Origin of the sequence: Halorhabdus sp. CUG00001, from assembly GCF_009797925.1 — an archaeon.
Taxonomy (GTDB): Archaea; Halobacteriota; Halobacteria; order Halobacteriales; family Haloarculaceae; genus Halorhabdus.
On sequence record NZ_VOLB01000001.1, the window covers coordinates 1,584,065 to 1,638,173 of the forward strand.

60 protein-coding genes, 3 tRNA genes and 1 pseudogene (2 of these 64 cut by a window edge) are annotated in these 54,109 nt (G+C 63.8%); 35 read left to right on the forward strand and 29 right to left on the reverse strand.

The features are described from left to right. The 5 genes in view from FR699_RS07945 to FR699_RS07965 are tightly spaced (at most 7 nt apart) and all read right to left on the reverse strand, a layout consistent with a single transcriptional unit that may run on beyond the window. Positions 1-422: the 5' portion of a 50S ribosomal protein L2 gene (locus tag FR699_RS07945; protein WP_154550993.1), read on the reverse strand. The gene continues 307 nt to the left of window position 1, outside the view; only the first 422 of its 729 coding nucleotides appear in the window; it begins with the start codon at positions 420-422; its stop codon lies beyond the left edge, outside the window. Between the two features lie 2 nt (positions 423-424). Next, positions 425-688 (reverse strand): 50S ribosomal protein L23, encoded by a 264-nt coding sequence (locus tag FR699_RS07950; RefSeq protein ID WP_154550992.1) that lies wholly within the window; start codon positions 686-688, stop codon positions 425-427. Next, a complete protein-coding gene (gene rpl4p, locus FR699_RS07955; protein WP_154550991.1) occupies positions 685-1,428 on the reverse strand; it encodes a 50S ribosomal protein L4 in 744 nt (247 codons plus the stop codon). The genes FR699_RS07950 and rpl4p overlap by 4 nt, the downstream gene beginning before the upstream one ends. 5 nt (positions 1,429-1,433) lie before the next feature. After that, complete coding sequence (locus FR699_RS07960) at positions 1,434-2,447, reverse strand: 50S ribosomal protein L3 (RefSeq protein WP_154550990.1); 1,014 nt, start codon at positions 2,445-2,447, stop codon at positions 1,434-1,436. Between the two features lie 7 nt (positions 2,448-2,454). Further along, positions 2,455-3,363 carry a putative RNA uridine N3 methyltransferase gene (locus tag FR699_RS07965; RefSeq protein WP_158855097.1) on the reverse strand — a complete coding sequence of 303 codons (909 nt, stop codon included), beginning with the start codon at positions 3,361-3,363 and terminating at the stop codon, positions 2,455-2,457. Between the two features lie 203 nt (positions 3,364-3,566). Between FR699_RS07965 and FR699_RS07970 the strand changes: the two genes are divergently transcribed. From FR699_RS07970 to FR699_RS07990, 5 genes are all read left to right on the forward strand, one after another. Beyond that, positions 3,567-3,637, forward strand: a tRNA-Gly gene (locus tag FR699_RS07970). Between the two features lie 257 nt (positions 3,638-3,894). Continuing rightward, a complete protein-coding gene (locus FR699_RS07975) occupies positions 3,895-4,557 on the forward strand; it encodes a YqjF family protein (protein WP_233263382.1) in 663 nt (220 codons plus the stop codon). 117 nt (positions 4,558-4,674) lie between these two features. Next, positions 4,675-4,992, forward strand: coding sequence for a thiamine-binding protein (locus tag FR699_RS07980; protein ID WP_154550988.1), 318 nt, complete (start codon positions 4,675-4,677; stop codon positions 4,990-4,992). A gap of 50 nt (positions 4,993-5,042) precedes the next feature. Continuing rightward, the gene (gene mch / locus FR699_RS07985) at positions 5,043-5,975 is read left to right on the forward strand and encodes a methenyltetrahydromethanopterin cyclohydrolase (RefSeq protein WP_158855099.1); all 933 of its coding nucleotides are present in this window, start codon (positions 5,043-5,045) and stop codon (positions 5,973-5,975) included. 68 nt (positions 5,976-6,043) lie between these two features. Beyond that, the gene (locus FR699_RS07990; RefSeq protein WP_158855100.1) at positions 6,044-6,715 is read left to right on the forward strand and encodes an HAD family hydrolase; all 672 of its coding nucleotides are present in this window, start codon (positions 6,044-6,046) and stop codon (positions 6,713-6,715) included. A gap of 28 nt (positions 6,716-6,743) precedes the next feature. Here FR699_RS07990 and FR699_RS07995 read toward each other — a convergent pair whose 3' ends face one another. Both FR699_RS07995 and FR699_RS08000 read right to left on the reverse strand, forming a co-directional pair. After that, positions 6,744-6,977 (reverse strand): hypothetical protein, encoded by a 234-nt coding sequence (locus FR699_RS07995; RefSeq protein WP_154550985.1) that lies wholly within the window; start codon positions 6,975-6,977, stop codon positions 6,744-6,746. A gap of 144 nt (positions 6,978-7,121) precedes the next feature. Beyond that, positions 7,122-8,759, reverse strand: a complete 1,638-nt coding sequence (locus FR699_RS08000) for a GTPBP1 family GTP-binding protein (protein ID WP_158855101.1) — start codon at positions 8,757-8,759, stop codon at positions 7,122-7,124. Between the two features lie 156 nt (positions 8,760-8,915). Here FR699_RS08000 and FR699_RS08005 point away from each other — a divergent pair, with 156 nt between their 5' ends. The 4 genes from FR699_RS08005 (at position 8,916) to FR699_RS08020 (ending at position 11,231) form a co-directional block, all read left to right on the forward strand. Next, positions 8,916-9,146, forward strand: coding sequence for a hypothetical protein (locus FR699_RS08005; RefSeq protein WP_154550983.1), 231 nt, complete (start codon positions 8,916-8,918; stop codon positions 9,144-9,146). 147 nt (positions 9,147-9,293) lie between these two features. Further along, positions 9,294-9,635 (forward strand): dihydroneopterin aldolase family protein, encoded by a 342-nt coding sequence (locus FR699_RS08010; protein ID WP_158855102.1) that lies wholly within the window; start codon positions 9,294-9,296, stop codon positions 9,633-9,635. 66 nt (positions 9,636-9,701) lie between these two features. Further along, entirely contained in the window at positions 9,702-10,742 is a 1,041-nt protein-coding gene (locus FR699_RS08015) for a hypothetical protein (RefSeq protein WP_158855103.1), read from the forward strand. Positions 10,743-10,817: 75 nt separating this feature from the next. Beyond that, positions 10,818-11,231: a DUF5790 family protein gene (locus FR699_RS08020; RefSeq protein WP_154550980.1), complete on the forward strand. Its 414-nt coding sequence runs from the start codon at positions 10,818-10,820 to the stop codon at positions 11,229-11,231. Between the two features lie 10 nt (positions 11,232-11,241). Here FR699_RS08020 and FR699_RS08025 read toward each other — a convergent pair whose 3' ends face one another. The 3 genes from FR699_RS08025 to FR699_RS08035 form a co-directional block, all read right to left on the reverse strand. Then, positions 11,242-11,964, reverse strand: a complete 723-nt coding sequence (locus FR699_RS08025) for a creatininase family protein (RefSeq protein ID WP_158855104.1) — start codon at positions 11,962-11,964, stop codon at positions 11,242-11,244. A 75-nt stretch (positions 11,965-12,039) separates the two neighbouring features. After that, on the reverse strand, positions 12,040-14,037 hold the full coding sequence (locus FR699_RS08030; RefSeq protein WP_158855105.1) for an ABC transporter ATP-binding protein: 1,998 nt from the start codon (positions 14,035-14,037) through the stop codon (positions 12,040-12,042). A gap of 44 nt (positions 14,038-14,081) precedes the next feature. Further along, complete coding sequence (locus FR699_RS08035) at positions 14,082-14,591, reverse strand: DUF192 domain-containing protein (protein WP_233263383.1); 510 nt, start codon at positions 14,589-14,591, stop codon at positions 14,082-14,084. An 83-nt stretch (positions 14,592-14,674) separates the two neighbouring features. Between FR699_RS08035 and FR699_RS08040 the strand changes: the two genes are divergently transcribed. Further along, positions 14,675-14,749, forward strand: a tRNA-Val gene (locus FR699_RS08040). Between the two features lie 117 nt (positions 14,750-14,866). Here the strand turns inward: FR699_RS08040 and FR699_RS08045 are convergent. Then, a complete protein-coding gene (locus FR699_RS08045) occupies positions 14,867-15,181 on the reverse strand; it encodes a hypothetical protein (protein ID WP_158855106.1) in 315 nt (104 codons plus the stop codon). A gap of 189 nt (positions 15,182-15,370) precedes the next feature. Between FR699_RS08045 and FR699_RS08050 the strand changes: the two genes are divergently transcribed. Both FR699_RS08050 and FR699_RS08055 read left to right on the forward strand, forming a co-directional pair. After that, positions 15,371-15,556, forward strand: a complete 186-nt coding sequence (locus FR699_RS08050) for an HVO_0416 family zinc finger protein (RefSeq protein ID WP_158855107.1) — start codon at positions 15,371-15,373, stop codon at positions 15,554-15,556. Positions 15,557-15,641: 85 nt separating this feature from the next. Continuing rightward, complete coding sequence (locus tag FR699_RS08055; RefSeq protein WP_154550975.1) at positions 15,642-15,992, forward strand: winged helix-turn-helix domain-containing protein; 351 nt, start codon at positions 15,642-15,644, stop codon at positions 15,990-15,992. A 29-nt stretch (positions 15,993-16,021) separates the two neighbouring features. Here the strand turns inward: FR699_RS08055 and FR699_RS08060 are convergent, their stop codons facing one another. The 3 genes from FR699_RS08060 to larB form a co-directional block, all read right to left on the reverse strand. Further along, positions 16,022-16,309 (reverse strand): GIY-YIG nuclease family protein, encoded by a 288-nt coding sequence (locus tag FR699_RS08060; RefSeq protein WP_154550974.1) that lies wholly within the window; start codon positions 16,307-16,309, stop codon positions 16,022-16,024. A gap of 15 nt (positions 16,310-16,324) precedes the next feature. Further along, complete coding sequence (locus FR699_RS13175) at positions 16,325-16,474, reverse strand: hypothetical protein (protein ID WP_199268305.1); 150 nt, start codon at positions 16,472-16,474, stop codon at positions 16,325-16,327. Positions 16,475-16,540: 66 nt separating this feature from the next. Further along, positions 16,541-17,314: a nickel pincer cofactor biosynthesis protein LarB gene (larB, locus tag FR699_RS08065; protein ID WP_158855108.1), complete on the reverse strand. Its 774-nt coding sequence runs from the start codon at positions 17,312-17,314 to the stop codon at positions 16,541-16,543. Positions 17,315-17,498: 184 nt separating this feature from the next. Between larB and FR699_RS08070 the strand changes: the two genes are divergently transcribed. From FR699_RS08070 to glmM, 3 genes are all read left to right on the forward strand, one after another. Further along, positions 17,499-17,666 carry a DUF1931 domain-containing protein gene (locus tag FR699_RS08070; protein ID WP_135667362.1) on the forward strand — a complete coding sequence of 56 codons (168 nt, stop codon included), beginning with the start codon at positions 17,499-17,501 and terminating at the stop codon, positions 17,664-17,666. A gap of 191 nt (positions 17,667-17,857) precedes the next feature. Next, the gene (locus FR699_RS08075) at positions 17,858-18,565 is read left to right on the forward strand and encodes a DUF2270 domain-containing protein (protein WP_154550972.1); all 708 of its coding nucleotides are present in this window, start codon (positions 17,858-17,860) and stop codon (positions 18,563-18,565) included. A 63-nt stretch (positions 18,566-18,628) separates the two neighbouring features. Then, positions 18,629-19,933: a phosphoglucosamine mutase gene (gene glmM, locus FR699_RS08080; RefSeq protein WP_158855109.1), complete on the forward strand. Its 1,305-nt coding sequence runs from the start codon at positions 18,629-18,631 to the stop codon at positions 19,931-19,933. Positions 19,934-20,221: 288 nt separating this feature from the next. Here the strand turns inward: glmM and FR699_RS08085 are convergent, their stop codons facing one another. After that, entirely contained in the window at positions 20,222-20,800 is a 579-nt protein-coding gene (locus FR699_RS08085; protein WP_154550970.1) for a hypothetical protein, read from the reverse strand. A 53-nt stretch (positions 20,801-20,853) separates the two neighbouring features. Further along, entirely contained in the window at positions 20,854-21,276 is a 423-nt protein-coding gene (locus tag FR699_RS08090; protein WP_154550969.1) for a DUF2391 family protein, read from the reverse strand. An 81-nt stretch (positions 21,277-21,357) separates the two neighbouring features. On the opposite strand from FR699_RS08090, the gene FR699_RS08095 reads away from it, so the two are divergent. The 3 genes from FR699_RS08095 (at position 21,358) to FR699_RS08105 (ending at position 24,486) form a co-directional block, all read left to right on the forward strand. After that, on the forward strand, positions 21,358-22,038 hold the full coding sequence (locus FR699_RS08095) for a class I SAM-dependent methyltransferase (protein WP_154550968.1): 681 nt from the start codon (positions 21,358-21,360) through the stop codon (positions 22,036-22,038). An 84-nt stretch (positions 22,039-22,122) separates the two neighbouring features. After that, positions 22,123-23,106: a GTP cyclohydrolase MptA gene (gene mptA / locus FR699_RS08100; protein ID WP_154550967.1), complete on the forward strand. Its 984-nt coding sequence runs from the start codon at positions 22,123-22,125 to the stop codon at positions 23,104-23,106. Between the two features lie 174 nt (positions 23,107-23,280). Next, positions 23,281-24,486 (forward strand): inorganic phosphate transporter, encoded by a 1,206-nt coding sequence (locus tag FR699_RS08105; protein WP_158855110.1) that lies wholly within the window; start codon positions 23,281-23,283, stop codon positions 24,484-24,486. Here FR699_RS08105 and FR699_RS08110 read toward each other — a convergent pair. Further along, a complete protein-coding gene (locus tag FR699_RS08110) occupies positions 24,483-24,812 on the reverse strand; it encodes a hypothetical protein (RefSeq protein WP_154550965.1) in 330 nt (109 codons plus the stop codon). The genes FR699_RS08105 and FR699_RS08110 overlap by 4 nt on opposite strands. A 123-nt stretch (positions 24,813-24,935) precedes the next feature. On the opposite strand from FR699_RS08110, the gene FR699_RS08115 reads away from it, so the two are divergent. The 3 genes from FR699_RS08115 to FR699_RS08125 all read left to right on the forward strand — a co-directional run bounded on the left by FR699_RS08115 (position 24,936) and on the right by FR699_RS08125 (position 26,030). Further along, complete coding sequence (locus FR699_RS08115; RefSeq protein ID WP_154550964.1) at positions 24,936-25,496, forward strand: FxsA family protein; 561 nt, start codon at positions 24,936-24,938, stop codon at positions 25,494-25,496. 79 nt (positions 25,497-25,575) lie between these two features. Continuing rightward, positions 25,576-25,649 (forward strand) — tRNA-Ile (locus FR699_RS08120). 168 nt (positions 25,650-25,817) lie between these two features. After that, the gene (locus FR699_RS08125; RefSeq protein ID WP_229770502.1) at positions 25,818-26,030 is read left to right on the forward strand and encodes a hypothetical protein; all 213 of its coding nucleotides are present in this window, start codon (positions 25,818-25,820) and stop codon (positions 26,028-26,030) included. Between the two features lie 399 nt (positions 26,031-26,429). On the opposite strand, the gene FR699_RS08130 is transcribed toward FR699_RS08125, so the two are convergent. Both FR699_RS08130 and FR699_RS08135 read right to left on the reverse strand, forming a co-directional pair. Beyond that, a complete protein-coding gene (locus tag FR699_RS08130; RefSeq protein ID WP_370515568.1) occupies positions 26,430-27,482 on the reverse strand; it encodes a sensor histidine kinase in 1,053 nt (350 codons plus the stop codon). Between the two features lie 119 nt (positions 27,483-27,601). Next, entirely contained in the window at positions 27,602-27,793 is a 192-nt protein-coding gene (locus tag FR699_RS08135; protein WP_154550962.1) for a hypothetical protein, read from the reverse strand. A 235-nt stretch (positions 27,794-28,028) separates the two neighbouring features. On the opposite strand from FR699_RS08135, the gene FR699_RS08140 reads away from it, so the two are divergent. Continuing rightward, positions 28,029-28,685: a helix-turn-helix domain-containing protein gene (locus FR699_RS08140; protein WP_158855111.1), complete on the forward strand. Its 657-nt coding sequence runs from the start codon at positions 28,029-28,031 to the stop codon at positions 28,683-28,685. Between the two features lie 243 nt (positions 28,686-28,928). On the opposite strand, the gene FR699_RS13180 is transcribed toward FR699_RS08140, so the two are convergent. After that, positions 28,929-29,093, reverse strand: coding sequence for a hypothetical protein (locus tag FR699_RS13180; protein ID WP_195837605.1), 165 nt, complete (start codon positions 29,091-29,093; stop codon positions 28,929-28,931). A 50-nt stretch (positions 29,094-29,143) separates the two neighbouring features. Further along, positions 29,144-31,459 carry a DEAD/DEAH box helicase gene (locus FR699_RS08145; RefSeq protein WP_158855112.1) on the reverse strand — a complete coding sequence of 772 codons (2,316 nt, stop codon included), beginning with the start codon at positions 31,457-31,459 and terminating at the stop codon, positions 29,144-29,146. Positions 31,460-31,740: 281 nt separating this feature from the next. Here FR699_RS08145 and FR699_RS08150 point away from each other — a divergent pair, with 281 nt between their 5' ends. Beyond that, positions 31,741-33,399, forward strand: coding sequence for an MBL fold metallo-hydrolase (locus tag FR699_RS08150; protein WP_233263385.1), 1,659 nt, complete (start codon positions 31,741-31,743; stop codon positions 33,397-33,399). A gap of 49 nt (positions 33,400-33,448) precedes the next feature. Here the strand turns inward: FR699_RS08150 and gfo6 are convergent, their stop codons facing one another. Beyond that, complete coding sequence (gene gfo6, locus FR699_RS08155) at positions 33,449-34,537, reverse strand: D-xylose 1-dehydrogenase Gfo6 (protein ID WP_158855114.1); 1,089 nt, start codon at positions 34,535-34,537, stop codon at positions 33,449-33,451. A 458-nt stretch (positions 34,538-34,995) separates the two neighbouring features. Here gfo6 and FR699_RS08160 point away from each other — a divergent pair, with 458 nt between their 5' ends. The 8 genes and pseudogenes from FR699_RS08160 to FR699_RS08190 all read left to right on the forward strand — a co-directional run bounded on the left by FR699_RS08160 (position 34,996) and on the right by FR699_RS08190 (position 43,142). Next, the gene (locus tag FR699_RS08160) at positions 34,996-35,958 is read left to right on the forward strand and encodes a MoxR family ATPase (protein WP_154550959.1); all 963 of its coding nucleotides are present in this window, start codon (positions 34,996-34,998) and stop codon (positions 35,956-35,958) included. 3 nt (positions 35,959-35,961) lie between these two features. Beyond that, positions 35,962-36,990, forward strand: coding sequence for a DUF58 domain-containing protein (locus tag FR699_RS08165; RefSeq protein WP_158855115.1), 1,029 nt, complete (start codon positions 35,962-35,964; stop codon positions 36,988-36,990). Further along, positions 36,987-39,194, forward strand: coding sequence for a DUF3488 and transglutaminase-like domain-containing protein (locus FR699_RS08170; protein WP_158855116.1), 2,208 nt, complete (start codon positions 36,987-36,989; stop codon positions 39,192-39,194). Before FR699_RS08165 ends, FR699_RS08170 begins: the two co-directional genes overlap by 4 nt. 151 nt (positions 39,195-39,345) lie before the next feature. Further along, the gene (gene yciH, locus FR699_RS08175; protein WP_154550956.1) at positions 39,346-39,639 is read left to right on the forward strand and encodes a stress response translation initiation inhibitor YciH; all 294 of its coding nucleotides are present in this window, start codon (positions 39,346-39,348) and stop codon (positions 39,637-39,639) included. A gap of 277 nt (positions 39,640-39,916) precedes the next feature. Beyond that, positions 39,917-40,984 (forward strand): annotated as a pseudogene (locus FR699_RS08180) (NAD(P)/FAD-dependent oxidoreductase); the annotation flags it as partial. A 90-nt stretch (positions 40,985-41,074) separates the two neighbouring features. Further along, on the forward strand, positions 41,075-41,413 hold the full coding sequence (locus FR699_RS13410) for a (2Fe-2S)-binding protein (protein WP_255470262.1): 339 nt from the start codon (positions 41,075-41,077) through the stop codon (positions 41,411-41,413). Further along, positions 41,406-42,746, forward strand: coding sequence for an NAD(P)/FAD-dependent oxidoreductase (locus FR699_RS08185; RefSeq protein ID WP_158855118.1), 1,341 nt, complete (start codon positions 41,406-41,408; stop codon positions 42,744-42,746). Before FR699_RS13410 ends, FR699_RS08185 begins: the two co-directional genes overlap by 8 nt. Then, a complete protein-coding gene (locus FR699_RS08190; protein WP_158855119.1) occupies positions 42,747-43,142 on the forward strand; it encodes a DUF1667 domain-containing protein in 396 nt (131 codons plus the stop codon). Between the two features lie 139 nt (positions 43,143-43,281). Here FR699_RS08190 and engB read toward each other — a convergent pair whose 3' ends face one another. Beyond that, on the reverse strand, positions 43,282-43,899 hold the full coding sequence (gene engB, locus FR699_RS08195; protein ID WP_158855120.1) for a GTP-binding protein EngB: 618 nt from the start codon (positions 43,897-43,899) through the stop codon (positions 43,282-43,284). Between the two features lie 89 nt (positions 43,900-43,988). Between engB and FR699_RS08200 the strand changes: the two genes are divergently transcribed. The 4 genes from FR699_RS08200 to FR699_RS08210 all read left to right on the forward strand — a co-directional run bounded on the left by FR699_RS08200 (position 43,989) and on the right by FR699_RS08210 (position 46,562). Further along, the gene (locus FR699_RS08200) at positions 43,989-44,207 is read left to right on the forward strand and encodes a zinc ribbon domain-containing protein (RefSeq protein ID WP_154550951.1); all 219 of its coding nucleotides are present in this window, start codon (positions 43,989-43,991) and stop codon (positions 44,205-44,207) included. Continuing rightward, positions 44,207-44,368, forward strand: coding sequence for a hypothetical protein (locus FR699_RS13185; RefSeq protein ID WP_195837604.1), 162 nt, complete (start codon positions 44,207-44,209; stop codon positions 44,366-44,368). The genes FR699_RS08200 and FR699_RS13185 overlap by 1 nt, the downstream gene beginning before the upstream one ends. A 106-nt stretch (positions 44,369-44,474) precedes the next feature. Further along, positions 44,475-45,758: a TIGR00341 family protein gene (locus FR699_RS08205; protein WP_158855121.1), complete on the forward strand. Its 1,284-nt coding sequence runs from the start codon at positions 44,475-44,477 to the stop codon at positions 45,756-45,758. Between the two features lie 60 nt (positions 45,759-45,818). Then, positions 45,819-46,562 (forward strand): SIMPL domain-containing protein, encoded by a 744-nt coding sequence (locus tag FR699_RS08210; RefSeq protein WP_158855122.1) that lies wholly within the window; start codon positions 45,819-45,821, stop codon positions 46,560-46,562. 14 nt (positions 46,563-46,576) lie between these two features. On the opposite strand, the gene FR699_RS08215 is transcribed toward FR699_RS08210, so the two are convergent. The 6 genes from FR699_RS08215 to nikB form a co-directional block, all read right to left on the reverse strand. After that, positions 46,577-47,302 (reverse strand): amino acid ABC transporter permease, encoded by a 726-nt coding sequence (locus FR699_RS08215; protein WP_233263386.1) that lies wholly within the window; start codon positions 47,300-47,302, stop codon positions 46,577-46,579. Between the two features lie 310 nt (positions 47,303-47,612). Beyond that, complete coding sequence (locus FR699_RS08220) at positions 47,613-48,347, reverse strand: amino acid ABC transporter ATP-binding protein (protein ID WP_158855123.1); 735 nt, start codon at positions 48,345-48,347, stop codon at positions 47,613-47,615. Positions 48,348-48,890: 543 nt separating this feature from the next. Next, positions 48,891-50,447: an ABC transporter substrate-binding protein gene (locus FR699_RS08225; protein ID WP_158855124.1), complete on the reverse strand. Its 1,557-nt coding sequence runs from the start codon at positions 50,445-50,447 to the stop codon at positions 48,891-48,893. Beyond that, positions 50,444-52,717: an ABC transporter ATP-binding protein gene (locus FR699_RS08230; RefSeq protein WP_158855125.1), complete on the reverse strand. Its 2,274-nt coding sequence runs from the start codon at positions 52,715-52,717 to the stop codon at positions 50,444-50,446. The genes FR699_RS08225 and FR699_RS08230 overlap by 4 nt, the downstream gene beginning before the upstream one ends. Next, complete coding sequence (gene nikC / locus FR699_RS08235; RefSeq protein ID WP_158855126.1) at positions 52,714-53,622, reverse strand: nickel transporter permease; 909 nt, start codon at positions 53,620-53,622, stop codon at positions 52,714-52,716. The genes FR699_RS08230 and nikC overlap by 4 nt, the downstream gene beginning before the upstream one ends. After that, a protein-coding gene (gene nikB, locus FR699_RS08240) for a nickel ABC transporter permease (protein WP_158855127.1) crosses the window boundary here: on the reverse strand, positions 53,619-54,109 show its 3' portion. The gene runs 478 nt beyond the window's last position; 491 of the gene's 969 nt are visible here — the last part of the coding sequence; the start codon falls outside the window, past its right edge; it ends in the stop codon at positions 53,619-53,621. Before nikB ends, nikC begins: the two co-directional genes overlap by 4 nt.

Here is a 54,109-nt window from a genome sequence, read left to right on the forward strand (position 1 = left end):
ACAACCGCAACCGAACGGTCGTGTGCCATCAGTTGTGCCGAGACACCGGAGGCACGGGCGAACTTGCCGCCGTCGCCCGGCTGTGCCTCGACGTTGCAGATCTGAATACCCTCCGGGATCTCAGCCAGCGGGAGCGTGTTGCCAGGCTCGATCGAAGCCGAGACGCCGACCTGGATCTCGTCACCGACGCCGACGCCTTCCGGCGCGAGGACGAGTCGCTGGTCGCCGTCCTCGAACTCGACGGCCGCAAGCGGCGCCGAGCGGGCGGGGTCGTGTTCGATGTCGACGACCGTGCCCGCGACGAGGTCGCCCTCGGTGGCTTCGGTGCTCCGATGCGAGAGTTCCGCCTTGTAGCGGTGAGAGGGTGCCCGGAACGTGGGCGTCCCGCGACCGCGTCGTTGTCCCTGAATGCGTCGTCCCATTGTTAGAACACCCCAATTCGAGAGGCGACTTCCTCGGCGTCGTCCGCCTCGGAAAGCCGAACCTCTGCCTTCTTGTTGCCGTTCATGGTGACCTGTGTGTTCACGTTCTCGACGGTCACGTCGAACTGCGTTTCGACCGCCTCGGTCACGTCGTCTTTGGTGGCGTCGAGTGCGACGATGAACTGCAAGGCGTTCTCGAAGTCCATCTTGTCCATCGCCTTCTCGGTGACGTGTGGGTGCTCGATGACGTTGATCGGATCAGTCATCGGTCGGCCACCTCCGCGAGGGCACTCTCGGTCCAAACTGTGAGGCGACCGGCCGTCGCGCCGGGCGCGAGGTCTTCAGCGTTGACCTCGCGTGCGGTCGTGACGTCCGCGCCCGCGAGATTGCGGGCGGCCTTCGACGGTTCCTCGCTCGTGACGAACAGAATCGACGTCGGCCGTCGGTACTTCCGGCCGCGGGTCGTCCCCTGGCCGGCCCGGACGGTCGCGTCGTCGGCTCGCTCGATGTCCGCGTGAACACCGAGGCTTTCGAGGACGTCGACGACCGCCTGGGTCTTCTGGAGGTCCTCGAAGGCGTCACTGACGATCAGCGGCAAGTCGGCCTCGTCGTCGAATTCGTGACCGCGCTCGGCGACGAGATCCGCGTCAGTAGTCGCCGCGATCGCCGACCGAACGGCCTGCTTGCGCTCCTTGTCGTTGATCGCGGGCGCCTGATCTTTCTCTTCTTTGGGCGGGTGTGCGGGGCGACCACCGACGGTCTGGGGGACGCGCCTGGCACGGCCGTCCTGCTGTGGGACGTGTGCCATACCGCGGCCGCTCCCTTGCGATTCTGCGGGCGTTCGCATCCCCGCGTAGTCGTCTGCACCGTATGCCTGTTTCCGGTTGGCCTGGGCGGCAAGCACCGCCGACTTGATGAGATCGGGCCGGTAGGGCGTCTCGAAGACGTCCGGCAGCTCGACCTCGCCGTCAGCGTCGCCGTCCAGGTCGTGTAGTGTTGCCTGCATTCATCTCACCCCTGATTAGACTCCGTAGAGACGTACCGCACCTCGGGGTCGAGACGCGGCTGGTCGTTCGGCCGGACGGCCGGGCGCAGGCGAACGAGGCGACCCTCGGGGCCGGGAACCGACCCTTTCACCAGCGCGTAGTCCCCGTCGACCTCGCCGTAGTTGACGAAGCCACCGTCGGGGGTGACCTCGTCGTCGCCGATGTCGATGAGGCGCTTGTTAAGCTCCGTACGCTGGTGGTAGCCAGTCTGGCCCTGCTGGGGCACCGTCGAGCGAACCCGCGATGGGTTCCACGGACCCAGGTTGCCGATGCGTCGGCGCCAACCCTGGCGGGCGTGTTTGCCCTTCCGTTTTTGGACGCCCCAGCGCTTGACGGGACCCTGGGTGCCCTTGCCCTTGGTGACGCCCGCGACGTCGGCGTACTCGCCGGCGCGGAAGACGTCGGTCAGGGCGTGCTCGCCGCTCTCGCCAACGAGCTCGAGCCCGTGGTCGAGGCGGTCTTCGAGACTGCCACCGCCGACGCGCGTCTCCATGACGTCCGGTTCGTTCTTTGGCACGCTCGACAGTTCGCCCGGGACCGTGTGCGTAATGAGGCGCACGTCCCCGAGGCGTCCCGCGTCGAGTGCCTCGCGAATCTGTTCTTCTGTGGCGTCGCCGTCCTGGTCCTCGGGAAGGTCGATGGCCCGATCGAGATCCGGATGGAACTCGTCGGTCCAGACCTCCGTCAGCGGACGCAGGCCGTACGGCGTATCCTCGTAGGCTCGCAGAGCCACCGCCCGCATTGGCGGCGTCTCGACGACCGTGACGGGCACGGTTTCTTCCATGCCCTCCCGCGGTGAGTCGGGTTCGTCGTTGATGAGGACGACGTGGCTCATGCCGGCCTTGTAGCCGGCAAAGCCCTGCGTTCCCGGTTGCCCCTCGTCGTCGGGCCAACTGTTGAACCGCGGCGTCTCACTGGTCGCGCGCTTGCGCGGACTGTAGGCCAGCGAGCCTTTGCGTGGTCTGTTTGGTTGTGGCATCGGATTCTCACTCCGTGAGCGTCAGGGGTGCGAGGGTGGCGAACATCGCTTCTTCCGTTCGCACGACCTCGCTTCCCTGGTTAGGAACCGTGTTCAGCCAGAGGTCGAACCGGGTTCCGTCCGGCCGAGATCCGGTGACCGCATCGCCAGTTCCGTCCTCCGTGTCGTCGGCAGCCGCCAGCTCCGCCACGGTGGCCGAGCCAGCGGACTCCGCATCGACGCCGAGGATAGCCGGCAAACCGCGCTCGGGTGCCCCGAAAACGACTGTCAGGTCGCCGCCGGCCCCATCGATCGTCCCGATCAACTGGCCAATTCGCCCAGACGTGAGCGGTTGGCCGTGACGGGATGCGGCGATGGTGATGCCGACATTGGAGCGTGCGAGCGCCGTATCGAGGTCCGCCCGATCCACCTGGAAGCCCGCTGGGGGCTCGTCGGTGAGTTTCGCGCGGACCGGTCGTCTCGAAGAGACCCTGACGGTGACACGCTCTCCCTCCCTGAGATTCCGGTCGTCCGGAACGGGGAGAGAGATCGGGTGTTGCAGGCCGCAATTGACCCGGACGCGCCCATCAGGTCCGACCTCGGTCACGATTCCCTGTCTCAACGACCCCGAATCGTCCGATCCGGAGCCGGTCCGTGTCGCAACGCGGAGCGGCGGCAAAACGCCGACACACTCCAGTTCGTCCCGCCTATCCCATACCGCCTTTCGGAGGTAGGGGGGTGTGGCGGCGTACCGCAGCACGGTTTCGACGAACCCGCCGTCCCACTTCCCTGCCCCGTCAGGGTCAGGGAAGACGGTGAGCCGATCGACCCGAAAGATCGTGGCCGCGCGGGCCACGTATCCGAGCTTGCGAGTTGCCTCGCGTTTGTCCTCGGCCTCCCGGCAGAGGGACGACGGCACGAGTGCGTTGGTCGTCATGCCGTGACGCTTCTACGTCACGCCACTAGACTGTGCCGATTACTCCCGGCCCAAGTCCTAAAAGGATGCCGCTTTGTCCCGGTCGTGAGACGCTCTCTCAGGGGATCACGAGCCGTGGGAGTAGGTGTCGTGGATCATCCGCCATCGGGCATCCGATTCGGAAGCCTTATATTTCTCTCACGCCCGACTTTGAGATGCACCGTGCGACGGTGGTGTAGTGGTATCACAGGACCCTGCCACGGTCCTAACCCGAGTTCAAATCTCGGCCGTCGCACTTCTACAATTCAAATCCACAAGCGACGCGTTTCGTCGCGTCGCAATTCCTGCTGTTGTGTAGGGCGTGAAGCGTGATTTGAACACGCCAGTCCCAGCCCGCGCAGCGACCGACGGGAGCGAGCAGGAATGTCTGACAGCAGTTCAAATCTCGCTTCATAGAATCCACCCGCAAGGAGACCAGATCCGACCGACAAAGTGACTGGCGACCGTAGGGAGCGCATGGCACCCGGACAGAGCTTGCCTGACCTGCTTACGATGCGATGGCGTGACGTGTACTTCGCCCACTGGCCAGTCGACCCGGCCGTCGTGGAACCGACGATCCCGGACGGCCTGACAGTGGACACCTTCGACGGGCAGGCCTGGCTGGGGATCGTCGGCTTCCGGATGGCCGACATCCGGCCCCGGTTTGGGCCGATCGGTCGCTCGTTTCACGAACTCAACCTTCGGACGTACGTCCGCCACGAGGACAGCCCGGGCGTGTACTTCTACACCCTCGACGCCGACGACCGCCTCGGAGTGAAGATCGCCCGGCGCTTGTTCGCCCTGCCGTACTATCGCGCGAAGATGACCGTCCGTGAACGTAACGGTGAAACCCGGTTTCGCAGCGAGCGCGCTCACCCTGAAGCCCCGCCCGCCGCATTCGACGCCACGTTCGACCCACAGGGCGAGCCCGGAACGGTCGATTCTGGGACCCTCGAAGCCTTTCTCGTCGAACGATACCGGTTTTTCGCCGAACGGCGGGGCTCGATCGCCGTCGGCGAGATCGCTCACGAACCTTGGCCACTCCAGAACGCTGACGCGGCGATCCGGGAGAACACCCTCTTCGAAGCGTCGGGATTCGAAGCGCCCGCCGGGGATCCACACCTGCGGTACAGTCCGGGCATCGACGTGACAGCAGGATGGATACATGCGGTGTGAGACACGAGCGGTCGATTGGCGGTGCCGGACGCGGTGAAGACGGTGAGCAGCTCGAGTGAGTTGCCGTTCGGGAGGAGATCCGCTGGTTCTATACTGGATGCGGTCGATCGGACACGCATGACAGCGTTCGGATTCCTGAGCGTGGCACCGGTCATCGAGGAGAGCATGTCCGGCGAAGTCGCCAAGGCGGTCGCAGCGATCGAAGAGCACGACGTCGGCTACCAGACGACGCCGATGGGCACGATCATCGAGGCCGAAGATCCGGCTGATCTCTTTGCGGCCGCGGCGGATGCTCACGCCGCAGTCGATGCCGACCGCGTCGAGACGTTTCTCAAGATCGACGACAAGCGCGCGGTCGAACAGGCTGCCGGGCAGAAAGTCGAGTCCGTCGCCGAGGAACTGGGTCACGAGCCAGAGCAGGATTTCGAGGCCTGACGGGCCGCCGGTTGCACGTGGGTTTTCAACCCCCGGAGCGAACGGACGGCATGGACCAGCTCAACCGGATGGCCACGGAACTGGTCGACGAGGCCATCGACTTCGCCGACGAACTCGGCATCGTGGAGTATCGCCTGGACAACGACGCGACTGTGCTGGATTTCGGCGTTACCCACCCGGGCGGCGTCGAAGCGGGACTGATGCTTTCGGAGATCCAGACAGGGGGGCTGGCCTCTGTCACCTCGCGACTACAGGCGGTCGGCGACGCGACGTTGCCCCATGTTGAAGTAACAACCGACCACCCATCGCTGGCGCTGCTCTGTTCACAGAAGAGTGGCTGGGAACTCGCCACCGAGGACTTCGAGGGGCTGGGCAGTGGTCCCGCACGCGCGCTGGTCGCCGAGGAAGACGTCTTCGACCGGCTCGGGTACGCCGAGGCGTTCGACTTTGGCGTGTTGGCTGTCGAATCCGATTCGACACCGACTGAGGCGGCAGCCACGCAGGTAGCCGAGTACGCCGGGATCGGCGAGAGTAGCGTCTTTCTGCCGACCTACGCGACGGCGTCGATCACGGGGAGCGTCTCGGCGGCTGCCCGCGCAGGCGAACTCGCCGTCTATCGGTTGTTCGAGCTGGGATACGATCCGGCAGACATCCACTCGGTATCTGGATTCGCACCAGTCGCACCTGTCGCCGACAGCGAGTCAGCCGCGATGGCCCGCACGAACGACGCGCTGGCCTACGGCAGCGAGGTCCACGTGACCGTCGAGTCGACGTTCGACCGCTTCGAGGAGGTACCCTCGACGGCGAACGACGACTACGGGCAACCGTTCGAGGAAATCTTCGAGACGGCCGAGTGGGACTTCGAGGAGTTGCCGGCGACTGTCTTCGGCCCGGCACAGGTAACGATCGACGTGATCGGCGGCGAAACGACGACCTACGGCGAGACGAACGAAGAGCTACTCGTCGAGAGTTTCGGCGTGTAACACGCCGTTGGGCGGACAGAGGTACTGTTCCGGAGTCGTTTTCAGTTCCCCAGCCCTGTCATCGATCAATGACCGTCGATGCCGTCCTGTTCGATCTGGACGACACGCTCTGTGAATACGCCCGCCCCGCCAGTGATGTACTGACTGCAGCCTTCGAGCGAGTGGGCGTCGAGCCGTTGTTCGCAGTCGAAGACTACTACCAGCGCTTCGGGGAGTTCGTCGTCACTGGCGACGACATCCGGGACGTCCGCCAACGATGTTTCAGCACCTTCGCCGAGGAATCGGGACTGGATGACGACGTGGGCCGGGCCATCGCCGAGGCCTTCACAGCGGAGCGCGACCAGACGAACGTCCGATTTCTCCCGGGTGCGGAAACCGCCTTCGAGCGGATGATCGACCGCTATCCGGTCGGGATCGTCACCAACGGCGACCCGTGGATGCAGTCCCAGAAACTCGCCGGCCTGGGGCTCGACGACCGGGTGGAGACGGTCGTCCACGGCGGCCACGACGCCCCGTACAAGCCCGATCCCGAGCCGTTCGACGTCGCACTGGATACACTCGGCATCGATCACGACCGGACTGTCCACGTCGGGAACTCCCTGGAGAGTGACGTGGCGGGCGCACACAACGCCGGCATCACGTCGGTGTGGCTCGACGGCGACAGCGACAGCGAACCGGATCCAGTGCCGGACTATCGCGTCGAATCGATGCACGAAGTTGCCGACGAACCCTGGAAGTAAGGACTTACGGCGGGCACGAGATCACGAGTCAGCGAAAGAGACTACCCAGAAAGAGCACCAGACCAAGGAGTACGATGAACGCGGCGACGACTCTGTACAGGGCGACTTTCCACCCCGCCGCCTCGGTCTCGGCGGCCGAATGGGTACTCCCGATCGCGTCCACTTGCTCTGTGGCGTCCGCGATCGAGCGGGCCCCGGCGATCAACACCCCGCCGCCGAACATGAGCAGCAGGCCGGCGAAAAGGTCAGCGAAGACGACCATGCGCGAGGGTGAAAGACCGGGGGCAAAATACCATCGGTTCTAGTTTCGTGACGATCAAAAGCGAACGCAGTCGATTCAACCGGTCTCGCTTTGTTACACTCAATCGCATTCGACCATCATCTCAAGCAGTCACTGAGCCCCGTATCACTCCACGCCGGTCACGTCCGTTACCGTCCCGACGCCCTTCGAGCGCCCTTCCCGGAAGACGAACCGCTGGCCTTCCTCGACGAGATACGGCCGGAACTTGAACCGAACGCGCGCACGCCCGCTGTCGCCCGGCAGGAGTTGCCCGCCCTCGGGGTAGAACGCGGCGGCCTCGCTGATGGTCTCCAGATGCACCACGGGCTCGTAGCCCTCGCCGATCCGCGTCGGGTGATTGAGCACCATCACTTCGGCCTCGAACTCCCGGACCGGCTGGGGGTCGGCCTCGCGTGGGAGGAGCACCGTCCCACGCTCAACGTCCTGCTGTTCGACACCTTTCAGTGCGATCCCGACGATGCGGCCGGCCCGTGCTTCCTCGACGCGATGATAGTGCATTTCGATACTCCGGGCCTCGACCTCCCGGAACGAGCCGTCGGCCATCGGGCCGAGCAGGAGTTCCTCACCGGCCTCGACGCGCCCGGCGTTGATGGTCCCCGAGGCGACCGCACCGACGCCGGTGACGTTGTAAGAGCGGTCGACGTACATCCGGAACTGGGCGGTCTCGTCGCCGCCGGTCTTTGGCAAGCGCTCGAAGAGTTCGTCCAGCGTGTCGAGTCCGTCCAGCGTGACGGCGCTGGTCCGGACCACCGGCACGACGGTCTCGGAAATCTCTTCGACGGCGGCCTCGACCCCGTGGCGGTCGACTGCCAGAGGCGTCTTCTCGACGTCCCGCAGCAGTCCCTCGACCTCGCGTTCGACCGCGGCGACGCGTTCGTCATCGACCAGATCGGTCTTGGTGATCGCGACGATCGTCGGCAGATCGGTCGCCAGCAGGATACCCAGGTGTTCACGGGTCGTCTTCGTCGGTCCGTCGTCCGCGGCGACAGTCAAAAGTCCGTAGTCGAGTTTCTGGCCGACGAGCCCGCGGATGGTCGTCCGGAGCCACGGCTCGTGGCCGACAGTGTCGACGAAGCTCACGAGGCGATCGGCCTCCTCGACGACACGGGCACGATCCGTTTTCCGGTCCGGGTTGTCCATCCGGACCGGGCCGTCGTCGTCGAATCCGTAGACGCCATACGAGAGGTCTGCCGAAAGGCCGCGTTCGACCTCGTGGGGCTGGACATCCAGGAAGGATCGCGTCCCGCCCTGGCCGTCGTCCGGCTGGCCGGTGACGAGCGAGCCGACGAGCGTCGACTTGCCGTGGTCGACGTGGCCGGCCGTCCCGATGACGATGTGCTCGTCGTCTTCTAAGACCGCGCCCTCACGAATCGTCGCGACCCCGACGATGCCCCGCTGGCCGGTCTGGCCCCGGATCGCGTTGCCCGCGCTGTCGACCCCCCAGGTCTCGACGTCCGCGATGTGGGCGCCGGCCTCTTCGGCCAACAGAGAGAGCACGTCCATCGACTCCGAAAAGGCGTCGGGGTCGATGCCTGCGATAGTCCCCTCGTCGGTGACACCGACGACGTAGGTTGCTTCGCCATCACCAGAGAGTACGCGATGGCGGAGTTGTGCGGCCAGACTCTCGAGTCGGCCGTCGGTCGAGTGGAGGTCCCGCGTGAGCCGTTCTTTGAACTCGACGCTGCCGCCCTCCCGCTCGCCACGCTCGATCGCGCCTTCGAGGACGGCCCGGTCGGAATGCATGCGAGTCGGTAACGGTGGTGCCACCAAAAACCTTCGCCGAATCCGGTTCGTCAGTGGGCAAGCGCCGCGTTCACGCTACCAGCACACCTGTCGAGGGAGATCGAGACCGTCGTGTGGTTTTATACAATTGCCCTGCGGGGATGACGTGAGGAAAACATGAGTATACTCAACTCGTTCGGAGGCTTGGTCGCGAGCGTCATCGCGGCCCTGGTACTGTTGGTGTTCGCGGTGCTGAGTTTCTTCGTCACCGTGTTTATCGTCGACGTGGGGGCGAATCTAGCGGGCTTCTCGCCCAGTGGCAACTTCGTGACGCTTTCGGCCGCGATTCTCTCAACTGGCGCGATCGTCGCCGGCGCATCGCCGATGACGGGACTTGCCGGGGAATAGTCGGCTGGCCACCAACAATAGCGGATGACTTTCCGTCGTGAGCTTTGGGTCTATCCAGAGCGAGATAGCATCCCCTCCTAATCGCCACACCCCGTCTCGTCACCGGTCCTCCCAAGGCGTTTTGACGGGCGGCCGCCGAGACCAGGTATGGAACCGACCGACACCCAGGAGGCGACGTTCGAACTCGGGATCAAGTTCGGCTCGCTGTACCACCAGTTCGCCGGGACGCCGATTAGTCCAGAAAGTGCGCCCGCTCTCGCAGCAGCCATCGAGAGTGCGATCGAGAATCAGCCACACTGCCGAGAGGTGACCGTCGAGATGCAAAGAGACGCCATTCGGGACGCAATCGAGCCGGACGTCGGGTACACGGAGTTCACCGGCGAGTTCGCCGAAGTCGAGATCGTCGTCGAGTACGACGGCATCGAAGCGACGGCCAGCATGGCGATGGACGAGGGGTATCCACGGATGGAACTGCTCGAAGTCGAGTGATCACGGACTGCTTCAGAACCTGAAGCTGTGGCCCAAAGCTAAGCCCACCGACGTTGAGAGACCAGTATGGCCTTGGCTGCGGTCGAACGGATCGACGACGCGGTCGACATGACACGGTCGTTTCTCACGCCCGTCACGGCGGGGCGGTGGGGCCGACTGGCAGTGATCGCTGCCCTCTTGCTCGGCGGAGCAGGCGGCGGAAGCGGGGCAATATCGAGTGTGAGCAACCTGCCCGCAACCGCCGGGGCCGTTCCCGGCGAGGAACTCCCCGAGCTATCGGTCGCGCTGCCCGAACTCTCGGCGACGGCGATGGCCGTCGTTCTCGGCCTCGTCGCCGCCCTCGTAGTGGTCGGGCTCCTCGTCGGTGCGGTCGGCGCGGTCATGGAGTTCGTCTTCGTCGAGTCGCTCGCGACCGACGAGATTCACGTCCGGCAATATCTCCGCCGCTATGCGGGGAAGGGGCTACGGTTGTTCGCCTTCCGACTCGTGCTCGGACTCGCGACACTATTGATCCTGGGCGGAGCCACGCTACTGTTGTTTGGCGATGTCGTCGCGACTCTCCTGTCGGGTGAACTCGTCGTCCCCTCGGCCTCGCGGTTGCTCGTCGGCGCGTTCGTCCTCGTCCCAGTGGGGCTCGCGGTGGGTGCCATCGTGGCGCTGGCCAACGGATTCACGACGGAATTCGTCGTGCCGATCATGCTCCAGGAAGACCGTGGGTTAGTCGACGCCTGGCGGCGCTTCTGGCCGACACTGGTCGAACAGTGGAAACAGTACGGCACCTACGTTTTGGTCGCCTTTGGCCTGCACGTCGTCACGGAGATCGCCGGGAGTATCGTCATCGGAGTCGCTGCTGTCGCGCTGGCAATTCCGTTCGCGATCGTCGCTGTTCCCGTCGGTCTGGGGGCCATCCAGGGCGGGACGATGACCGCCGGGGCACTCGTGCTGTTGGTCGTCCTGTTGGGGCTGTACCTGCTTGTCGTCTTGCTCGTGGCGGCAGCAGTGTACGTCCCGATCAAGGTGTTTCACCGTCAGTTCGCGTTACTCGTCCTTGGTGACACCAACGAGACGTTCGACGTGCTCGGTGATCGACGGCCGTCGGCGACGTAGCGATCGCGTCCGAGCAGTGCATTCACGTTCAGTTGTGGGCAACCTTTTAACAGGTGTGGGAGTGAATCCCAGTACATGAGTCAGGCGACACTGGACGACGACGACCTCTTTGGCGAAGCAGCCAGCGAGATGCGCGAGGATGTCGAACAGCACCTCGCGGCGACCCGAGATGAGTTACCCGATGTGGCTGACATCTGGGACGTCGAGGCCGACAACACGCTTGGCGTCCTCAACGCCCTGCGGTCGGGCGTCGATCCCGGCGACGCCGAGGAACACCTCAGAGACGCAAAGAAGTGGTACACGATGGGCAAGCGCGCCGACGCCTTCGAGGATGCTGAGGATCTCGAAGCCGAACTCGAAGCACTAACAGAGATTGTCGACGACTTGACCGAGGCACGCGAGCAGATCGGCGAGTTGACGAGTACGATCCCGGAACTGAAAAGCGCACTCGAGTCCGCTGGAGCGGCCGCCACCGAGGACGAGGAGTAACCGTCCCGTCTCAGTCCCGTGACCGCTCGGCGACCCGTTCGAGCAGCGCCGCCAGCGCGTCAGTCGCTTCGGCGAGCAGTCGTTCGCCCAGCTTGGCGCTCCCGTCGGCGGGATCGCCGACGACCCCATTGTCACTGAATTCGTTCGTATCGTAGGCGAGATTGACACTCCCCTCCCACTCGCCCCAGCGGTCGGCGGCATTCTTGCCGGCCGTCGCTTTCGCTTCAGTGTCGATCGACTCGGGGGCGACGTGTTCGAGTAGGGCAGTTTCGAGCGGGCCAGCGTGGCCCATCTCGACGTCTGCGGGATCGACCGCCTCGAACCACGTAAACGGGACGGCATACGCGTCGCCGTCCCGGGAAATACGCGCACAGACTTCCCGGAGCGCCGGGACGTTGCCGCCGTGGCCGTTGACGACCACGATTCGATCGAAGCCGTGGTGGGTGAGGCTCTCGATCGTCTCGCGGACGTACGCACGAAACGTGTTTTCGCTAACCCAGAGTGAGCCCGCGAAGGCACGGTGTTCTTCGCTCACACCGACGGGGATCGGTGGCCCAACGGCGACATCGCGATCGACGGCATCGACACCGGCCGCCGCGACCGCTTCTGCGGCGAGTGCGTCGGTTCCCAGCGGTGCGTGTGGCCCGTGCTGTTCGGTACTGCCGACCGGCAGGACAGCAAGATCGGTGTCAGCGGATTCGACGTCAGTCCACGTACAGTCAGTGAGTTGCATAGCTCAAGAGGATGGTCCGATTGGCAAAACGTTTCTGCGAACGGGAAGACAAAACGATCCGTTAACACTCCATCGTCAGTCGTCGTCGGCTTCCACGTCGTCGGCGTCGACGTGTGAGCGCCGTTCGGCCGCCCGTTCGATGAACTCCTGGGGCAGTTCGTCGATTTCGCCAGCCTGGACCGCCCAGAGTTTCGCATAGAGACCGTCTGCAGTGAGCAACTCCTCGTGGGATCCACGCTCGACGATCCGGCCGTCCTCGATGACGACGATCCGGTCGGCGTCTTTGATCGTCGAGAGTCGATGCGCGATGGCGAAGGTGGTCCGATCGGCGGTCAGTTTGTCCAGGGATCGCTGGATCAACATCTCTGTTTCCGTGTCCACGTCAGAGGTCGCCTCGTCGAGGACGAGGATCTCCGGATCCTTGAGGATCGCCCGCGAGAGGGCGATCCGCTGGCGTTGACCACCCGAGAGCTTCACGCCGCGCTCGCCGACCTTTGTGTCGTAGCCCTCTGGCAGATTCTGGATGAACCGATGGGCTTCGGCCATCTTCGCGGCCTCGACGACAGCATCTTTCTCGGCGTCGAAGGTGCCGTACTCGATGTTCTCACGGACGGTCCCGTAGAAGAGGAACGTCTCCTGGCTGACGTACCCAAGAGCCTGACGAAGGCTCGGAATCGTCGCGTCTCGGAGATCCGTTCCGTCGATCGTGATCGCTCCCTCGTCGACGTCGTACATCCGGAGGAGGAGTTTCATCACGGTGGACTTGCCAGCCCCGGTCGGGCCGACTAAGGCGACGGTGTCCCCGCCCTCCACGTCGAAGGAGATGTCTTCGATGATGTACGCTCCCGGGTCGTCATCCTCCCCGGTCGCTTCCGAGGCGCTTCGCGCCTCGCTCACGTCGTACCCGAAGGTGACGTCCTCGAATTCGACCTGGCCCTCGGTCACGTCCAGGGGATCGGCGTCGGGATCCTCGACGATCCGGCTTGGCGTGTCCATCAACCCGAAGATGCGCTCACTGGAGGCGTAGGCCCGCTGGTACATATTGATGATCTGTCCGAACTGGGCCATCGGCCAGATGAACCGCTGGGACAGCAGGATGAACCCGACGAACTCCCCCTCGGAGAGCGTGCCCGTGAAAAACCACGGCCCGCTTCCAGTCGTCTGGGACGTGAACACCCAGAGGCCGCCGACGAGGAAGGTGACGACGAAGCCCACACCCGACAGCAGTCGCAGGCCAGGGAAGAACTTGATCCGAGTGTTGATAGCCTCCCAGTTTGCGTCGAAGTAGTCCGCAGAAACATCGTCGACCCGACCCGACTCGAAGGTCTCGGTGTTGGCGGTTTTGATGACCTGGATGCCCCCGAGATTGTTCTCCAGCCGGGAGTTGAGCTGTCCGACCGACGATCGGACCTCGGCGTACTGTGGCTGGATGATCTGGACGAACTTATACGTGAACAGCGCGATCAGCGGCACGACGACGAGCGTCACCAGCGCGAGCTGCCAGTTCCAGTAGAAGAGGATGCCGGCGATGCCCAGCACCATGATCGACAGGCGGAAAAAGGAGTTCATGCCGTCGTTGAGGAACCGTTCGAGGCGGTTGACGTCGTTCGAGAGAATCGACATCAACTCGCCGGTCTGTTTGTCGGCAAAGAAGTTCATGTTCAGCCGCTGCATCTTGTCGTACGTATCAGTCCGGACGTCGTGCTGGATGTGCTGGGAGAAGGAATTCCAGCCCCAGTTGCGCGTCCAGTGGAAGACAGCGCCGATCAGGAACGCCGCGGCGATGATACCGACGGTGAGCCACAGCTGTGGACCCTGATTAGTCGGCAGCCAGGCGTCGGGAACCAGCCAGAGGCTATAGGCCTGGTCGCCGAAGATCGAGTCGATGGCGACGGTCAGCAGGAGTGGCGGCAGAAGATCCAGGATGCGAGCGGCGACGCTGCTGACGAAGCCGATGGCAAACTGGAAGCGGTACTCCCAGCCGTAGGATCGAAACAGCCGCCGCATCGGCCGGTCGACACGATCGCGGACGTCCTCGAAGACGTCATCGTCGTCGAGGTCGGAGACACCCATCGAGGATTTTGAAGAGTCTATCGCTAAAAAGCCCGTCGAAGGCCTCAGTCGTGGACTGAATCGGGAATATCGACCCGATCACCGACGGCGATTCCCGTCTCGTTGGTCCACCCGTACGGAACTTCGAGGACGTACTGACCGTGGCCACGATAGCGTCGGTCCGGGTTGCGAGGATCTGCCGGGACTGGAGCGTGGTGAATCTCCGTGATCTGCCCCTCAGTGTCGATAAAGAGGATGTCGATCGGGAAGGACATGTTTCGCATCACGTAGGCGTAGCTGCCGGATTCAGGGTGAAGGAACAGCATCCCAGCGCCGGCCTCAAGAGCATCTGTCTTGCTGAGTCCGATGTGGCGTTCGCGTTCGGTATCGGCGGTCCGGACATCGACGGTGCCAAGCGCCGTCCCGTTCTCGTCGTGGATCGTCAGCGTCGCCTCACCGTAATCGAGCGGGTACAGCCATGGGGCGAGCGGGCCAGTCGGACTGGCGAGGACCATCGCCGCCGCGACGAGTAGCAGGGCGACGACGATGACGTTGACGAGCCGGGTTCGGTCCACACAGTGTGGATGGACGGGTGGGGTGAAAGCGTTCGGGTGAGAAAGTAAGGGTTATTTCGACAGGTAGGGAACGTGGTGGTGTCGGGTCCGTGGTCTAGGTTGGTTATGACGTGGCCTTTACAAGGCCGAGGTCGGTGGTTCAAATCCGCCCGGACCCATTTTGCGGCGAACAATCCGTGAGCCGCAAATGTGGTGATAAGGGTTTGAACCCTGAAAGACGAACGAAGTGAGTCTTTCTTTGGTTCAAATACGCTCGGAAAGAGCGAACCGGACCCTCAAATAGCGTCGAGCCCGCCCCGATCCAGTTCCCACCCATCCTGGGCCACGAGATCGGCGAGCATCGAACGCAGATCGACAGCTGCGACGCCGAAGAACTTCTCACGGCCGACAGGCGTTCGGAACCGAACGACGTACGTGTACTCAGTCGCTTCGAAGACGGCGAGCGCACTCGGGGTCGATCGATCACGCAGTTCCAGGAGACACGTCGCGTCGCCACCAGTGACGCGAGACCCAAGCGTCCAGCTGAGCGATTCGATTGCCGCCCGATCGATAGGTAACACGTCAGCCAGGTGCCCGCCCCGCCCCGCCATCGACTGGCCCCAGCTCGCGGGATGACATACCGTCACGTACGACGCGTGGCTGGCAAAAGTGTCCCGTTCTCAGTCCGGCGTGATGGAACCTCACCCGCGTGTTAGGCGAGGCCGAGAGTCGAACGCTAGGTTGGCAACTCGTACCACAACCAACAAACCTATATGCTGGTGTGGTATACCATGTCATGTATGGCGACCGCACCGAGCACCGACGAAGTCATCGACGAATTCCTCGCCCAGCGCGGGCACGAAACCGAGGCTGTCGGCTGGAACGAAAACTACAACAAAAAGCAGTGCCCGGACTGTGGCGGATTGCACGAGTCGAAAGCGACAAAGTGTTCGGTATGTGGGTGGACACCGTCGCGACCAAGTTAGCGAGGGCGAAGAGACACGAGCGGATCGCTCGCCCGGTATTGGATTCTCACAACGTTTTTGAGTGTCGGTGGAAAATTTCGACTCAGTGGACGACGAGCGCCCGATCGAAGAAGTACTCGATACGATCGGCGACCAGCACGCCAGGCGTGTACTGGCCGCCATCAGTGAAGATTCCAAGTCGGCAAAACAACTGAGCGAGGAGTTGGACCTGTCCTTGCCGACAGTCTATCGCCGCCTGGAGATCCTCGAAGAACACGAGTTAGTCACCGAGCGGACCGAAGTCGCCGAAGACGGGAACCACTTCAACGTCTATCAGTCCAACTTCGAAAGTACAGTTATCAGACTCGAAGACGACGAGTATCACGTCCGGATATACCGGTCTGAGAACTTGCCCGATCGGTTCGGAAAGCTCTGGGACGACCTCAACGTCACGTGAGCGGCGGGGCTGTGTGTCCGGCCAGTCGGTCAGTCGTCGTCGGGCAGTTTCCTGCGGGCCAGCTTCGCACCCTCGATCAGGGACGCTTTGCGGTCACGGGAGTGTTGTTTGATCTCGTATTCGCGAGACTGAGCAGCCGAACGACTCTCGAACCGTTCGAGGTGAACGAGTTCGACCGGTGTTCGGCCGCGCGTGTATTTCGCTCCCTCGCCGGCCTGGTGCTCGGCGAGTCGCCGTTCTGGATCGGTCGTGTAGCCGGTGTACAGCGTGTCGTCCTCACAGCGGAGGACGTACACGAAGTGAGCGTCCGTACTCATGGCGGGACAGCCTCATCAGGCGTTGACAGCCCGTTGCCGCGCCGTCTCGGCGATACCGGCATTGGCAGCGCAGTCGGGGCAGGCGTGTAGCTGTCCGCGTTCGTCCGCGAAGACGCGAGCGAACTGTTCGGAAACGTGCGCGCCGCAGTGATTACAGTCGGGCATTGGGCACCGTCGGCCTCGCCAGCCGACACGTCTACTATGTCATACACCCACATGAACAGTGGGAATCTATGCACGCTTGCCGCCAGCAGCATCGATGCGCCGAGCGATCAGTCCGGCCTGTGCGCCGGCCGTGAATCCGGCGTCGACGTTGACCACCGAGAGTGCGGTACAGGACTGTAACATCCCGGATAGCGCGGCTTCACCGTCACCACCGTGACCGTAGCCGGTCGAGACCGGGAGGCCGATGAGTGGGACGTCGACGAGACCGGCAGTCACCGTCGGCAGCGCGCCCTCCCGCCCGGCGGCGACGATCAGGACGTCGACGGCCCGGAGTGCATCGAGCTTATCGAGGAGGCGAGCGATCGAGGCGACGCCGACGTCGTCGACGCGGTAGACGCGGGCGCCCATCTCGCCCGCGATCGCGGCGGCCTCGCCGGCCGGAACGGCATCAGAAGTGCCAGCCGTCACGACGCCAACAGTCGCCTCCAGCCGGGGGCGTTCGAAGTCGGGAGCCGTCGCGACGAGGACGGCCGAGCGTTCGTCCCAGCGCAACGTGGCGTCCGGGTGTTCGTCTGCGAGTCGCAGACGGACGGCCGTCGTCTGGGCTTGCGTGAGGCGGGTTGCGATCGCCCGCCCAGTGGTTTCGAGTGCGGTCGCCGCGAGCGAGGCGACTTCAGCTGGCGTCTTGCCGTCTCCGAGGATCGCTTCGGGGACGCCGGCCCGGGTCTGGCGGGCCGCGTCGAATCGACCGCCCGCGTTCCGAGCGTATCCCTGCAACTCGGCCTGGGCGGCCTCGACACTCAACTCGCCCGCTGCGAGCGCTTCGAGGACATCGCGCATGCCACCTGCTCCGGGCCGAAGCCACTCTTACCCGTTGGTTCGTCGGCGTCGAGACGCCAACGCCGATCGACAGGTCATTCGGATCGACGTGACGGCTCAGTCCCGCCTCAAACCCCCGTCAACCCCGCCGAGAGCGGATAGAATTGGGAACGTTTTTAAACGACCCTTGGAAAGAAAACGGTGTATGGCAGACCTAATCGTCAAAGCCGCGGTCAAGGAAGCGCTCGATGATATGAACGTCGCCTCGGACTTCTACGGTGCCCTCGACGAGGAAGTCGAGGAACTGCTCGAGGACGCCGCACGCCGTGCCGAGGAGAACGACCGGAAGACCGTGCAGCCGCGCGACCTGTAAGTCGCGGGGTCTCCTCTTCCGATTCTTTTGACGCAAATTCGATAGCAACAGCACTGTATCGCCGGTTTCTGGGGCCACGGATGCTTCGAGTGCCATCGTCCACAGCCGCCGTCGAGCGCACCCGCCGAATCGACGAGCAGTCGCGCGTCCTCGGGCACGGTTTTACCCGTCCCGCGACCGAACCGCCGCTCATGGCAGTGCCACCGGAGGATTTCGACCCGGAATCGCCGGCGGAGCGCGAGGTGGCGGGTGAAGCCGCAACCGAACGCTCTGATTTCCTCTCGTTGATGGGCCACGCGTATCGGGGCGAACTCGGGCGCACGACGTCCTGGCGGACGCGCATCGACCGGACGACAAACTGGGCCGTCGTCTTGACGGCAACGCTGCTTACGTGGGCGTTCTCCGGCGAGTCCCGGCCCCACTACGTCCTCCTGGTCGGGATGGGAATGATGATCGTCTTCCTGGGGATCGAAGCGCGCCGGTACCGCGTCTACGACATCTGGCGCTCCCGCGTCCGCCTGTTAGAGGAGAACGTCTTCGCGAACGCGCTCGATCCGGAGGGGGCAGAACAGCCCAACTGGCGGGAATTGTTGAGTGACGACTTGCGAGAACCGACGATCAAGACGCCGCTCAGGGAAGCGATCTCTCGGCGGCTGTGGCGTGTGTATGCCCCGCTGTTGTACGTGTTGCTCGCGGCCTGGCTGATCCGACTGACCGTCTTCGCCGAGCCGCCGACAGGAGTCGTCGGAACGGCGGCAGTCGGGGGTGTTCCGGGGGCGGTCGTCCTCGGGACCGTGGGCGTCTGTTACACCGCCGTCACCATCCTGGCGTTCTGGCCGTCCTCACGGCAGGCGAAAGGCGAACTCCACGAGGAAGACGACACCGGCGAGTGGCGGTGACCAGCAGCGACCCAGAACCATCTCGACGGACGATTTTTTGTACCCGGTCGTCGAGGAAAACGTATGTTCGGGACGAGCGGCATCCGCGGGCCGGTCGGCGAGACCGTGACGGCGGCGCTTGCCCTCCGCGTGGGTCGTGCACTCGGCGTCGAGGCGGATCGTGTCGTCGTCGGCCGCGATCCACGGGAGAGCGGAGAATTTCTTTCTGAGGCACTGTCGGCTGGCCTCCGGGAATCCGGGACCGACGTGATCGATCTCGGACAGGCGGCGACCCCGACAGTCGCCCGGACGACCAAGTGGGACGGTGCCGACGCCGGGGTCGCGATCACGGCCTCGCACAATCCGCCGCCGGACAACGGGATCAAGCTCTGGCAGCCGACGACCCAGGCGTTCGACGCGCCACGCCGGGAAACGATTGCCCGCCGAATCGACGAAGACCGGACGGATCTACAAGCCTGGGACGGGATCGGCGAGTACGAACGACGCAACGCGAGGGCCGAACACGTCGAAGCGATTCTGGACACGGTCGATATCGAGACTCCCCCGGAGGTCGTTTTGGACCTGGGCAACGGCGCAGGCGGCGTCACTGCGACAGCGCTCTCTGAGCTCGGCTGTGATTTCGAGACACTGAACGCCCAGCCCGACGGGTCGTTTCCGGGACGGTTGAGTGAGCCCACCGCCGAACATTGCCAATCGTTGGCGGCATTGGCCGGTGAAAACAGTGCCGTCGGGATCGCCCACGACGGTGACGCCGACCGGATGCGCGCTGCCACGGAGGACGGCGAGTTCCTCAGCGGCGACACGCTGCTGGCGATCCTGGCACGGGAGACGGCCCAGCCGGGAGAGACGATCGCTGCGCCACTGAACACGAGTCTGGCGGTCGACGATTACCTCGCTCGCAACGACATCGACGTCGCTCGAACCCGCGTCGGTGACGTCTCGGTCGCCGAACGAGCCAGCGACCCGGACGTCGTCTTTGGCGGCGAGCCCAGCGGGGCCTGGATCTGGCCGGACGAAGCGCTCTGTCCCGACGGGCCACTCGCAGCCGCGAAGCTGGTCGAGCTCGCAAGCGAGCGACCGCTTACAGAGCGGGCGGCCGAAATCGACGAATACCCGATCCATCGAGACAGCGTCGAAGTCGACGCCAAATCGGCCGTGATGGAGCGGGTCCGCGAGCGGGTTCGGCCTACCTACGAAACCGTCACGACGCTGGATGGCGTCCGCGTCGATCTCGGTGACGGCTGGTTTCTCATTCGGGCCAGTGGCACACAGCCGCTGGTTCGGATCACGGCCGAAGCCCGAGGCAAAGAGCGCGCTCGGCGGATATTCAAAGAGGCCGAAGGGATTGTTACAGCGGTTTGTTCCTAAGCGGGGACGGGCGTCCGGCGGTGGGGCGGTTACCCACGTCGTGTCGAGCGTGCCTCTCGCACGTCCGCGCCGTCTCGGATCTTGTCCTCACATTGGGGACAGACCCGCGGCTGGTCCACACCGTTGGGCGTGAAAACACGCGCGTATGCAGCGGTTACGAATGAACCGCAGTTTTGGCATTCCGGCATACGTTTACGTTGTGATTGTCCCGAACCTTAACTATTGGTGATATGCAATGGGAAGTCATCACACACCATAGATCGGTGGCGAGAGTCGACGCCGGCGGCCTCAAAACGTCGTCCTGACCGTCCCATCTCGGTCGAGTTCGACGACGGCATCGAACAGCGCCCGAAATTCGTCGACGACGCTCTCGTCGTGGACACCGCCAGCCAGGTGGAACAACCCGACAGCGTCTTCTTCCTCGAGAAGCGCGAGGAGTCGGTGGGCTGCCTCCCGCGTGCGTTGCTCGTCAGTGTAGTAGATCAGTTCGGTGAGCGAATCGAGGCTGATCCGGCGTTTGCCGTCGGTCTCGTCGAGAAAGCGGCGGGTTTCGGCGACGATCCCGTCTAAGTCCTCGGGAGCGGAGACGTACCGGACGTCGTCGCTCTGTCGGCGAGTGTAGCCACGTTCGACGGACAGCGCGTCGAGAATCGTCGCTGTGTCTTCATCGACTTCGTAGTGTTCGAGTTTCTGGGTCACCTCGCGAGCGGACGTGCGCGTCGAGATGACCAGAAACTGCTCGGTGTCGGTCTTGAGGAAATCGGTGTCGATCCGGTCTGTCTCCGCGGTGCTCGGGTGGACCAGTAGGATACCCGTCCCGGCCGGGATCGTCGTCGGTGCGTCGTCGATCGCCAGGGCGTAGTCCATCTCTGCCCGGAGACGGGGCTGGCGGGCTCTTAAACGTGCTGGCTCGGGTTATCTCAGAAGACGCTGTCGGCCGTCGCCGCACCGACGACGCTGAAAATCGCGCCCACACTCACCACTTTGAGCGTCACTTCGACGTGTCGAGCCATCGAGACGTCGCCAAGGAACGACGCCGGGGCGTTCAACAACAGGGCCAACAACGTGACCGAGCCGAATGCAACCGCCATCAACGAGAGAAATCGGAGCGGGAGTCCCGCGACCTCCGCCTCGGCACCAGGATCGCGGTCGTCGTCAGCTTGATAGAGCGCGCCGTAGCCGATCACCGCCACCAGCAGCGCAGTCGTGAGTGCATGCCAGGCGCTCATCTGACGAGCCAGCATCCAGACTTCCTCGGTGACGACGAACGGCCCCGCCAGCAAGAAGCCACCCACAACCTGCTGGGCAGTATCCGCAAACTGGTAGCGGTTCCGCAGTGCCATAGCCACCCTCCGCGGGCGAGGCGGTTGAATCTTTCCGGACCGAGACGAACCGGTTTTGGCCGTCCCGTCCAGAGGGAAACTATGAGCGTCAGCGACGCATTCGACGAGTGGGCCGAAGACGGCCGCGACCAAGGCATGGAAGAGCGCCACTGGCACACCGCCAAGCACGCGCTCGAACGCATGCCCGTCGCGGACGGCGACGTCGTGCTGGATCTGGGTTGTGGCAGCGGCTACGCCGCCCGGGCGCTGCGAGAAGCGGGCGGTGCCGGCCGCGCCTACGGGCTCGACGGGGCCGCACAGATGGCGCGCAACGCCCGGGCCTACACCGACGACGCTCGCGTGGGCTTTCTGGTCGGTGACTTCGAGTCACTGCCCTTCGAGGCCGATAGCATCGATCACGCTTTCTCGATGGAAGCGATCTACTACGCGAGCGATCCCGTCGCCGCCCTCGAAGAACTCCGTCGCATCCTCCGGCCAGGCGGGACCTTCTACTGTGCGGTCGATTACGTCGCCAACAACCCCCATACTGCCGAATGGGACGAGTACGTCGACATTCCAATGACGCGCTGGACCCGAGGGGAGTACCGCGAGGCCTTCCGGGAAGCCGGGTTTCACGTCGCCGAACAGGACCGCATTCCCGACGAAGAAGTCACGATTCCGCCCGCCGAGTCGTTCCCGACCGAAGACTGGGAGACACGCGAGGCGATGGTCGAACACTTCCGTGAACACGGCACGCTGTTGACGGTCGGGGTCGTCCCCTGATAGCCCACGGCGGCCCGTTTCGAGGGCGGTCAAGGCCACCCCTTCCGAAAGCCCTAACCGCAATTCAGCCGTACACAGAGGCGAATGAGCGAGCAACTCCCGGACGTACAGGCAAACAGTCCGGACGTCACCGTCGGGCTGAATCGCGTCGGTGTCACCGGCGTCGAGAAGTTATTGCAGATCGACCGTGAGGATCGCCGCCCGATCGTTTTGATGGCCGAGTTCGACGTGTTCGTCGACCTGCCGACCTGGCGAAAGGGGGCAGACATGAGTCGGAACATGGAGGTCATCGACGAGACGCTGGAGGCCGCCGTCGATCGCACGAACTATCGCGTCGAGGACGTCTGTGGCGACGCCGCAGAGCGACTCCTCGACAAACACGACTACACCGAGAAGGCGGAAGTGCGCATGGAAGCCGAGTACGTGACACACGGGCAGACACCCGCCACGGACAAGCCCACCCAGAGTACCGCCGACATCGTTGCCTCTGCGACGGCGACCGAAGAGGGCACCCGCGAGGAAATCGGGGCTCGCGTCACCGGCATGACCGTCTGTCCGTGCTCGCAGGGCATGTCCGAGCAGCGAGCCCGCGAGACGTTGGCCGACCTCGGCGTCGACGAGACAACCGTCGAGGACTTTCTTGATGAAGTGCCACAGGCCGGTCACTCCCAGCGGGGCCACGCCACGTTGACTGTCGAATGCGAGGGCTCGCCCGGTGTCGACCTCCGGGCTCTCATCGAGGTCGCCCGCGAGTCGATGAGTGCGCGCATCTACAACCTCGCGAAGCGACCGGACGAGGACCACATGACCTACGAGGCTCACAGCGACGCCAAGTTCGTCGAGGATTGTGTCCGCTCGATGGCCGAGGGCGTCGTCGAGCGCTTCCCCGAAATCGACGACGACGCCGTTGTCCGGATGGAACAATCCAACGACGAATCGATCCACCAGCACAACGCCCACGCCGAACGGCGCGCCCACTTTGCCGATCTGAAGGCCGAAATCGACGGCAACGGCAGTGGCTCGCCCGAAAGTACCGATCCGCGGACCAACGGCGCAGGTGGGCTGTAACGCAGTTCGTCGTCCCGGCCTTCTTCGACCCCTCCGAAATCACCGATCGGTCGTCGGTCGCGTTACCCAGGCCACGGCCGCGAGACCATTCAGATTCCGGGCCGAAATCCGACTCGATGGAGCACGATCGGACGGTTTACCATTCCGGAGACGGACCGGACGGGCAAGTCATCGATGTCCTCTGTCATCGGGATCGTCGCCGTGGCGCTGGTCGCGTCGCTTTTCATGTCTTTCACCGTCGGAGCCAACAGCAACTCCGCGCCGATCGCGCCGGCCGTCGGTGCGAACGCGCTGTCGACCCTCCGTGGCGCGTTGCTCGTCGGTCTCGTCGCCGGGCTCGGGGCCATCGCCCAAGGCGGGAGCATCTCGGAGACGATCGGGCACGGCCTGGTGACGGGCGTGACGATCACCCCGCTTGCCGCTACCGCGACGCTCCTCACCGCGGCGACGCTGATCACCATTGGGAACTCGCGGGGCTATCCGATCCCTTCGGCGTTCACGGTGACCGGCGCGGCGGTCGGTGCCGGGGTCGCGCTCGGCGGCGGGTTCGCGGCCGGGACCTACGCCCGAATCTTGGGTTTCTGGTTCGCGATCCCAGTCGTCGAAGGTGTCCTCGCGTACGGGCTCGCGTGGCTGTTGCTCGACGATCGAGTCGCGGACACGCTGAGCATTCCGCTGTTGGCCGGCGGCGTCGGCTACGCGCTCGCGAACGTCGGACTCTCATTTCTCCCGACTCCACAGGGCGACCAGGGCTCGATCGCCGGCGTTCTCGCCCGACAGTTCCAACTCTCCTCGGGGGCGTTCGGGGTGGACGGGATCGTCCTCGTCGCCCTCGCCCTATCCCTCCTCACAGTCGCAGTGACCCACCGGCAACTCCAGGCGGACGTGACCGCCGGGATCAATCGGATGCTGATCGCCCTCGCACTGGTCGTCGTGTTCACCAGCGGTGGCTCGCAGGTCGGACTGGCGACCGGTCCCCTAGAGCCCGTCTTCGAGGCGACGCTTGGGCTCCCGTCGATCGTCCTGCTCGGACTCGGCGGAGTCGGGATCCTCCTTGGTGCGTGGGTCAGATCGCCACGTCTCATCCAAGCTGTCGCTCGGGAGTACGCCTCTCTGGGACCCAAACGGTCGATCGCTGCGTTCGTCCCCGCGTTCCTCGTCGCACAGGCCGCGATCGTCCTGGGGTACCCAATCTCGTTCAACAAGGTGATGATCTCTAGCATCGTCGGGGCCGGCCTCGTCGGTGGCACCAGCTCCGAAGGCGTCTCAGTCACGAAGACGAGCTATACAGTCGGCGCGTGGATCGCTTCGATGGTCGGTGGGGCCGTGATCAGTTTTGCACTGTACCACGCCCTCGCCGCGATCCCGGGACTAGGTTAGACGTTGTGTAGCGTCACCAGATCCTCGACGGCCGCACTCTCTTTCATCGCCGGCCACGTCTCGAAGTCGGTCGTCCGGTCGATGAACGCGTCACGTTCGGCGTCGGCGAGGCGCTGGACCCCACCGATCGTGTCCTCTGCACACGGGCAGGCCTCACAGAAGGCCGTCACCGACTCGAAGCGTGTGTGCCGCCGAACGAACGCGTCCGAGACCACGCCGTCCTCGGCGTCGGCGATCCACGTCTGTAGCGCGAGCGCCCGATCGAGTCCCTGCCTGAGTTCGGCCCGTAGCGTATCCTGGGTTCTGACTCCGAAGCCAAGAACCATACATCACGGTCCGTGGCTGGAGGCACCTAAGCCCGGCGAAGGAATCGATCAGAACCGCCAGTGCCCGATCAGAGTAGGACATACCTCGAAAAGTGTTTGGGTCCCGGGGCGGTACGGGCGGGCATGCTCCGGCTCATCGCGGTCTTGCTGTTGATCCCGCTGCTGGACATGCTGTTGCTCGTGGCAGTGGCAGGAGTCCTCGGTGTCCTCGAAACGGTTGCGCTGGTCGTCCTGACGGGCCTGGTCGGACTCATGCTCGTCCGCGCGGAGGGCCGGCACACGCTGCGGAAGATCCAGCGGAAAGTCGTCGAAGGCGAGGCGCCGACCGACGAAGTACTCGATGGCGCACTCTTGCTCGTCGCCGGCGCGTTCCTGCTCACGCCGGGGCTCGTGACGGACGTCCTCGGGTTCATCTTCGTTGTCCCACCGACGCGCTACCCCGTCCGCGTCGCGCTGAAAAAGTGGGTCGTCACGCCCTACATCGACAACAAGACTGGCGGCTTCGCGACCGGATCGGTCTACGTCGGCGGGTTTCCGGGCGAGGGAGACGGCAATATCGGCGGCGCTTCCGGCCCGAGCGGTCCCGGCGGCCCAGGTGGTCCCGCTGGAGCCGGGCCGGACGGCGTGCGCGATATCGGCGCGGCTGAAGACGTCGACGACGCGACCGACGATCGACGCGAGTGAGTCCAAGCGAGCGCGGGACGGCGCCGGCGAAAAGAAACGCTTAATGGTACCCCTCCGGTACGCCCTGATGCGCTCACTTGGGCCAATAGCTCAATCAGGTTGAGCGCTCGGCTGATAACCGGGAGGTTCGCGGTTCAAATCCGCGTTGGCCCATGATTTTGCTGCGAGCAAATTCGCGAGCAGCGATGCTGTATTCGAGATCAGGTCCACTTTCACTCCACTGCAGGCTTCGATCTGTGAGTAGCCACTCCGTCAGTCCCGAGTAGACATGCCCGACGGCAAGGCCGTTGCGACGGTCACTATCGAGGAGCGGACCGACAGATGGCGTTTCAGGTGCCCGAACGGCCACACGACCTGGGAGCCGACCACCCACCACGTCTGGTGTCACACCTGCGCGCGGATGGATCGCACCGACGGCGTCTCCAGCAACTCCGAGACGTCCGCGGCGATCGACTGCTCGCCCGCGATCGGGTGAGCCTCTACGATCAGGTCAGTCCCGACGAGAAGGATCTCGACCGGAGGGGCGAAAGATGACGCTACAGACCCTGGGGGTCACGTGTCGGGTCCGTCGGGCCGAACGAACAGTACCGATCGAGGACCGCTCGCCGTTCCCAGCGGTTGTCAGCTACCACTGCCGCGTCTGTAACCGGGATCGCCCGTCGTGACTGATTGACGGGCAAGAAAGTCTCTCACCGCAGTTGAGGGGTCGCTGTGACGTCCCGGAGTGTAGGAGCGAGCGCGCCCGTCCAGACGGCGGCTGTGTGGTCTGTCCGGCGTGTGGGTGGAGTGAGTGCCACGGCGGCCGCGCCTGAGGCGCAGCCGGCACCGACCGCCGGCAGTCCGCTATCCAGGGCGCGGTGATCGGCGAGGGTCGGCCGCTCTTCGAGGAGATACCTTGAGACGGGAAAGAAAGCTGTGGACGGGGGTAGTCGATCACTCTAGAAAGTCGATGCCGGTAATCTCGAAGCGCGCACCGCGACTTTCGGCGTCCGTCGCGCGAATGTCCCAGCCGTGGGCATTCGCGATCGTCCGGACGACGGAGAGTCCGTAGCCGCTGCCGCCGGAACTCGTGGTAAAGCCGTGTTCGAAAACCTCGTCCTGATGCTCCGTGGGGATGCCAGGTCCGTCGTCTTCGACATACAACCCCGTCTCAAGCGGCCCGACGTGGATCGTTACGCGCTGGTGGCCGTGTTCGACGCTGTTGCGAAACAGGTTCTCGAAGAGTTCGACGAGTCGGTCGGCGTCGGCACTCACCGACGGAATCTCGTGATGTTCGAGCGTCGCCGTCGGCGATGTCCCGACGACCTGCCAGGCGGTCTCGACGACCGCCTCGATATCGGTCGGTTCCGGGTCCGTGACGACATCGCCTTGCCGGGCGACACGGAGAAGATCGTCGACGAGCCGGGCCATCCGGTCGGTCGTCTCGTCGATCGTTTCGATGTGTGCCTCGTCGCCCGTCTCCGCGTAGAGCCGTAAGCGTCCGTCGATGACCTCCAGTGGGTTGCGGAGATCGTGTGCGAGAATGTCCGTAAACTCCTTGAGACGGTCGTTCTGGCGTTCGAGCATCCGCTCGTACTCTTTTGTGGCCGTCTCGTCTTGGCTGATCGCCGCGAACCCATCGGCGTCCGGTCCTACCAGTGGTGAGATCGTCAACGTCCCCCAGAAGACAGTCCCGTTGGCCCGCTCGTGCCAGCGTTCGACTTCGAGACTCCCGTCAATTGGCTCCGCAGGGATGATCGTTGCCGCGTCGTCAGTATCGGACTCGCCCCGTTCGGCGAACAGCTCGCTCACGTGCTCGCCGACGATAGTCTCGGCGTCGTAGCCGTACTGCCCTACAGCGGGACCGGGCCAGGCAGTTATCGTCCCCTCACTGTCGAGCATGAACACCGCATGAGAGGAGAGACTGCCGAGCAGGTGACGAGCCACGTCCGCCCCCAGGCCCGTCGTCCGAGATGGTGCCGTCTTTCCCACGAGTGAGTCCCCTATTGAGGAACGATCTGCTACTAAAATAGTATCTTGGGTTGATATACCATGCCAGTCAAGTCCCCCGCGACGTGCAGCGAGTGGAAAAGTGAGTCGGCGCTTGCGGTCGCCGTGCTGGCGAGTCAGTCCGCATCGTCGTGGCTTTGTAGTTCGTGCACCAGCACTTCGAAATCCGGGCCACCATCGCCGGTGCGGTAGACCCACGAGCCACGTGGGTCGACATCGCCTTCGAGAGCCGTACGGAGCATCTGCCCAAGCACCTGTTCGAAATCCTCGATATCGCTCAGCTCGTCGTCGACGGGAAACGATGTCATGCTTGGCACCTGATAACTGCCCCCGGACTGACTATCGGATGTGGGGCAGACGCAACCGAGCCGTCACTGGAGACGAAAAATGGGTGGGATCGCAATTGTGTACCTCTGTGTCATAGATACGGATCCAGTGGGGATAGGAGTATCGGAAAGCATGGTACATCATGGCTCCCGAGCAGTCCGGCATTCGGGTGCGGCGAGCTTTTAACCCCGTCGGCGCTGAACGGCAAACTATGTCATGAGCGTCATCGTGGAGTTGACGATTCCCTCCGACGCCTTCGAACTGGGGCAGATACTCAACGTCGAAGGCGGCACCCAGGTCACGCTCGAGACGATGGTACCACTGGGGGGGCGGCCAACGCCGTTCGTCCGGCTGACTGACGGGGCTAAAGAGGGCTTCGAGCAGATGGTTCAGGACCATCCGTCCGTTGGCAGCATGCAACTAGTCAACACCCACGACGCGGAAACGCTGTACGCCCTAGAGTGGGAGCCGCCTGCGGAGTCGCTGTTCCAGACGATGACGGAGATGGGTGCGGCACTGCTCGGCGCGACCGGGAGTGCCGATCGGTGGGCGATCGAACTCAGGTTTCCGTCCCACGATGCGCTGTCCGGATTCCAGGAGTATTACCTCGACCGGGAGATCCCGGTCTCTATCGAGAAGATATACAATCCGACGAAACCCGACGCCGGACCGTGGTACGGATTGACGGCAGTACAGCGAGAAACCCTCACGCATGCGGTCGAGTCGGGCTACTATTCGCTCCCACGGGAGATATCGACGAAAGAACTCGCGGGAGAATTCGATATCTCCGACCAGGCGACCACCGAGCGGCTCCGCCGGGGCATCGCGACACTCGTCGACAATACACTGTTAGCCGCCGAGACCGAAGGGTGAGGACTCACTCGGGGAAGAAAACGCTGGAGACCCGCTTTGGGCGACAGACGACAGCGGGACAGCGGCTTGGTGGTGGGCTGAACAGTCAGAAACTGTCCAGCGGTGGGGTGAGGAGGGCCGCCCGTTCGGAGTTGCGGTGGACACCCGTATCGAGCGTCCGTCTCCAGCACGTACGCTATCGTCCCACGCAGCCGAAACGATATTGCATGGTCTCTCAAGCTACGTTTCACTCGATTGTACGGCCTATCCGAACGGACCACGATCGCCGCCAAAGCCGGTCTCCATCACCTCACACTCGCCGTTCTGGTTGATCAGGATGCGCCCCTGATAGCCACAGCTCCCGTTGTTGTTGTACTGACAGCGCGTACAGCGACACTCGACGTCCTTTCGTGCGTTACCTTGTGACATACCACGAGCTTCGAGAGCCAGCCACTTGGAACTATAGCTTCCCCACACGATCAGCCGTGTTCCAGCAGCGAAGCGAGCAGCTCGATCGCGAGGTGCTTATCGAGTGGGTCGTTGGCGTTCCCACAGTGGGGCGACTGGACACACGCCGGACACCCCTCCGCACAGTCACAGTCGGCGACGAGTTCCTGCGTCGTCGCCGCCAAGTCGCCGATGGACTCGTAACCGGCCCGGGCAATTCCCACGCCCCCGGGATAGCCGTCGTAGATGAAGATCGTACTCCGGTCGGTGTGAGGGTGATGGGGGGTCGAGAGGCCACCGATGTCCCGGCGATCACACAGAAATGAGAGGGGCATCGTAGCGATCATGGCATGCTCGGCGGCGTGGATCCCGCCAGGGAAGTCACCGTTCGCTCGCAATGTCTGTTCCAAGTCGGGGGGCAGGGCGTAGTACAGCGCTCGCGTCCGGAGGGTCGTCTCGGGCACGGAGAGCGGTTCGCGCCCGATGACCTCGCCGCTGCTGGCGTCGTGGCGTTCGAATCCGGTAATCTGCTTGCGCATGGTCACGTCCGCAAACCGGACCGGGACGTCTGGACGCCCCGGGAACGGTTTCTCCTGCAGGTCTTCCTCGACGGTGATCGTCTTCTCGTGGCGCACGCGCGTGTACTGGTTGGCGTACGTCCGGGACAAGGTTGCCACGTCGTGATCCAGGTCCAGATCCACGACCTCGTAGGAGGTCCCCTGGTGGTGGTAGATCGCCCCCGGATGGGCGTCCCGCAACGCGTCGCCGAACGGAAGTGTGGCGATCACGTCGTCTGCCCCACGCTCGCGCAGGCGGATCTCCCGGTCGTCGGCCGTCCGGAGACTCGTCTCGTGTTGGGGACTGGCCCCGCCGTCGTAGAGCCAGCGTGTCCCCGCCTCGGTCGCTCGGCGTTCGAGATCGCCCGCGCTCTCCAGATCGGCCACCACGTCCGGGAACGACGTCCCGAAGTGTCGATCGTCGCCCGGCGAGAGCCAGTTCTCGCGGGCGGCCGACCGGACGTGATCGGGGAGAATCTGCTCGTTGTCGGGGTTGGTGAGCGCTTGCTCGGGGTCGCGATCGAACAGCGCCTCGGGGTGGCGGGCGACGTACTGGTCGAGTTGATCCTCACCGGTCACGAGTGCGACCAGTGCGGGATCGTCGCCACGCCCCGCCCGTCCCGCTCGCTGGAAGGTCTCCATGCGCGTTCCCGGATACCCATCCAGTAAGACAGCATCGAGGCCACCGACGTCGACGCCCAGCTCCAGGGCGTTCGTGCTCCAGACGCCACGGATCGAACCGTCGTGCAGCCCCGTCTCCAGTTCGCGTCGCCGGTCGTCGGTCAGTGCGGCCTGGTAGGCGGCGATCTCCGTCGCCAGTTTTCCCTCGCCGCGTTCCCGGAGTGCGTCGGCACTCTCGGTGGCGTAGCGTTCGGCGACCTGCCGGGAGCCGGTGAACACGGCCGTCTGAAGGCCGCGCTGGACGAGATCGGCGAACAGCCGCTTGGTCTCGACGTGCTGGGACTTGCGTCGCCCCTGGCCGCCACCGCCGCGTTTCTCGGGTGGATTCCAGACCAGCCAGTGGCGTGGGCCGGTCGCGCTGTCGTCGTCGTCGATGAGCCGATACGACGCTGCCGGCTGGTTCGTCACGGTCGCGGCGTGATCGACCGGATTGCCGATCGTCGCCGAACAGCAGACGTACTGCGGGTCGGCGTCGAATCGTTCCGCGAGCCTGTTGAGCCGCCGCATGACCAGCGAGACGTGACTGCCGAAGACGCCCCGATAGGCGTGTACTTCGTCGATGACGATCGTCTCCAGACGCTGGAAGAACCACTCCCAGAGACGATGGGCGTGGGGCATGATCCCGTAGTGGAGCATGTCCGGCGTCGTCAGCAAGACCGTGGGCTGGCGCTCGCGAACGGTCTCTTTCTCCGAACGAGAGAGGTGTCCCGTATAGCGATCGACGGTCACGCGCGAGCCAAAGCCCAGGCCGTGAGCCAGCTCCGAGAGTGTCTCGGCCTGATCGTTGATCAGCGCAACCTGCGGGGCGATGTACAGCGTCGTCGCCGTGCGGTCCATCGCCCGCTCGAAGGCCGGGACGGTGTAAGCGAGGCTCTTGCCGCTTGCGGTCGGCGACGCCAGAACGACGTTCTCACCTGCCCGGACCGCTTCGATCGCCTCGGTCTGGTGACGGTAGAAATCCTCGATCCCCGCCCCTTCCAGGGTCGAGGCGAGGCGATCGGGGACCGCGAGATCGCCGTAGACCGCCTCGCGTCCCGGGAGCGTCCGCTCGTCGGCGATCTGTCCCTCGTAGTAGGGCCGACTTCGGAGCCAGTCGAGAACGTCGTCCACGCCCTCGTTTTGCATTGGGAGATCCTAACGGTTGTGCTCGTCCCCGAGGCTAGGAGGAGTGACGGCACACAACGCTCACCAGTTCATCCAGCTCATCGTTGATCTGTACGAAGACAGTTTCCCAACCGGGCTGAGCACAAGGTATATCGTCCTACCGTCTCGAAATTGTCTTTGACTAACCAATGCAGGTCAACTATCAACACGCGAATCCAAACAACGGTCGGGAATCATTCCTTCTCAGGTTCTACGATAAGATCCACGATCAGAGAACGTGTATCCTCGTGGATGCTGGTGACAATGTCGACGTAGACGACATCCTCGCCGAAGACGAGTACCTCTCTGCAATCTGTTTGACGCACGCTCATCTCGACCACTATCGGACGCTGGGATCGAATCTCCGTGACGGAGCGTCGATCTATGCCACGCCAGAAACTGCACGGGCAATCACGACGCGGCTTGACACCGAGGCCGAACACGCCGATATCGGGGCCCCAGACGACGTTCGGGAGGCCCTCGAGCCGATCACGGATTGGACGAGGATCACGAGCGACATCCGTCTCCATCCGGTACCAGCCGGGCATGCGCCAGGTGCCAGCGGGTTCGTCGTCCAGTTTTCCGACGGGAACGACCGGTACCACCTACTCGCGACGGGCGATTTCACCAGGCGCAGGGCAGCCGGCTATCCAGGAATCCAGACCGATCTGCCCGTCGACGCAGTGTTCCTCACGGCAGCGACGAATTCGACCTTCCGGGACCAGTTGACCAGCGCGGTTAGGGCTATCGTCGAACGATCGACTGCTGGATCCACAGTGCTAACCACAGCCAGTGGATCGAACGGGGTCCACCTCGCATATCTCTTATCGCACATCGGAGACACCACCGAGACGGCTATTCCTGTCACGGTTACCGGCCGCGTTGGGACGCTCTGGGACGCCTTGGGGTACGACCATCCGGCTGTCGAATCCGTGCCGACCTTCGAGGACACCGAAGCGGTCCTCGGACCAGGGCGAGTTACGATTGCTGGGCCGGAGGTTCCCGTTTCCGGAAGCAGCGAGCGACTGTTCGAGGCCATCGAGGACGACGAGGGCGCGACGCTCGTACAGGTGACCAGCGGTGCATTCGAACCGGAACGGTCGGCTGTCTGCACCGTCGACGCCTACGAGCTAAGCAATCATCCGAGCGAAGAAACGATCGATGCGGTCGTCGAGGATTTCGCACCGATCCACGTCGTCGTTACCCACCAACGCGGCCACAGTGCCGACCGATACAAGGACAAGTACGATAGTTTCGTCTGGGCGACAGACGACCGTAAGCAGTATACGCTATACGATAAGGACGAATGGACCGGGCCGCCGTGGGTTACGGATGCCACCCGGAGACGCGTCCGATCCAGATTGTACCGGGACAACGGATCGAACATCGGACGATCGTTCGACAACGCCGACGTTCCGTTGCCGACCGTCGATCGTCACGACGATATCGACCTTGAAGCGGAAGGGATTGACATGGAACGGCTCACGGAGGACGGAAGAATCGGTGGTGCGCTGACAGAGGCCCAGCAATCGTTCGAAAGCGACACGAACGCAACCGACGACACTGCTATCACGGACGGAGAACCGTCGGATTCGGTAGCCGAGGACGAATCAGACGGTTCTGACAGTATGGCTGAACCTATCGAAGAGCCTGAAATGGAGAGTTCGACCCAAGATCCTCCGTCATTGGATAAAATTATCGACCGCCTGGATCGGATCGAGAACGAAGTGACTGGAACCCGGACCCGTGCGACGGTGGTCGATGCTGGGGACGATGTGATACTCCTTCGCTTGGAACACGAATCGCTCGAAGCCGAACTCACCCACGGACAATCTATCGGTATAACACTCCACAAGAATCGGCAATCGGATAAACGAGATGCCTCGAAAGACGGGGAGAAACAATGAGGGAGGATGAACGAGACATACCTCGACCGACAGGTGACTTGCCCGTCAATCAAACCACGGCGTTCTCGATTCTGACCGTTTCGCCCGTCTGGGCCGACTCGTAGATCGCCTCGATCGCCCGCATATCGACGAGACCGTGCTCGCCGTCGGGGTACGGCTCACGCCCGGATAGCAAACAGTCCGCGAAGTACGCGAATTCTTCTTCGAGTTGGTGGACGTTGGTGACGTCGACGTCGACTCCCTCGCCGTCGATCCGAACCGCCATATCGCGGTCCTCCCGCTCGAAGAAGGCCGGATCGAGGACGATCACACCCTCCGTTCCCGTGACCCGGAGGAAACTGTCGTGGTAGGCGGCGTGGCTGGCAGTAAAGACGACGGGCACCTCGCCCTCGAAGGTCGCCCGGACGGCGACCTGTTCCTCGACGGCATCGAAGGCGTCGTGGACGGCGGCAGTCGAGGCTGAAACACGAACTGGGTCGGCCGAAAGCAGGAATCGCGTCGTGTTCAGCGGGTAGATACCGATGTCCATCATCGCGCCGCCGCCAGCCAGGTCGGGATCGAGTCGCCACTGGTCGGCCGGGTCGCCCTCAAGTTCGGCGAGCATCCGCTGGGACATGTTTCCGTGGATCTGGACGACCTCGCCGATCGCGCCCCCGTCGATCAGCTCTCTGGCACGCCGGACGACGGGATCGGTGTGCATCCGGTAGCCGATCATCAGCGTCACGCCGGCCGCCGCGGCAGTCTCGACGAGTGGGGCCGCCCGGTCGCGGTTCGCTTCCATCGGTTTCTCACAGAGGATGTCTTTCCCGAAGCCCGCCGCTCGTTCGACGTATGCCAAGTGGGTGGCGTTGGGCGTACAGACGTACACCGCGTCGTACTCGGCCCGGGCCGTGCCGTCGTGGAACTGCTCGGGTGTGAGCGACGTCAATCCGTACTCGTCGGCGAGGCGATCGGCCCGCTCGGGGCGCGTATCGACGACGACCGTCGGGTCGGTGTGGGCGGCCCGCTCGAAGCCGGGCAAGGCCCACTCACGGGTGAACCAGCCGGCCCCGATCAGGGCAATACGGACGATGCCGTCGCCGTCGTAGGCCGCCCAGTCGCGGCGGGCGAAGTCGTCGAGGGTATCGAGGACAGTCACGCATACAACGTCACCAGCCAGCGAGAAATACGCTCCGGCGCTTTGGCCACCAAGCCAGTGCGTACCCGGCCTGTGGTCGTCGTCGATCCGTAGTGGTACCCATCAGGTCTCGATCGAGTGGTCGGGAGGCCGGTCGACCGTCTCAACAGTCGATTGGCCGCCAAGACGACGGGCGATGGCATCGCCAATCGAGTGACTCGAGCCGGAAAATGCCCTTGCCGGTCGATTAGCTGGGGGAGTTCAGCGAGCAGCCCGAACCCAGATCCCCCCGACCGTGACCCACAAGTACGGCACCCCCCTAAAGTGGTGTACGTACCCATGGGACACGTCCACGGTCGGCAATCGATCACGCCGTCGGCAAGGGCGGCCTGCGATACCAGTGAAGGGGCTGTCCAGTCAGGCGGCCACAAGCAGTCGTATCGAGACAAGTGCACGGTGGGCAGGCGACAGGGTGGGCGATGACGGATTCAGAACCCGCGGCCGCCGGTCGACAACGAGATCGCGACGTCGAAGCGGTGGGCGAGACTGCGAGACGCGTCGTCGAGAGCGTCGAGGACGTCATCGTCGGCCACCCGGGCGTCATCGAGCATATCCTCACAGCCATGTTCGCCGGCGGACACGTCCTGCTCGAGGACGTCCCTGGCGTGGGCAAAACAATGCTCTCGCGATCGATCGCCGCCTCGTTCGACAGTTCGTTCAAGCGCGTCCAGTTCACACCGGATCTACTGCCCGCCGACGTGACGGGCGCAAGCGTCTACAACCAGCAGACCCAGGCTTTCGAGTTCCGGCCGGGGCCGATCTTTGCCAACGTCGTTCTGGGTGACGAAATCAATCGCGCGCCCCCGAAAACCCAGTCCGCGCTGCTTGAAGCCATGGAGGAAGGTCAAGTCACCGCCGACGGCGAGACCCACGCAGTCCCCCAGCCGTTTACCGTCATTGCGACCCAAAACACCGTCGAGCGCGACCGTACCTACGACCTCCCGATGGCCGAGCTCGACCGGTTCACGAAGAAACTCGAGTTGGGGTATCCTGACGAGGCCGAGGAGAGTGCGATGCTCGAACAGGTCGTCGGCGATCATCCGATCGAAGACCTCGAACCGGTCGCGACGCTCGAAGACCTCGAACGCGCCCGGGAGGTAACAGCGAACGTGACCGTCGAGAAGCCCGTTCGGGACTACATTACACGGCTGTCTCGGTACACACGCGAACACGCCGATCTCGGCGCGAGTCCCCGGGCATCGCTCCTGTTGCTCCGGGCCGCGCAAGGCCGGGCTGTCCTCGAAGGGCGGGATTACGTCATCCCGGACGACGTCCAAACGGAGATCGAGGTCGTGTTCCCCCACCGCATCAAGACCGGCTTCGAGGACACTGGCTCTACGGTATTGCTCGAGGAAACACTCGACGCAGTAGCCGTCGAGTGAGCGATGCAGCTGACGCGACGCGGCGTGGCGGCAGTCTGCGTGGCGATCGTTGCCGTCGGCATGGGGTGGGCGTTTGGCAGCCGGTCGCTGAACGCGATTGCCGTCACGGCACTGATCGCGATCGGCGTCGGGGCCGTCCAGCTTCGCCTCGCTGGCCCACCGAGCGTCGAGCGCTCGAACCCACGCGCTGGCTTTCCCGGCGACCAGCGGGCAGTCTCACTCCAGGTTACCGGATCACGAGGCACACTCGTCCACGTAACCGATACCCTCCCGGATGGACTCACGGCAACCGACACCGACACGACCGGAGTGATCCCCGTCGAGACACCGTACCAACTGGGGCTCACTTGCCGCGGTCACTACCAGATCGGGCCAGCGACCGTGCGCGTCCGTGATCCGTTCGGACTACTCAGCGAAACGTACGAACGCGGAGACGAGACATCACTGCTGGTGTACCCGACGCTCCACGACGTCGCCAGTTCGACGGCCCTGACGGAGATTATCGACCGGGCCCGGACGCCGGAACGTCAGGAGATCGACCACCTCCGGGAGTACGTCCCCGGCGATCCACTCAGGGACATCGCCTGGAAGGCAAGTGCCAAGCGGCTCCCGGAGTTCGTCGTCACTGAATATGCCGGCCAAGAGACGGCGGGCACTGTCGAAATCGCAGTCAGTGGGACGGACTCGACGATAGACGAGACGGCGAGCGCAGCTGCCAGCGTCGCCGTCTTCCTGCTCGAGGCTGGCCTGGAAGTCGGGCTCACACTGCCCGGCGATCGGCTTCAGCCGAGTCGAGGTCCACGCCATCGTGAGCGAGTGCTCGCCACGCTGGCCCAGGTCGATTCGGGTGCCGTGCCGGAGACTGCCTGGACGCAGGCGGACGTACAGATCGCCGGAAAGCAGCGTGGCGTCCGCGTCGGCTTCGAGGGCCACTCGGTGTCGTATGGACAGTTACGCGGGAAAGCGCTGAGCGGAACGCCACTAGGGAATCGTCACAGTCAGGCAGCGCAAAGGGAGGTGACGACGACGTGAGGATCGCCGATCGAGCGGGCCGTTCCCCAGTTCGACTGATCGCCCTCGCTGCTGGACTCGTCGTCATCAGTTCGTTCGTCGGCGTGCTCTATCACGTGATCGACGTGATCAGCGATCCCGGGACGGTTCTGGTGAGTGTCGTGCTAGCACTTGGTGGGGCGACACTATTGGCCAGGTATCTTCGTCTCAGACACGCAGTCGGGCTCGCGGTTGGCCTGTTTTCGGTCGGGATGGGCTGGTATCTCACCCAGCTTGGCACCGGTTCACTCGACCCGTGGCCCCACGTCCGCTACACGATAGCGCTACTGACCGGCCAGTCCGTGCTGGGAATCGTCAACCTCGAAGCCTGGGTCCTCGCCGTGACGCCTGCGCCCGTGTTTCTCACGTGGTATCTCGCCGTCCGCCGACGCTACGTCGCGAGTGCGGTCGTCGGCGGCGGAACACTCACGTTTTTCGTCCTGACTGGCGACGCTGCACCGACACTCACGCTGCTTGGTGTCGTCGGCGTCGTTGCACTGGTCGGTCTCGGTGACCTCGATCGATTCGGCGGTAGCGTCGGGGACGCAGATGTCGTTGGGACCGTCATCGCACTGGCGATCATCGTGTCGGCCACAGTCACCGTCGTTCCGACAGGGCTGGCCTACACGTTCTCGCCGGATACCGGTCTCCAGAGCCCTGCCGGTGGCGGAGACGCGAGCGCGGGCACCCTCGAAGGGAACCTCCTGAACGTCGACAACTCGCTGTCGATCGCCGGCAGCCTGGAGCTGTCACCCAAGGTCCGCTTTCGAGTCGAGGGTGACAGCCCAGAGTACTGGCGGGTCAATGCGTTCAACGTGTATACGGGCGATGGCTGGGTCAGACGTGGGAACACGGGGCCGCTCGATCGCCGTCTCAGCGACGTTCCGGGCCGGAATCGAAGTGTTTCCCAGACGTATACGGTGGTGAGCCAGACACGAGCGATGCCGGCTGTCTGGCGGCCAACGGCCGTCGATGGGCCGGCCGCATCCGCGGCCCGCGTGACGCGTCTGGGTGGTCTCCAGCCCGAGCGAGCACTCACAGCCAACGAAACCTACCGGGTCGAGAGTGCGATACCGGTCGCAACCCTCCGTGAACTCCGGACCGCTGGCCGATCGTACCCACAGACCGTCGAGGAGATGTACTTGCAGTTGCCCGATAGTACCCCGGAGCGAGTCGTCGATCGGACGGACCGACTCACTGGAAACGCTGACAATCCCTACGATACGGCCCGCGTGATCGAGCAGTGGCTCGAACGCAACCGGGCATACTCGCTGAACGTCTCGAAGCCATCCGGCTCGATCGCCGACGCGTTCCTCTTCGAGATGGAACGAGGCTACTGTACCTACTACGCGACGACGATGACTGTCATGCTCCGCAGTCAAGGCATCCCCGCCAGAATGGTCGTGGGGTACACCTCGGGCCAGCGCGTCGAGCAAAACGAGTGGGTCGTCCGGGGCCAGAACGCCCATGCATGGACCGAGATGTACGTCCCGGATGTCGGCTGGGTTCGTTTCGACCCGACGCCGGCAGCCCCACGCGAGGAGGCAGAGCAGGGGACGCTCGAGACAGCACGCCAGAACAACGCCTCGAACGTCGATACGGCGGGCAGCGACGACGGCGAGTGGACGCCCACGCCGACACCGACGCCAACACCGATCGAGCAAAACGGCACTGAATCGAATCTCCCGCCCGATTTCGACATTCCAACGCCGCCAGGCGGCCCGGGACGGGGGAATACCGTGACGGTCGACACTGGCGGACAGACGCAGACGGCCCCACGGGACGGTAGCGACGATGACGACGAGACGGCCGGCATACCGTTTGAGATACCCACCGCCGAACAGACGGCGCTTGGCGCACTCGCCGTGATCGGCGTCGCGGGGATGGCCCGGCGGAGTAGCGTGACACAGCGCGCCTACCGGGCGCTGTGGCTCCGCTTTCAACCGCGGACCGATCCCACAACGGACGTCGAACGCGCCTTCGAGCGTCTGGAGTACGTGCTGGCACGCGAGTACCGCGAGCGACGGACCGGGGAAACCGTTCGGGCGTATCTGACGGCCATCGACGCGAGCGAACGCGTCCGCCGTGTCGCAGCGCTCCGTGAGCGGGTCCGGTACGGTGGCGAGATCGACGACGCGCTGGCCGAGGAAGCAGTCGAACTGGTCGACGATATCGTCACTGAGTGAGACAGTGTTGGCTGGATCGGTGACGTGCGCCATCGGCCGTCAGCCCCACCGATCTCGACGACCAGCAATCGAGTGGCGTCGGTGACGTCTGCCCAGCACCGTGGTACGTCCCGACAGTGTTTAATATGAAGCTTCCCAACTCCGGACTGTAATGTCGGAAGTCTGCTCGACGTGTGGGCTTCCTGAGGAACTTTGCGTCTGCGAAGACGTCGCCAAAGAATCCCAGGAAATCAACATCCGCATCGACGAGCGCCGTTACGGGAAAGAGGTAACGATCATCGAAGGGTTCGATCCCAACGACGTCGACATGGACAGTCTGTCCTCGGATCTCAAGTCCAAGTTCGCCTGTGGGGGAACTATCGAGGACGACCAGATCGAACTCCAGGGCAACCACACCGGGCGCGTCGAGGATTTCCTCCGTGAGAAGGGATTCAACGTCGCCTAACTGAGCCGCCTGCGTGTTCTGGAGTTGCGGTCGCCATCATCCAGTTGCGTGTATATCGAGCGGTCGTCGACGGGACAGCGACCACGACAAGATCGGACGGGCACTATCCGATCGGGCGGGCGTCCCCGTGGGCGATCCGACGAGAGAGTCGGATGGTCCCGAGAACCGGATAATCCTGCCAACGAATAAATAGCGTCGCGACGAATTCTAGACCGGAGATCACACACCGGTCACCGCCCGGACCGGAGGCAGACACGTAACCGATCGGGCCAAGAGATTCACTATGCACGCAGCAACGGACGTGGTAGTCATCGGTGGTGGCGTCATCGGGACGGCCATCGCCCGTGAGCTATCCCAGTATACGGTCGACGTCGTGTTGCTCGAAGCTGCCCCGGATGTCTGTACCGGCACGAGCAAAGCAAATACGGCACTGTTGCACGCCGGGTTCAACGCGGACCCGGAGAAGTTGAAGGGCCGACTCAACGTCAGGGGAAACGAGCTGTATCACGAGCGGATTCAACACGAACTCGACGTGCCAATCGAGTGGCGCGGCGCACTCGTCGTCGCCACCGAGGAATCCGAACGGCCGAAACTCCAGTCACTGCTACAAAAGGGCCGGGACAACGGCATCGAAGACCTCGAAATCGTCGAGGGCGAGCAACTCCACGAGTTGGAGCCGACGCTGCACGACGACGCCATCGCCGCGCTGTGGGCACCCACGGCGGGTATCGTCAACCCCTTCGAACTCACGGCCGCCTTCGCCAACAACGCCGTCCAGAACGGCACAACAGTCGAACTGAACGCCGAAGTGACCGACGTCACGGAGACTGGCGACACCTTCCGCGTCGAGACAGTCAACGGCGACATCGAGGCCGACGTCGTGATCAACGCCGCAGGGCTGTACGCCGATCGAGTCTCGGCGATGGTCGGCGTCGATGACTTCGAAATAACCCCACGGCGGGGCGAGTACTATCTCTACGACAAGAAGATGGACGTCGACGTCCAGCGGACGGTCTTCCCCGTCCCCTCGGAAGTCAGCAAAGGCATCGTCGTCACGCCGACCGACGAGGGCAACGTGATGATCGGCCCCAACGCCGAGGAGGTCACGGAGCCGACGGACAAAGCTACGACTCGCGAGGGCTTAGACGAGGTTCTGTCGGGCGCCCAAAAGACCGTCCCCGACCTCTCGAAAGACGACGTCATCCGGGAGTTTGCGGGCCTGCGCCCGGCGATCAAGGAAACCGGCGACTTCCGGATTCAGATCGAACGCGAGGACCCCGGCTTCATCAACGCCGCCGGCATCCAGTCGCCGGGACTAGCCTCTGCGCCGGCGATCGCTGAATACGTCGCGGACCTCGTTGGAGACCTCCGTGGCGACCTCACAGAAGACCCGACCTTCGATCCCCACTATTCGGGGCCACCGAAAGTCAGGCACATGAGTCATGCCGAACACGCGGCCTTGATCGAAGAGGACCCCGCGTACGGACAGATCATCTGTCGGTGTGAGTCGGTGACGGAGGGCGAAATCCGGGATGCGATCAACGAACCGGTCGGTGCGCGAACGATCAACGCCGTCAAGCGACGGGTCCGGCCCGGGGCCGGGCGCTGTCAGGGTGGCTTCTGTCAACCCCGTGTCGTCGAGATCCTCGCCGAGGAACGCGGCGTCGAGGAAACCGAGATCAAACTCGAAGACGACGGCTCGGAACTGCTGATCGGCGAGACCAAAGAACTACTGCTGGCCGAGAGCGGCGAGGAGGTGAGCGCGGATGACTGAAACCGAGGCCGAGGCCATCGAATCAACCCAGTCGGCCGCCGCGGCCGAACGTGCGATCCGACGTGAGGAACACGATCTCGTGGTCGTCGGCGGTGGGCCGGCTGGCCTGGCGGCCGCCCAGGAAGCCTACGATCACGGGGTCGACGACATCGTGATCCTCGAACGGGACTTCGAACTCGGTGGCATCCTCCAGCAGTGCATCCACAATGGCTTCGGGTTGCACTACTTCGACGAGGAGTTGACCGGGCCCGAATACGCCCAGGCGTTCATCGAGAACGTCGCCGAGCGCGGCGTCGACATCCGGCTGAACACGATGGTCCAGGAGGTGACCGACGAGAAGACCGTCTACGCCGTCAGCGAGGCCGACGGCCTGACCGAGATCGACGCCGAGGCCGTCGTGCTGGCGATGGGTTGTCGCGAACGAACCCGGGAGGCGCTCGATATTCCGGGGGACCGTCCGGCCGGCGTCTTCAGCGCCGGGACCGCCCAGCGCTACATCAACATGGAGGGGAAGATGCCCGGCGAGAAGGCGGTCATCCTCGGCTCGGGTGACATCGGCCTCATCATGGCCCGGCGGATGTACCTTGAGGGAGCCGACGTCGAGGCCGTCCTGGAGATCCTGCCCTACACCGGCGGGCTGACGCGCAACGTCGTCCAGTGTCTCGAAGACTTCGACATTCCACTGCGGACTCAACAGACCATCACCGAGATCTACGGCGACGAACGGGTCGAAGGCGTCACCGTCCAGGAAGTCGACGACGACTTCGAGCCAATCGACGGCACCGAGTACGACATCGAGTGTAATACCGTATTGCTGTCGGTCGGTCTGATCCCCGAGAACGAGCTCTCGGAGGGTGCTGGCGTGGACATGCACCCCGTCACTGGCGGTCCAGTCGTCGACGACGGCCGCGAGACCAGCGTCGATGATATCTACGCCTGCGGGAACGTCCTGCACGTCCACGATCTGGTCGACTGGGTGACCGAGGAGAGTATGATCGCCGGACGATCGGTCGCCAAGCAGCTTCAGGGTGACATCGAGGTCCGCGAGGAGCCAATCGAGATCGAATCCACGGGCGCGGTGAGCTACGTCGTCCCCGAACGGATCAGCAAGGTCGACGACGAGCGCGAGGAACTCCCACTCTATTTGCGGGTCTACGCGCCGATGGACGAGGTCTTCATCACCGTCGAGAGTGGCGACGAGCAACTGGCCCGGGAATTCGAGCGTCGTGCCGAACCCGGAGAGATGATCACGGTCGATCTCGATACCGACGCGCTCGAGGACCTCCCGGAGAATCGTCTCACAGTCGACGTCGTCCCGAAGGAGGAGATCTAGATGAGCTCTGAAACCGTCGAGATCACCTGTATCGCCTGCCCGGTCGGCTGTGACGTCTCCATTGGAGTCGAGGACGGCGAGATCCAGTCGATCGATGGCAACACCTGCCCTAGAGGGGCCGATTACGCCAAAGAGGAGTATCGGAATCCGACCCGAATCTTGCCGACGACCGCCCGGGTCAGCGGTGGCGTCCTCCCGCGTGTGCCAGTCAAATCCGCCGAACCGATGCCCAAGCCGAAATTAGAGGACGCGATGGTCGAAATCGCGGCCGTCGAGGTTGACGCCCCGATCCAACTCGGCGACGTGATCGTCGCGAACGTCTGTGACACTGGCGTCGACATTGTCGCGACGCGGGATTTGCCGGCCGCTGAGGACGGGCCGAAAGCGGCGGAGTGAATCAGAGAACTTTCGCCGAAGAGCATACGCGCCGCCCCGCGGCGCGTTTCGCCGAGCGCCGCAGGCGCTCGGATGTTTTTGGCCGAGCTTTTTGCGAGGTGGGTTCGCATCGCGGACCCACCGACGTAAAAAGGTCGTTTCAGAAGAACTTGAACAGATCGTCGCGTTCGGCTTCGTGGAGGTGGTGGCGGACGGCCTCGGTCAGTGCATCGATCGAGCCACGTTTGGCGGTGATCGGAGCGATAGTATGTTGCCATTGCTTCCAGGGCGGGTGCAGGCCAAGGCGGTCACAGAGGGCATTCAGGCGCGCCTCACGGTCGTCGACCTTGTCCATCTTGTTGACGGCGACGACGGTCGGGATTCCGACCTCCCGGAGGAAGTGAAACAGTTCGACATCGTGGGGAATCTCCTCGGGGCCGGAGTGGCGGTCGATGATGTCGATGACGCTCTTGCCATCGACGACGAGCACGCCCACGAGGATGTTGTCGGCGTGTTGCTCGACGTAGCGTACCACGTCGGTCTTGATCTGCTCGCGGACGTCATCGGGCACGCCTTCCATGTACCCAAAGCCAGGGAGGTCCGAAATAACGAAGTCCTCGCTAGTCCAGTCGTAGTGGTTGGGACTTTGCGTGACACCGGGTCGCTGGCCCGTGTCGAAGGTGTGACCGGTGAGTTCGCGCATCAGCGTCGACTTCCCGACGTTCGATCGTCCCACGAGGACGACCTCGGCATCCCGATCCGGCCGCGTCTCGAACATACCACACGTCGGGACTCGGGGAGGAAAGACACCTCGGTTTCCGTCGCCAGGAGAAGCGTTTATACGAGAGCGAACGACAGTGTGCTGATATGGTCCCTGCAACGAACGACGAACGCGGCTGTCCGAAGTGTGGACACGAAGGAACCGAAGTCGGCGAAATTGCGACGACTGGCGGCGGGTTGAGTAAGCTGTTCGATATCCAGACGAACAGCTTCACGGTTGTCTCCTGTACCAACTGCGGGTACTCGGAACTGTACCGCGACAGCACTGCGGGGACGAGTGATATCGTCGACGTCTTCCTCGGATAATGGTTGCCGGCGTGCTACTCGTCGTAGTGCCTGGATTGCTCGTGATCGGCGTCCCACTGACGCTGTTTTGGATCGCCCGGTCCAAGCACGGCCATCGGGAGACGATGAGCCGCGACGAGGCCGAACGGGTCGCCAGACGAGACATCCGCGAGGAGCGATGAGTCCAGTCACGAGCCCGGAATAGCTGGTGGCTCGGGGCACAGAGCCGGCTGGCCGCTCACTCCGAGCAACCACAGATATATAGTCACACCGGCCGACGGAACCGGTGTGCGCCTCGTCCAGGTGACGATCCCGGCGGGCAAGCGCGAAGCCATCGAGGAGGCCCTAGAGGAGGATGTCGAGTACGTCCTGACCGACGAGACCAGCGGCCGGGAGTATACGGCCATCGCGTACATCCCGTTGCCGAGGAACGCCGTCGAACCCGTCCTCGAACAGCTCCGTGAGGCCGGCATCGACGAACAGGCCCAAACAGTCGTCGTCGAAGCCAACACCGTTATTTCGCGGCGATTCGAGGAATTACAGGATCGCTACGCCGAGGAAAAGAGCGAGGAACGGATCGCACGGGAGGAACTCACCTCGAAAGCCCGTGATCTTGCGCCGGCGACCTGGAGTTACGCCATCTTGACGGTCGTCTCGGCGGTGATCGCCACCGCGGGCCTCCTGCTGGATTCGCCGGCGGTGATCGTCGGCTCGATGGTGATCGCGCCGTTGATCGGCCCGGCGATGGCTGCAAGCGTCGGGACCGTCGTCGACGACGACGAACTGTTTCGACGCGGGGTCGGGTTGCAGATCGCCGGTCTGGGACTGGCAGTGCTCAGCGCTGCTGTCTTCGCCTTTCTGGTGCGTAACCTCTACCTGATTCCACCTGGATTCGACGTGACGGCGACCCCGGCGATCCGCGAGCGGTTGCTGCCGGATTTCCTCTCGCTGGTAGTCGCGCTGGGTGCCGGTGTTGCGGGCGTGGTGAGCCTCTCGACGGGCGTCTCGACGGCCCTCGTCGGGGTCATGATCGCCGTTGCGTTGATTCCGCCCGCAGCAACGGTCGGTATCGGAATCGCCTGGGGGTTGCCGACGGTCAGCCTCGGGGCGGGCGTGCTCACGCTGGTGAACGTCCTCTCGATCAACCTAGCTGCTCTCGCAGTGCTGTGGTATCTCGGATATCGGCCGACCCACTGGTTCCGGGAGGATGAGGCCCGCGCGAGGACACTCAAGCGCGTGCTGACACTTGCGGTCGCCATCGCCGTCCTGTCGGTGTTCCTCGGAGGTGTCACCTACGATACGTACACGAGAGCAACCGTCGATGGGCAGATCGACGAGGCAGTCGCCGATATCGTCACCCAGACACCAGAGGCGTCCGTTCAGGACATCTCGATCGAACGATCGAGCGGTCTGTTCTTCCAGCAACCACAGCGGGTCGTCGTCACTGTCGGGAGTCCACCGACGGACCCCCCGCCGGATCTTGCCGCCCGGATCGACGAGCGACTGGATACGCTCCTCGAAGACGACGTGGCAACCGAAATCAGACACGTACCGACCGAGACGGCTGCATGACTCAAACAGCCGTTTGAGCGTAAGATAGGCGTATGTAGGCGCCGATCGAAGTGTGGATCGATGCACACCAACAAATCACTCCTCGTGGTCGCGACCGTCGCCGTGATGCTCCTTGCGGCGGTCGGCGTGGCGACAGCTGTCTCGCCAGTCGCACAGACCGAGCAACCGGATCGACAGATCGAAGTCGGCGCCTCGGGTGACGTTTCGGCCGAAGCCGATCGAGCGCGCCTCCATGTCGGTGTGGTTGCGACGGCGGCCGATGCCACGACCGCCCGGAACCAGGTTGCCGAAAACGTCACCGCACTCCGAGCGACGCTCGAGGAACTCGGAATCAGCGACGACAACATCGAAACCGCACGCTACGATATCGACGAAGTGCGAGACCGAGCCGAAACGACGGCCACAGTCGAGTATCGAGCCGTCCACACCTTCCAAATCACGCTCGAAGACCCCGCCCGTGTGGGTGCGGTAGTCGACGGCGTCGTGGACAGCGGTGCCAACCGGGTCCGAGGGGTCTCGTTTACCGTCTCAGAGCAGCGTCGATACGAACTCCGCCAAGACGCCTTAGAGAGCGCGATGGAGCGGGCCCGGAGCGAGGCCGAGACCCTCGCCGAGAGCGCCGACCTGACGATCGAAGGGGCGGCTTCGATCAGTGCAGACGACGTACACGTCCGCCCATACCGCGTCGAAGAAGCGATGACGACGACAGCATCCGGGGACGTCGCTGCATCGACGGCCATCGAGAGCGGGCCGGTCGACGTCACGGCATCCGTGCAGGTCGTCTACAACGCGACGGCAGCCTGACGCGAGCCGAGCGATCAGTTACGCCCAGTCGACTGGCCGAGTCCCGGGATCGAAACCGTGGTTTCGAACCGGGACATCGCCAGCGCGGTCGTCAACACGAGCGCGAGATAGAACAGACCGACGACAACATATATACCAGTGTATTGGAAGGTTTCTGAGGCGATGTCCCGCGCACGCTGGAACAGGTCCGGGACGGTGATGAACGCCGCGAGCGAGGAGTACTTGACGAGGTAGACGAACTCGTTTGTCCAACTCGGGATCGCGAGCCGTAGTCCCTGTGGGAGGACGACGTGACGGATCGCGCCACGTTTCGAGAGGCCGACCGCACGCGCGGCCGTCATCTGCCCGGCATCAACCGACTCCAGCGCCGATCGGATGTACTCAGCCTGGTAGGCCGAGGAGTTGACCGTGAACCCGACAACGGCGACGGCCGACGCTGCTTGTGGGATCGGTGGTTGCCCGGTGAATCCGACCCAGCGAGCGACATCCGAGAGGGGAAGCGCAAAGTAAACGAAAAACAGCTGGGCGAGCAACGGCGTCCCGCGGATGAGTTCGGTGTACGTCAGAGCGACCATCCGGACGAACAGGCCGCCGTAGGTGCGGGCCACGGCGACCGGGATCGCAACGACCAACCCGAATAGGATCGACAAGATCGTCAAGTAGACCGTAATGAACGCTCCTTCGGCGAGGGCGGGAGCGGCCGTCGTCGCGAGCGCAGCCAGATCGGCGAGCCAGACCACCCAATCGAGCAGGAGGCTGGCCGGGCCAAGCGGATCGGCAACGCTCGCGATCGCGTCGGCGACCGCCTCGAAGGGGCCGGCCGGGATCCATCCCTCGCGTGCCTGGACGGGGACCTCCGAACGGACGAGGTCCGGGGCCCCGTGGCCGCCGCGTCGAAGGCGGCGTTGTGATAGGCCCAGCGCACGAACAGCCAGCCCCAGAAGACGACGCCGACCGCCCCCAAAGCGAGCCGTCGGCGGGCCGGCAACTCCTCGACGAGAGAGCCCCGATCCGCGGCGGGATCTGCCTCCGTCTCCGCTGGCCCGTCAGTCATTGTTCGAGGTCGGTGAGTCGTCCGAGAAATTCGGCAGTGCGGTCGTTCTCGGGCGTTTCGAACAGCTGTTCCGGGCGGCCGCGCTCGACGATTTGCCCGTCTTCGAGCACGGTGAGCGTGTCGGCCGCCGAACGGGCAAAGCCCATCTCGTGGGTGACCGACAGCATCGTCATTCCCTCGGCGGCGAGATCGGCCATCACGTCCAGTACCTCGCCGACGAGTTCCGGATCGAGCGCGCTGGTGGGCTCGTCGAACAACATGAGTTCGGGCTCCATCACCAGCGCGCGTGCGATCCCGACGCGCTGTTTCTGCCCGCCAGAGAGTTCGGCGGGATACGAATCGACCTGATCGGAAAGTCCCACCTGACCGAGATAGGCGTCGGCGCGCTCGACGGCCGTCTCGTGATCCAGCTCGAGGACCTCCTCCAGGCCGAGGGTGATGTTGCCCCGCGCCGTTCGGTGGGCAAAGAGATTGAAATCCTGAAACACCATCCCGACGCGCCGCCGGAGGTCATTGACGTCGAGATCGTGGATCGGATCGCCGTCGAGGACGATCCGCCCGCCGTCGATCTCAGTAAGGCGATTGACACACCGCAATAGCGTGGACTTGCCGGCCCCGCTGGGCCCGACGATCACTTCGACGTCACCGCGATCCATCGCGAAACTGACGTCGTGCAGTACGTCCTCCTCCTCGTAAGATTTCTCGACGTGCTCGAATTCCAGAAGACTCATCGATTCGGTCCCTCGTGGATCGATTCGTATTCCTCCCGGGGCTCTTCGAAGTCCCAATGGCCCGCGACGAGGACGAGACGACTCCCGGATCACAGCCGACATCGAGGGTCTGCTTTGACTCACCGGTCCACTCTCGCAGAACCGACAGCCACGCGTCGTGTTGGGCCTCGCTGTGAATCGCATGCTGGCTATCGTTTTCGTACGTCTCGGCGCGCCTGTTCCAGTACTGTTCGACGAACGCTTTTGGGTCGTCCTGTGTCGAGTCCATTAGGCAAACACCTCCCGACAAGCGACTTTGCGAGATGTCGGCTCGCATCGTTCCGTCGAGGGTGGAGGTGTGCGTGTTGTAGCGCGATGTTCCATCGTTGGCCTTCGAGGAGTGCTGTTGAGTACTATCGAATACGGTCGGACTGTGTTGCCGTTGGACATTGTATACGTTTCTGCGGTGGTATGTGCCATTGTGTGGGTGTCGTCTGTGAGTCGGTTCGATTGGATATTCCGATCGTTCGTGTCGGGGTCAGTTCCCGCCGAGACTGACAGCGGTCACTCCTCGGAGAGCGTTATGGATTCGACCCCGTAGTCGCTCTCAGTGGGATGGGGGCGATAGCCATCGAGTCCCGCCGACATCCCGACGACGTTCGTGTAGTAGGTCAGCAAAGCAGTGGGTGCGTCCCGAAGCGTGATCGCCTGGACCTCGTCGTATTTTTTCTTCCGGGTCTCGTAGTCCATGGTCGCTCTGGCGGCTTCGAGCAGCGTATCGACAGTCTGGTTTTCGTATCCGTGTTCGAGCATCGATTGCTCGGAGTGATACATGTCGCTCAGCCGCTCGGGATCAGGATACCACAGCATCGACAGCGACATCAAGTAGCAATCGAAGGCGTCCTGTTTGGTCTGTTCCATCATCGTCGCGTACTCGAAGACCGACAACTCGACGTCGATCCCGACCGCGCCGAGCTGGCGCTGGAGGATCTCCCCCATGAGTGGCAAGCGCGGGCGTTCGTTGTACGCAAGGATCTCGATCGAGAGTTCCGTGCCGTCTCGTGTGCGCACGTCACCCTCGCTGTCGTTCGTCCAGCCGGCATCCGACAGCAGCGTCCGAGCAGTGTCCACATCGTACGTGTAGCCATCGAGGTCCGGATTGTGCCAGCGCTCGACGGATGCGGGGAACGGCCCGACCGCCGCTTTCCCGACGCCTTCGAGGACGGTCTCGACGATCGTTTCCTTGTCGATAGCGTAGTTGACAGCCTGGCGGACGGGAATCTCGTCGAACGGCATCGTCGTCGTATCGAAGACGAGAAAGCGACATCGCGGGATCTGATAGGCCTCGACGTCGATATCATCAGATTCTCTCAGTGGCTCGACGTCGCTCAACGACAAAATTCGGGCCATCTCCAGATCTCCGTTCTCTAATTTGAGTCGCCGGGTCTGGTCGTCGGTGATGGTCTCATAACGGGCGGACTCGACAGTCGGGACCTCTCCGTAGTAGTCCTCGTTTCGAACGGCATTGATGATCGTCGAACCCTCCCAAGACTCGACTTTCAGCGGCCCAGTACCGATCAGCTCAGAGACGGTTCCATCCTCGTAGGCCGCCGGCGAGAGAATAGCCGTCTTTGGACGGGTGAGATGGGCCGGCAACGAGACCAGCGGACTCGCCGTCTCGATGGTCACCGTCAGATCGTCGGTCGCACGAACGGCTTCGATCGGGATGTCGGCAAACGCCGGGGAGTCGACCGCCCGTCGGAGTGACCGAACGACTGCATCGGCGTCCATCGTCGTCCCGTCGTGGAAGGTGACGCCCTCTCGCAGTGAGAACTCCCAGTGACGGGCCGAGTTGTCGCTCGTCCAGTCGGTCGAAAGCTCCGGGACGGGCTCGATGTCGTGGCTGACGCCGACCAGCGATTCAGTAATGCCAAATCGCTGGAGGATCAGCCCCGCATCCAGAGGATCGATTGTGGGTTCCCACGTCGAGGCGATGCGTAATGTCTGGGCCTCGCCTCCATCCGACGAGAGACAGCCGGTAAGGGCGATTGCCCCGCCTGCAACGGCACCTTCTAACACTGTTCGTCGACTGATCGGCTGTGAGTCGTTTCCGTTCGTCATTGTCGTCGTTTGTCGGTAATCGCGTCGCTGTTCGATTTCGCGCTGTTCGCTGTCGATGACTCGCCGCTAGTCGGTCGATTTGACTCCTCGATAGCAGCTATTCTCGGCTCCTCGCTCCCTCGACCAGCCGGATGGTGACACCGTGTTCTGACCGCGCCGAGTGATTCGAACGACGGGGTATTCTCCCGACAGGTGTCTGTTCCAGCCGGACATCGCGGGCGAAAGGCACACCCGGACGCTTCTGGGTCCGGTGTCTGTGTCATCCCGGGGCGTGAGGCTGCTGTCCCGGCATCGATGCCCGGAATCGCGTCCAGTAACGTCCGCGTATAGGGATGGGAGGGGTCAGCGAAGACCGTCGTTGCAGGGCCGGTCTCGACGAGCTGGCCGAAGTACATGACCGCCACGCGGTCGGCCATGTGGCGGACGACTTCCAGATCGTGCGAAACCAGGAGATACGTCAGTCCGAGGTCCCGTTGCAGCGAGACCAGCAGATTGAGGATCGTCGCCTGGGCTGAGACGTCCAGTGATGCCGTGGGTTCGTCGAGCAACACGACCGACGGCCCCAACGCGAGTGCCCGGGCAATGGCCACCCGCTGGATCTGTCCCCCGGAGAGTTGTCGGGGCTGTCGCTCGGCGTATTCGACCGGCAGCCCGACCGAATCGAGCAGGGATTCGACGCGTTCGTCCCGTCGCTGTCGCTCCCAGCCGGCCTCGTACAGTGGCTCGGCGATGACCGCCCGGACGGTCTGTTTCGGGTTGATGCTGCGCTGTGGGTTCTGGAAGACGACACCGATCTCCGATCGCTGGTCCATCGTTCGTCCGTCCACGCTGCCGACGGCCTCGCCGTGTAAGCGAACGGTCCCCTCGGTCGGCGTCTCCAGGCCGGCGATCAGCTTGAGCAGCGTCGATTTCCCACAGCCGCTCTCGCCGATCAGTCCCATCGTCGTCCCCGCATCCACCGACAGCGAGACGTCTTGGAGTGCGGTCCGTCGCTCGGCCGTCCCGACGAGGCGATCCGTGAGCGTCTCCGACGTTTGGAAGGATTTGCTCACGCCCTCGACGGCGATGATCGGCTCGGACTCGCCCGGCGTCTTCTCGGTATCGCTGTCGCGGGTCGCCGAGCCACTGCCAGTGTCCCCCGATGGACGCGCCCGTGCGTTGCTGGCGACGGGCTGTCGGTCCGTCGAGACAGATTCACCATCAGCCGCGTGCTGTTCCGCCGGAGTCGCTTGCCCCGTTCGTTCGACAGTCCGTGGGGCTCGGGCACTCGGGACCACACAGTCGACGGTATGGCCGGCGGCGACCGCGACGGTCTCTGGTGGCTCCTCACGGCAGGCCGCCGTCACGGACGGACAGCGGTGGGCGAACGGACAGCCTGCAGGCCCAGTGGTCCGCTCGGGGACGTCACCGTCGATCGTCGGGAGTGTGGTCTGAGGTTCCGAACGCCGTGGAATACAATCCAGCAGGGACTTCGTGTAGGGGTGACTCGGTGCCGTCAGTACCGCGTCGGTCTCGCCGCGCTCGACGATCGATCCGTCGTACATGACGAGGACACGATCACACAGCTCCGAGACGACACCCAGATCGTGCGTGATAAAGAGCAGTCCCATGCCGTACTCGCGGTTGAGCGCCCGGAGCGTCTCGTGGATCGTGGCCTGTGTCGTCGTATCCAGAGCCGTCGTCGGCTCGTCAGCGATAAGCAGTGACGGGCGGCGTGCCAGCGCGATGGCGATCATCACGCGCTGGCGAAGACCGTCGCTCAGTTGGTGTGGGTAGGCGTCGATCCAGTCGCCGGGCTGGTGGATGCCCGCCGCCTGCATGGCCTGGCGAACCGCGTCCCGGCTGTCCGTCCGTCCGCGCCGGCTCAGTCGGGACGTGAGCTCGCCGACCAGGGACTGTTGGTGTGGCCGCTTGCGGATCCGAAGGGCTTCGTCGATCTGCTCACCGACGGGAAACCCAGGGTTGAGCGAGGACGCCGGGTCCTGGAAAATCGTCGCCAGTTCCTGGCCGCGTAGCCGCCGAAGCGTACGTTCGTCGGCGGCGGTGAGATCAGTCCCGTCGAACGTGATCGTCCCGTTGGTGATCTCGCCGGGCTCTTCGAGGCGGACGAGCGAGCGGGCCGTTGCCGATTTCCCACAGCCACTCTCGCCGACCAGCCCGAGGATCTCACCGGCGTCGAGTTCGAAAGAGACGCCGTTGACTGCACGGACGGGACGACCGGTTGTCCGAAATCGAACGTCGAGGTTGTCGACAGTAAGGCGTTTACTCATGTTCGTCTCCGTTGTTCGAGGGTCTGTTGATCCGGGTCCAGCAGATCCCGCAGGCCATCGCCCAGGAGATTGAACCCGATGACGGTCAGCATGATCGCGATACCGGGGACCGTGATGAGCCACCACGCCGACCGGAGGTGATCACGACCGGCGTTGACCATCATCCCCCACTCCGCGGTCGGTGGCTGTGCGCCGACCCCGAGAAAGGACAGGCTGGCGACCGAGATGACGACCGTGCCGAGGTCCAGCGTCGCCAGGACGATGACCGGATGCATCACGTTCGGCAGCAGGTGTCGGCCGGCAATGCGCCAGCGAGGGGTTCCATACAGCTTCGAGGACTGCACGTAGGCGTTGTGCTTCACCGAGAGGACACTGCCCCGAACGACCCGGGCATACGAGGCCCAGCCGACGACCGAGATCGCGAGGACGATACTCGTCAGCCCGGGACCGAGAATGCCGGCGACGACGAGCGCCAGAATGAGCCCCGGGAAGGCCAATTGGATGTCGACGAGCCGCATGACGGCGGCGTCGACGAGGCCGCCGGCAAAGCCCGCAACCAGCCCGACGACCGTCCCGACGACCAGCCGGATCGCCGTCACGAGGACGGCGACTCCAAGCGAAATACGAGCCCCGTAAACCAGCCGCGTTGCGACGTCGCGCCCGAGTTCGTCGGTCCCCAGCGGGTGTGCCAGCGACGGCGCTGCCAGCCGGTCACGAAGGGCCTGGGCCGCCGGATCGTAGGGCGTCACCAGCGGCCCCACGATCGCAACGACGCCCAGTACGGCGACGATCGCACCCCCGAGCGTGACTTTCAGCGGGCCCGACCGGATCCGACGCAACCCTGCGTCGATCGCGGTCCGGACCGACCGGATCGTCGGCTGCCGGGCGAGCAGCTGGTCGATCACGACCGGACACCCCGCTCGATCTGTGGGTCGATGGCGACGTATGCCAGATCGACCAGCTGGTTGATGAGGACGAACAGGACCGCTGTAACGAGGACGACGCCCTGGACGACGGGATAATTCCGGGCAAAGACCGCATCGACCAGTAGCGTTCCCAGACCCGGCCGCTGAAAGACGACTTCGACGACGACGGCCCCGTTCAACACGAAGCCAAACTGCAGTCCGATGATCGTCACGACCGGGATGAACGCGTTGCGAAGCGCGTGTTTGTAGACGACGAGGCGCTCGCTGACGCCCTTCGAGCGTGCAACGACCACGTAGTCTTTGCCCAGTTCGTCGAGGACCGACGTGCGGACGATCCGGGTGATGATCCCGGCCATCGCAGTGCCGAGCGTGATCGCCGGCAAGACCAGATGCCCAACCGTTCCCGACCCCGAGACAGGTGTCAGTCCCAACCCCAACGAAAAGACGAGAATCAGGAGATACCCCA

Excerpts from the sequence above, each read along its gene's own strand:
- FR699_RS07950 (WP_154550992.1), bottom strand. The coding sequence starts at position 688 with ATGACTGATCCGATCAACGTCATCGAGCACCCACACGTCACCGAGAAG.
- rpl4p (WP_154550991.1), bottom strand. The coding sequence starts at position 1,428 with ATGCAGGCAACACTACACGACCTGGACGGCGACGCTGACGGCGAGGTC.
- FR699_RS07960 (WP_154550990.1), bottom strand. The coding sequence starts at position 2,447 with ATGCCACAACCAAACAGACCACGCAAAGGCTCGCTGGCCTACAGTCCG.
- FR699_RS07965 (WP_158855097.1), bottom strand. The coding sequence starts at position 3,363 with ATGACGACCAACGCACTCGTGCCGTCGTCCCTCTGCCGGGAGGCCGAG.
- FR699_RS07975 (WP_233263382.1), top strand. The coding sequence starts at position 3,895 with ATGCGATGGCGTGACGTGTACTTCGCCCACTGGCCAGTCGACCCGGCC.
- FR699_RS07980 (WP_154550988.1), top strand. The coding sequence starts at position 4,675 with ATGACAGCGTTCGGATTCCTGAGCGTGGCACCGGTCATCGAGGAGAGC.
- mch (WP_158855099.1), top strand. The coding sequence starts at position 5,043 with ATGGACCAGCTCAACCGGATGGCCACGGAACTGGTCGACGAGGCCATC.
- FR699_RS07990 (WP_158855100.1), top strand. The coding sequence starts at position 6,044 with ATGACCGTCGATGCCGTCCTGTTCGATCTGGACGACACGCTCTGTGAA.
- FR699_RS07995 (WP_154550985.1), bottom strand. The coding sequence starts at position 6,977 with ATGGTCGTCTTCGCTGACCTTTTCGCCGGCCTGCTGCTCATGTTCGGC.
- FR699_RS08000 (WP_158855101.1), bottom strand. The coding sequence starts at position 8,759 with ATGCATTCCGACCGGGCCGTCCTCGAAGGCGCGATCGAGCGTGGCGAG.
- FR699_RS08005 (WP_154550983.1), top strand. The coding sequence starts at position 8,916 with ATGAGTATACTCAACTCGTTCGGAGGCTTGGTCGCGAGCGTCATCGCG.
- FR699_RS08010 (WP_158855102.1), top strand. The coding sequence starts at position 9,294 with ATGGAACCGACCGACACCCAGGAGGCGACGTTCGAACTCGGGATCAAG.
- FR699_RS08015 (WP_158855103.1), top strand. The coding sequence starts at position 9,702 with ATGGCCTTGGCTGCGGTCGAACGGATCGACGACGCGGTCGACATGACA.
- FR699_RS08020 (WP_154550980.1), top strand. The coding sequence starts at position 10,818 with ATGAGTCAGGCGACACTGGACGACGACGACCTCTTTGGCGAAGCAGCC.
- FR699_RS08025 (WP_158855104.1), bottom strand. The coding sequence starts at position 11,964 with ATGCAACTCACTGACTGTACGTGGACTGACGTCGAATCCGCTGACACC.
- FR699_RS08030 (WP_158855105.1), bottom strand. The coding sequence starts at position 14,037 with ATGGGTGTCTCCGACCTCGACGACGATGACGTCTTCGAGGACGTCCGC.
- FR699_RS08045 (WP_158855106.1), bottom strand. The coding sequence starts at position 15,181 with ATGGCGGGGCGGGGCGGGCACCTGGCTGACGTGTTACCTATCGATCGG.
- FR699_RS08050 (WP_158855107.1), top strand. The coding sequence starts at position 15,371 with ATGGCGACCGCACCGAGCACCGACGAAGTCATCGACGAATTCCTCGCC.
- FR699_RS08060 (WP_154550974.1), bottom strand. The coding sequence starts at position 16,309 with ATGAGTACGGACGCTCACTTCGTGTACGTCCTCCGCTGTGAGGACGAC.
- FR699_RS13175 (WP_199268305.1), bottom strand. The coding sequence starts at position 16,474 with ATGCCCGACTGTAATCACTGCGGCGCGCACGTTTCCGAACAGTTCGCT.
- larB (WP_158855108.1), bottom strand. The coding sequence starts at position 17,314 with ATGCGCGATGTCCTCGAAGCGCTCGCAGCGGGCGAGTTGAGTGTCGAG.
- FR699_RS08070 (WP_135667362.1), top strand. The coding sequence starts at position 17,499 with ATGGCAGACCTAATCGTCAAAGCCGCGGTCAAGGAAGCGCTCGATGAT.
- FR699_RS08075 (WP_154550972.1), top strand. The coding sequence starts at position 17,858 with ATGGCAGTGCCACCGGAGGATTTCGACCCGGAATCGCCGGCGGAGCGC.
- glmM (WP_158855109.1), top strand. The coding sequence starts at position 18,629 with ATGTTCGGGACGAGCGGCATCCGCGGGCCGGTCGGCGAGACCGTGACG.
- FR699_RS08085 (WP_154550970.1), bottom strand. The coding sequence starts at position 20,800 with ATGGACTACGCCCTGGCGATCGACGACGCACCGACGACGATCCCGGCC.
- FR699_RS08090 (WP_154550969.1), bottom strand. The coding sequence starts at position 21,276 with ATGGCACTGCGGAACCGCTACCAGTTTGCGGATACTGCCCAGCAGGTT.
- FR699_RS08095 (WP_154550968.1), top strand. The coding sequence starts at position 21,358 with ATGAGCGTCAGCGACGCATTCGACGAGTGGGCCGAAGACGGCCGCGAC.
- mptA (WP_154550967.1), top strand. The coding sequence starts at position 22,123 with ATGAGCGAGCAACTCCCGGACGTACAGGCAAACAGTCCGGACGTCACC.
- FR699_RS08105 (WP_158855110.1), top strand. The coding sequence starts at position 23,281 with ATGTCCTCTGTCATCGGGATCGTCGCCGTGGCGCTGGTCGCGTCGCTT.
- FR699_RS08110 (WP_154550965.1), bottom strand. The coding sequence starts at position 24,812 with ATGGTTCTTGGCTTCGGAGTCAGAACCCAGGATACGCTACGGGCCGAA.
- FR699_RS08115 (WP_154550964.1), top strand. The coding sequence starts at position 24,936 with ATGCTCCGGCTCATCGCGGTCTTGCTGTTGATCCCGCTGCTGGACATG.
- FR699_RS08125 (WP_229770502.1), top strand. The coding sequence starts at position 25,818 with ATGGCGTTTCAGGTGCCCGAACGGCCACACGACCTGGGAGCCGACCAC.
- FR699_RS08135 (WP_154550962.1), bottom strand. The coding sequence starts at position 27,793 with ATGACATCGTTTCCCGTCGACGACGAGCTGAGCGATATCGAGGATTTC.
- FR699_RS08140 (WP_158855111.1), top strand. The coding sequence starts at position 28,029 with ATGAGCGTCATCGTGGAGTTGACGATTCCCTCCGACGCCTTCGAACTG.
- FR699_RS13180 (WP_195837605.1), bottom strand. The coding sequence starts at position 29,093 with ATGTCACAAGGTAACGCACGAAAGGACGTCGAGTGTCGCTGTACGCGC.
- FR699_RS08160 (WP_154550959.1), top strand. The coding sequence starts at position 34,996 with ATGACGGATTCAGAACCCGCGGCCGCCGGTCGACAACGAGATCGCGAC.
- FR699_RS08165 (WP_158855115.1), top strand. The coding sequence starts at position 35,962 with ATGCAGCTGACGCGACGCGGCGTGGCGGCAGTCTGCGTGGCGATCGTT.
- yciH (WP_154550956.1), top strand. The coding sequence starts at position 39,346 with ATGTCGGAAGTCTGCTCGACGTGTGGGCTTCCTGAGGAACTTTGCGTC.
- FR699_RS13410 (WP_255470262.1), top strand. The coding sequence starts at position 41,075 with ATGAGTCATGCCGAACACGCGGCCTTGATCGAAGAGGACCCCGCGTAC.
- FR699_RS08185 (WP_158855118.1), top strand. The coding sequence starts at position 41,406 with ATGACTGAAACCGAGGCCGAGGCCATCGAATCAACCCAGTCGGCCGCC.
- FR699_RS08190 (WP_158855119.1), top strand. The coding sequence starts at position 42,747 with ATGAGCTCTGAAACCGTCGAGATCACCTGTATCGCCTGCCCGGTCGGC.
- engB (WP_158855120.1), bottom strand. The coding sequence starts at position 43,899 with ATGTTCGAGACGCGGCCGGATCGGGATGCCGAGGTCGTCCTCGTGGGA.
- FR699_RS08200 (WP_154550951.1), top strand. The coding sequence starts at position 43,989 with ATGGTCCCTGCAACGAACGACGAACGCGGCTGTCCGAAGTGTGGACAC.
- FR699_RS13185 (WP_195837604.1), top strand. The coding sequence starts at position 44,207 with ATGGTTGCCGGCGTGCTACTCGTCGTAGTGCCTGGATTGCTCGTGATC.
- FR699_RS08210 (WP_158855122.1), top strand. The coding sequence starts at position 45,819 with ATGCACACCAACAAATCACTCCTCGTGGTCGCGACCGTCGCCGTGATG.
- FR699_RS08220 (WP_158855123.1), bottom strand. The coding sequence starts at position 48,347 with ATGAGTCTTCTGGAATTCGAGCACGTCGAGAAATCTTACGAGGAGGAG.
- FR699_RS08225 (WP_158855124.1), bottom strand. The coding sequence starts at position 50,447 with ATGACGAACGGAAACGACTCACAGCCGATCAGTCGACGAACAGTGTTA.
- FR699_RS08230 (WP_158855125.1), bottom strand. The coding sequence starts at position 52,717 with ATGAGTAAACGCCTTACTGTCGACAACCTCGACGTTCGATTTCGGACA.